Annotated in this window: 56 protein-coding genes and 1 pseudogene; 14 read left to right on the top strand and 43 right to left on the bottom strand. The window is 56.7% G+C overall.

Annotated elements, in window-relative coordinates:
• Positions 1-207: 207 nt before the first annotated feature.
• From ACEW8N_RS11185 to ACEW8N_RS11195, 3 genes are all read left to right on the top strand, one after another.
• Positions 208-882, top strand: a complete 675-nt coding sequence (locus tag ACEW8N_RS11185) for a molecular chaperone (RefSeq protein ID WP_373499904.1) — start codon at positions 208-210, stop codon at positions 880-882.
• Between the two features lie 257 nt (positions 883-1139).
• On the top strand, positions 1140-2102 hold the full coding sequence (locus ACEW8N_RS11190) for a sulfite exporter TauE/SafE family protein (RefSeq protein ID WP_373499905.1): 963 nt from the start codon (positions 1140-1142) through the stop codon (positions 2100-2102).
• 423 nt (positions 2103-2525) lie between these two features.
• Positions 2526-4124 carry a peptide chain release factor 3 gene (locus tag ACEW8N_RS11195; protein ID WP_373499906.1) on the top strand — a complete coding sequence of 533 codons (1599 nt, stop codon included), beginning with the start codon at positions 2526-2528 and terminating at the stop codon, positions 4122-4124.
• Positions 4125-4210: 86 nt separating this feature from the next.
• Here ACEW8N_RS11195 and ACEW8N_RS11200 read toward each other — a convergent pair whose 3' ends face one another.
• The 37 genes from ACEW8N_RS11200 to ACEW8N_RS11380 all read right to left on the bottom strand — a co-directional run bounded on the left by ACEW8N_RS11200 (position 4211) and on the right by ACEW8N_RS11380 (position 34399).
• On the bottom strand, positions 4211-4795 hold the full coding sequence (locus ACEW8N_RS11200) for a hypothetical protein (protein WP_373499907.1): 585 nt from the start codon (positions 4793-4795) through the stop codon (positions 4211-4213).
• Between the two features lie 285 nt (positions 4796-5080).
• Complete coding sequence (locus ACEW8N_RS11205) at positions 5081-5899, bottom strand: F0F1 ATP synthase subunit gamma (protein WP_373499908.1); 819 nt, start codon at positions 5897-5899, stop codon at positions 5081-5083.
• Positions 5862-7490, bottom strand: a complete 1629-nt coding sequence (locus tag ACEW8N_RS11210) for an alternate F1F0 ATPase, F1 subunit alpha (RefSeq protein ID WP_373499909.1) — start codon at positions 7488-7490, stop codon at positions 5862-5864. Before ACEW8N_RS11210 ends, ACEW8N_RS11205 begins: the two co-directional genes overlap by 38 nt.
• Positions 7487-8242: a hypothetical protein gene (locus ACEW8N_RS11215; protein ID WP_373499910.1), complete on the bottom strand. Its 756-nt coding sequence runs from the start codon at positions 8240-8242 to the stop codon at positions 7487-7489. The genes ACEW8N_RS11210 and ACEW8N_RS11215 overlap by 4 nt, the downstream gene beginning before the upstream one ends.
• A 2-nt stretch (positions 8243-8244) precedes the next feature.
• Positions 8245-8523, bottom strand: coding sequence for a F0F1 ATP synthase subunit C (locus tag ACEW8N_RS11220; protein WP_373499911.1), 279 nt, complete (start codon positions 8521-8523; stop codon positions 8245-8247).
• Positions 8524-8537: 14 nt separating this feature from the next.
• Positions 8538-9221 (bottom strand): F0F1 ATP synthase subunit A, encoded by a 684-nt coding sequence (locus tag ACEW8N_RS11225; protein ID WP_373499912.1) that lies wholly within the window; start codon positions 9219-9221, stop codon positions 8538-8540.
• A 10-nt stretch (positions 9222-9231) separates the two neighbouring features.
• Positions 9232-9546: an ATP synthase subunit I gene (locus ACEW8N_RS11230; RefSeq protein WP_373499913.1), complete on the bottom strand. Its 315-nt coding sequence runs from the start codon at positions 9544-9546 to the stop codon at positions 9232-9234.
• Positions 9533-9859 carry an AtpZ/AtpI family protein gene (locus ACEW8N_RS11235; RefSeq protein ID WP_373499914.1) on the bottom strand — a complete coding sequence of 109 codons (327 nt, stop codon included), beginning with the start codon at positions 9857-9859 and terminating at the stop codon, positions 9533-9535. Before ACEW8N_RS11235 ends, ACEW8N_RS11230 begins: the two co-directional genes overlap by 14 nt.
• Positions 9852-10238, bottom strand: coding sequence for a F0F1 ATP synthase subunit epsilon (locus tag ACEW8N_RS11240; RefSeq protein WP_373499915.1), 387 nt, complete (start codon positions 10236-10238; stop codon positions 9852-9854). Before ACEW8N_RS11240 ends, ACEW8N_RS11235 begins: the two co-directional genes overlap by 8 nt.
• Before the next feature lie 36 nt (positions 10239-10274).
• Positions 10275-11690 carry a F0F1 ATP synthase subunit beta gene (gene atpD / locus ACEW8N_RS11245; protein ID WP_373499916.1) on the bottom strand — a complete coding sequence of 472 codons (1416 nt, stop codon included), beginning with the start codon at positions 11688-11690 and terminating at the stop codon, positions 10275-10277.
• A 69-nt stretch (positions 11691-11759) separates the two neighbouring features.
• A complete protein-coding gene (locus tag ACEW8N_RS11250) occupies positions 11760-12329 on the bottom strand; it encodes a universal stress protein (RefSeq protein WP_373499917.1) in 570 nt (189 codons plus the stop codon).
• Between the two features lie 43 nt (positions 12330-12372).
• A complete protein-coding gene (arsB, locus tag ACEW8N_RS11255; protein WP_373499918.1) occupies positions 12373-13659 on the bottom strand; it encodes an ACR3 family arsenite efflux transporter in 1287 nt (428 codons plus the stop codon).
• A 53-nt stretch (positions 13660-13712) separates the two neighbouring features.
• A complete protein-coding gene (locus tag ACEW8N_RS11260) occupies positions 13713-15245 on the bottom strand; it encodes a cation diffusion facilitator family transporter (protein WP_373499919.1) in 1533 nt (510 codons plus the stop codon).
• A gap of 4 nt (positions 15246-15249) precedes the next feature.
• Positions 15250-15750 (bottom strand): rhodanese-like domain-containing protein, encoded by a 501-nt coding sequence (locus ACEW8N_RS11265; RefSeq protein ID WP_373499920.1) that lies wholly within the window; start codon positions 15748-15750, stop codon positions 15250-15252.
• A 3-nt stretch (positions 15751-15753) separates the two neighbouring features.
• Positions 15754-16152, bottom strand: a complete 399-nt coding sequence (locus ACEW8N_RS11270) for a hypothetical protein (RefSeq protein ID WP_373499921.1) — start codon at positions 16150-16152, stop codon at positions 15754-15756.
• A 7-nt stretch (positions 16153-16159) separates the two neighbouring features.
• Positions 16160-16996 carry a c-type cytochrome biogenesis protein CcsB gene (gene ccsB / locus ACEW8N_RS11275; protein WP_373499922.1) on the bottom strand — a complete coding sequence of 279 codons (837 nt, stop codon included), beginning with the start codon at positions 16994-16996 and terminating at the stop codon, positions 16160-16162.
• Positions 16989-18371 (bottom strand): cytochrome c biogenesis protein ResB, encoded by a 1383-nt coding sequence (locus ACEW8N_RS11280; RefSeq protein ID WP_373499923.1) that lies wholly within the window; start codon positions 18369-18371, stop codon positions 16989-16991. The genes ccsB and ACEW8N_RS11280 overlap by 8 nt, the downstream gene beginning before the upstream one ends.
• On the bottom strand, positions 18368-19015 hold the full coding sequence (locus ACEW8N_RS11285) for a tetratricopeptide repeat protein (RefSeq protein ID WP_373499924.1): 648 nt from the start codon (positions 19013-19015) through the stop codon (positions 18368-18370). The genes ACEW8N_RS11280 and ACEW8N_RS11285 overlap by 4 nt, the downstream gene beginning before the upstream one ends.
• Before the next feature lie 841 nt (positions 19016-19856).
• Positions 19857-20957, bottom strand: a complete 1101-nt coding sequence (locus tag ACEW8N_RS11290) for a hypothetical protein (protein ID WP_373499925.1) — start codon at positions 20955-20957, stop codon at positions 19857-19859.
• Between the two features lie 171 nt (positions 20958-21128).
• Positions 21129-21281 carry a hypothetical protein gene (locus tag ACEW8N_RS11295; RefSeq protein WP_373499926.1) on the bottom strand — a complete coding sequence of 51 codons (153 nt, stop codon included), beginning with the start codon at positions 21279-21281 and terminating at the stop codon, positions 21129-21131.
• A gap of 83 nt (positions 21282-21364) precedes the next feature.
• The gene (locus ACEW8N_RS11300; protein WP_373499927.1) at positions 21365-21547 is read right to left on the bottom strand and encodes a hypothetical protein; all 183 of its coding nucleotides are present in this window, start codon (positions 21545-21547) and stop codon (positions 21365-21367) included.
• Between the two features lie 111 nt (positions 21548-21658).
• Positions 21659-22084 carry a hypothetical protein gene (locus tag ACEW8N_RS11305; RefSeq protein WP_373499928.1) on the bottom strand — a complete coding sequence of 142 codons (426 nt, stop codon included), beginning with the start codon at positions 22082-22084 and terminating at the stop codon, positions 21659-21661.
• A 60-nt stretch (positions 22085-22144) separates the two neighbouring features.
• The gene (locus ACEW8N_RS11310) at positions 22145-22369 is read right to left on the bottom strand and encodes a hypothetical protein (protein ID WP_373499929.1); all 225 of its coding nucleotides are present in this window, start codon (positions 22367-22369) and stop codon (positions 22145-22147) included.
• 56 nt (positions 22370-22425) lie between these two features.
• The gene (locus tag ACEW8N_RS11315; RefSeq protein WP_373499930.1) at positions 22426-23133 is read right to left on the bottom strand and encodes a cytochrome c biogenesis CcdA family protein; all 708 of its coding nucleotides are present in this window, start codon (positions 23131-23133) and stop codon (positions 22426-22428) included.
• A gap of 100 nt (positions 23134-23233) precedes the next feature.
• Positions 23234-23653, bottom strand: a complete 420-nt coding sequence (locus ACEW8N_RS11320; protein ID WP_373499931.1) for a thioredoxin family protein — start codon at positions 23651-23653, stop codon at positions 23234-23236.
• A 49-nt stretch (positions 23654-23702) separates the two neighbouring features.
• Entirely contained in the window at positions 23703-24077 is a 375-nt protein-coding gene (locus tag ACEW8N_RS11325) for a thioredoxin family protein (protein WP_373499932.1), read from the bottom strand.
• Between the two features lie 130 nt (positions 24078-24207).
• On the bottom strand, positions 24208-24387 hold the full coding sequence (locus ACEW8N_RS11330) for a hypothetical protein (RefSeq protein ID WP_373499933.1): 180 nt from the start codon (positions 24385-24387) through the stop codon (positions 24208-24210).
• Positions 24388-24799: 412 nt separating this feature from the next.
• Complete coding sequence (locus ACEW8N_RS11335) at positions 24800-26179, bottom strand: heterodisulfide reductase-related iron-sulfur binding cluster (RefSeq protein ID WP_373499934.1); 1380 nt, start codon at positions 26177-26179, stop codon at positions 24800-24802.
• 9 nt (positions 26180-26188) lie between these two features.
• Entirely contained in the window at positions 26189-26722 is a 534-nt protein-coding gene (locus ACEW8N_RS11340; protein ID WP_373499935.1) for a (Fe-S)-binding protein, read from the bottom strand.
• A 21-nt stretch (positions 26723-26743) separates the two neighbouring features.
• The gene (locus ACEW8N_RS11345) at positions 26744-27205 is read right to left on the bottom strand and encodes a putative zinc-binding protein (protein WP_373499936.1); all 462 of its coding nucleotides are present in this window, start codon (positions 27203-27205) and stop codon (positions 26744-26746) included.
• Positions 27206-27315: 110 nt separating this feature from the next.
• Entirely contained in the window at positions 27316-27549 is a 234-nt protein-coding gene (locus ACEW8N_RS11350) for a thioredoxin family protein (RefSeq protein WP_373499937.1), read from the bottom strand.
• Between the two features lie 141 nt (positions 27550-27690).
• The gene (locus ACEW8N_RS11355; protein WP_373499938.1) at positions 27691-29073 is read right to left on the bottom strand and encodes a permease; all 1383 of its coding nucleotides are present in this window, start codon (positions 29071-29073) and stop codon (positions 27691-27693) included.
• A gap of 141 nt (positions 29074-29214) precedes the next feature.
• Positions 29215-29559 carry an ArsR/SmtB family transcription factor gene (locus ACEW8N_RS11360; protein ID WP_373499939.1) on the bottom strand — a complete coding sequence of 115 codons (345 nt, stop codon included), beginning with the start codon at positions 29557-29559 and terminating at the stop codon, positions 29215-29217.
• Between the two features lie 473 nt (positions 29560-30032).
• Positions 30033-30878: a transporter gene (locus ACEW8N_RS11365; RefSeq protein WP_373499940.1), complete on the bottom strand. Its 846-nt coding sequence runs from the start codon at positions 30876-30878 to the stop codon at positions 30033-30035.
• Between the two features lie 150 nt (positions 30879-31028).
• Entirely contained in the window at positions 31029-31172 is a 144-nt protein-coding gene (locus tag ACEW8N_RS11370; protein WP_373499941.1) for a hypothetical protein, read from the bottom strand.
• Between the two features lie 233 nt (positions 31173-31405).
• Positions 31406-34132: an ATP-binding protein gene (locus tag ACEW8N_RS11375; RefSeq protein ID WP_373499942.1), complete on the bottom strand. Its 2727-nt coding sequence runs from the start codon at positions 34130-34132 to the stop codon at positions 31406-31408.
• Between the two features lie 60 nt (positions 34133-34192).
• Positions 34193-34399, bottom strand: coding sequence for a hypothetical protein (locus ACEW8N_RS11380; protein ID WP_373499943.1), 207 nt, complete (start codon positions 34397-34399; stop codon positions 34193-34195).
• Between the two features lie 237 nt (positions 34400-34636).
• Here ACEW8N_RS11380 and ACEW8N_RS11385 point away from each other — a divergent pair, with 237 nt between their 5' ends.
• Positions 34637-35005, top strand: a complete 369-nt coding sequence (locus ACEW8N_RS11385) for a response regulator transcription factor (RefSeq protein WP_373499944.1) — start codon at positions 34637-34639, stop codon at positions 35003-35005.
• Between the two features lie 285 nt (positions 35006-35290).
• Here the strand turns inward: ACEW8N_RS11385 and ACEW8N_RS11390 are convergent, their stop codons facing one another.
• From ACEW8N_RS11390 to ACEW8N_RS11415, 6 genes are all read right to left on the bottom strand, one after another.
• Positions 35291-35884 (bottom strand): nucleoside deaminase, encoded by a 594-nt coding sequence (locus tag ACEW8N_RS11390; RefSeq protein WP_373499945.1) that lies wholly within the window; start codon positions 35882-35884, stop codon positions 35291-35293.
• A gap of 49 nt (positions 35885-35933) precedes the next feature.
• Complete coding sequence (locus ACEW8N_RS11395; protein ID WP_373499946.1) at positions 35934-37067, bottom strand: AI-2E family transporter; 1134 nt, start codon at positions 37065-37067, stop codon at positions 35934-35936.
• Positions 37068-37098: 31 nt separating this feature from the next.
• Positions 37099-39795, bottom strand: a complete 2697-nt coding sequence (locus tag ACEW8N_RS11400) for a cation-translocating P-type ATPase (protein ID WP_373499947.1) — start codon at positions 39793-39795, stop codon at positions 37099-37101.
• 271 nt (positions 39796-40066) lie between these two features.
• Positions 40067-40243 (bottom strand): hypothetical protein, encoded by a 177-nt coding sequence (locus ACEW8N_RS11405; RefSeq protein ID WP_373499948.1) that lies wholly within the window; start codon positions 40241-40243, stop codon positions 40067-40069.
• A gap of 205 nt (positions 40244-40448) precedes the next feature.
• Positions 40449-40823: a hypothetical protein gene (locus tag ACEW8N_RS11410; RefSeq protein WP_373499949.1), complete on the bottom strand. Its 375-nt coding sequence runs from the start codon at positions 40821-40823 to the stop codon at positions 40449-40451.
• 463 nt (positions 40824-41286) lie between these two features.
• Positions 41287-41517 carry a hypothetical protein gene (locus ACEW8N_RS11415; RefSeq protein ID WP_373499950.1) on the bottom strand — a complete coding sequence of 77 codons (231 nt, stop codon included), beginning with the start codon at positions 41515-41517 and terminating at the stop codon, positions 41287-41289.
• Between the two features lie 670 nt (positions 41518-42187).
• On the opposite strand from ACEW8N_RS11415, the gene ACEW8N_RS11420 reads away from it, so the two are divergent.
• From ACEW8N_RS11420 to ACEW8N_RS11465, 10 genes and pseudogenes are all read left to right on the top strand, one after another.
• On the top strand, positions 42188-43096 hold the full coding sequence (locus tag ACEW8N_RS11420; RefSeq protein ID WP_373499951.1) for a transporter: 909 nt from the start codon (positions 42188-42190) through the stop codon (positions 43094-43096).
• 365 nt (positions 43097-43461) lie between these two features.
• Positions 43462-44637 carry an acetyl-CoA C-acetyltransferase gene (locus ACEW8N_RS11425; RefSeq protein WP_373499952.1) on the top strand — a complete coding sequence of 392 codons (1176 nt, stop codon included), beginning with the start codon at positions 43462-43464 and terminating at the stop codon, positions 44635-44637.
• 50 nt (positions 44638-44687) lie between these two features.
• Positions 44688-45539 (top strand): 3-hydroxybutyryl-CoA dehydrogenase, encoded by an 852-nt coding sequence (locus ACEW8N_RS11430; RefSeq protein ID WP_373499953.1) that lies wholly within the window; start codon positions 44688-44690, stop codon positions 45537-45539.
• Positions 45540-45700: 161 nt separating this feature from the next.
• Positions 45701-46489 (top strand): enoyl-CoA hydratase/isomerase family protein, encoded by a 789-nt coding sequence (locus ACEW8N_RS11435; RefSeq protein WP_373499954.1) that lies wholly within the window; start codon positions 45701-45703, stop codon positions 46487-46489.
• An 80-nt stretch (positions 46490-46569) separates the two neighbouring features.
• Positions 46570-47637 carry an NAD(P)-dependent alcohol dehydrogenase gene (locus ACEW8N_RS11440; protein ID WP_373499955.1) on the top strand — a complete coding sequence of 356 codons (1068 nt, stop codon included), beginning with the start codon at positions 46570-46572 and terminating at the stop codon, positions 47635-47637.
• A 502-nt stretch (positions 47638-48139) separates the two neighbouring features.
• Complete coding sequence (locus ACEW8N_RS11445; RefSeq protein WP_373499956.1) at positions 48140-49468, top strand: 2-hydroxyacyl-CoA dehydratase subunit D; 1329 nt, start codon at positions 48140-48142, stop codon at positions 49466-49468.
• Positions 49469-49515: 47 nt separating this feature from the next.
• Positions 49516-50673, top strand: a complete 1158-nt coding sequence (locus tag ACEW8N_RS11450) for a 2-hydroxyacyl-CoA dehydratase subunit D (protein ID WP_373499957.1) — start codon at positions 49516-49518, stop codon at positions 50671-50673.
• Positions 50674-51561, top strand: coding sequence for an acyl-CoA dehydratase activase (locus ACEW8N_RS11455; protein WP_373499958.1), 888 nt, complete (start codon positions 50674-50676; stop codon positions 51559-51561).
• 2 nt (positions 51562-51563) lie between these two features.
• Positions 51564-52433: an acyl-CoA dehydratase activase gene (locus ACEW8N_RS11460; protein ID WP_373499959.1), complete on the top strand. Its 870-nt coding sequence runs from the start codon at positions 51564-51566 to the stop codon at positions 52431-52433.
• A 530-nt stretch (positions 52434-52963) separates the two neighbouring features.
• Positions 52964-54012, top strand: a pseudogene (locus ACEW8N_RS11465) (hypothetical protein); the annotation flags it as partial.

Genomic DNA, 54012 nt, shown 5'->3' on the forward strand with positions numbered 1-54012 from the left:
GGGACTCCGGCGCCAAGGGATAGCCCGGTGCGGTAGACTGCTGTCTGCCTCTCAAAAAAGGGCTCGGCTCACGCCGAGCCCTTTTTCCCTCGGTAAATCTCCGCGGGAAAATTCTGGGAATTTAACGAAAAAATCTACACCTGTAAGACCGGCGAGGGAAAGAGACAGGGCGCGCCTTTCATCCTGAAACGCGGGGAGAATCGACCAATGGAGATGGAAGATCAGTTGAAAGCGCAGGAAACCGCAAGATCCCTTGCGTACCGCATGTTTGCCGATGCGTTTCGACTGCCGGCCCCGGGCCTGCCGGAGGTTCTCCGGCAGCTTGCATCGGCGCTGGCGTCCCTCGGTTCCGATGCGCGGGAAGACGCCTTTCGGATGGTCGACAGCGGTGCTGCCGAGCCGCCCTTCAGCGAGCTCCAGGTCGAATATACCCGGCTCTTCCTGGGGCCTTTCCTGGCGCCCGCCCCCCCGTTCGGGTCGGTTTATCTGGAAAAAGCGCGCATCCTGATGGGATATTCCACTCAGGACGCGCTGGACCACTACCGGAGCATGGGGATGGATCTGTCGCCGGACTTCAGGGAGGCGCCGGATCACGTCTGCGCGGAACTGGAATTCATGCAGGTGCTGATCCGTCAGGGCCTCGGCGCCATCGAAGCCGCCGATGAAGCGATGCTGCTGGACAGCATCCGCCGCCAGCGGGGTTTCCTGACGGCGCACATCGGGGCCTGGCTTCCCGCCTTTGCCGACAAGGTGATCGAATTCACCCACGCCAATTATTACCGCCGCCTGGCTTCGGCCGCGCGGACCTTCATCACCGAAGAGATCGCCCTCCTGCCCGACCCCGCGGAACTAGAAGCGGCTTGCGGGTCCGATCCCGGGTAGACCCCTCTGGCTTTCCTGGAATACCGTCGGCGCATCAGAGGCGGTTTCTTTGCACGCCTGTTCAACGGTTGCCTGCCCCTGGAGAAATAGACCGGCCGCGCTTCATCCCCCTTTTTTCAACATATCCGCCCTACAGAGCAGCACACGGAATGCGCTTGACGCCGGGAGGGGTTTCCTGATAGAGTAACACGAAAATATTTATTTTCGTGCTTACAATGTCATCGGCGCTTTCCCGCAGCGCGCCACAGGAGGCCGCCATGTTCTTTCACACCGCAGGCATCGAAGTCGCCCCATGGATTCCCCCCCTGGTCGCGTTCGTCATCTCGTTCTTCACCTCCATGGCCGGCGTTTCGGGCGCCTTTCTGCTGCTGCCGTTTCAGATGTCCTTTCTGGGATACACGAACCCCTCGGTCAGCGCGACCAACCAGCTTTTCAACATCGTGGCCATCCCCAGCGGCGTTTACCGCTACTGGCGCGAGGGGCGGATGGTGTGGCCCCTCACCTGGGTCGTGATCGCGGGTACCCTCCCCGGGGTGTTCATCGGCGCCGTGGTCCGGGTGGCCTATCTGCCCGATCCGAAAAATTTCAAGCTGTTTGCTTCCGCCGTCCTGCTCTATATCGGGCTGAAGATGTCCAGGGACCTGCTCAAGAAGAACTCGGGCGGCGCCGGCAAAGCCGACAGTGAACGGCGGTTTCAGGAGATGGTGCGGCGTCATCGCTCGAAAACCGACGATTCAGAAAGATCCGACCACACACCCCTGCCGGTCGTCAAAGTGACCCACTTCAATTTGAAACGTCTGGGCTATACCTTCTACGATGAACGCTTTGACGTTTCCTTCTGGGGCATCTGTACCCTCAGTTTCATTGTCGGGATTGTCGGCGGAATTTACGGCATCGGCGGGGGGTCCATCATCGCCCCGTTTTTTGTCACTTTTTTCGGGCTGCCGGTTTATACCGTGGCCGGGGCCGCCCTGATGGGAACCTTCGTCACGTCGGTGGCCGGGGTGGCTTTCTATCAGGCCATTGCCCCGCTGTACCCAAATATGTCCGTGGCGCCCGACTGGCTGCTGGGGGTGCTGTTCGGCGCGGGCGGAATGGCGGGGATGTACCTTGGCGCACGATGCCAGAAATTCGTCCCGGCAAAGGGGATCAAATGGATGCTGGCCGGCATCCTCGTTTTTACCGCTCTGAAATATGTCGCCGCCTTTTTTGGATGGTAGTGCGCACCCCCCGGCCCGGCGGACGCCCGCCCGGGGACGGGCGATGATCCGAACCATTGCAAGAGGCCGGATTCGGGTTTGGGTTGACATATTCCATCACAACGTTTATTTTCACCGGGCCATGAACCTTTTTTCCATACGCATCATCTTCACATCACCGATTGCAGCGACGGGCCTCCCCGCGGGAAAGCCTGTAGCGAGCAATTCACTTTCCAGCCTGACACCGCCCTGAGGAAGATCATTTCATCCGGGAAAAATGGGGCGGGAATCCGCTGCCGTATCCCCGGTGCATCTCCGACGCCCTTTTTCCAATAAGAACATTTTCGTCGATCCAACGGTTGCACAAGCGCATCATATCGTTCGGGCCGAGACAGATCGCCGCCGCGACAGTCCGTTTCGCGGGGCGGGAAGAGAACCGACACCATGAACACCCTTTCCGATACCTCGTCAACCCGGGAAATCGAACGCCGCCGCACCTTCGGCATCATCAGCCACCCGGACGCCGGCAAGACCACGCTCACCGAGAAAATGCTGCTCTTCGGCGGCGCCATCCAAATGGCCGGATCGGTCAAGGCCCGCAAGGCCAGCCGCCACGCCACCAGCGACTGGATGGCCATCGAACAGGAGCGCGGCATCTCGGTGACCAGCTCGGTCATGAAGTTCGACTACCGCGATTTCGAGATCAACCTCCTGGACACCCCCGGACACCAGGATTTTTCCGAGGATACCTACCGGGTGCTTACGGCCGTGGACAGCGCGGTCATGGTCATCGACAGCGTCAAGGGGGTCGAGACCCAGACCCGAAAGCTGATGGAGGTCTGCCGCATGCGCAACACCCCCATCCTGACCTTTGTCAACAAGCTCGACCGGGAAGGCATGACGCCCCTGGACATCCTGGGCGATATCGAGGAGACCCTGCAGATCGAATGCGCGCCGCTCTCCTGGCCCATCGGCATGGGAAAGCGGTTCAAGGGGACGTACAACATCCACCGCGGGGAGTTGACCCTCTTCACGCCCGGCCGGGAGCGCCTGCCCGACGATGCCGTCACCATCCGGGACCTTGACGATCCGCTCCTGGACGAGATTCTGGGCAGCCAGGCCGACGAACTGCGCGAGGACATCGCGCTGCTCTCGGGGGCGGCCAATCCGTTCGATCTCCAGGAGTTTCTCAAGGGAAGCCAGACCCCGGTCTTCTTCGGCAGCGCCATCAACAGCTTCGGGGTGCGCGAGCTCCTCGACACCTTTGTGGAGATCGCCCCGGCCCCGCTGCCCCGGCCGACCACGACCCGAACGGTCTTTCCCGACGAGGCCCCGTTCTCCGGCTTTGTGTTCAAGATCCAGGCCAACATGGACCCGGCCCACCGCGACCGGCTCGCCTTCCTCCGCGTCTGCTCGGGACGCTTCCAGCGGGGGATGCGGGTGCGCCACCACCGCATCGATAAGGATATCCAGATCGGCAATCCCATCATGTTCATGGCCCAGGATCGGACCGCCGTCGAGGAGGCCTGGCCCGGCGACATCATCGGCATCCACAACCACGGCACCATCCGGATCGGCGACACCTTTTCGGAAAAGGAGCCCCTCAGCTTCACCGGCATTCCGAATTTTGCCCCGGAGCATTTCCGCCGCGTGCAGCTCAAATCCCCGATGAAGTCCAAGCAGCTCCGCAAGGGCCTGACGCAGCTCGTGGAGGAGGGGGCGGTGCAGTTGTTCCGTCCCCTCATGGGAAGCGACCTCATCCTGGGGGCGGTGGGTATCCTGCAGTTCGACGTCACCATGGCGCGGCTCAAGGCCGAGTATGGCGTGGACGCCGTTTACGAGCACGTGAATTATGTCGCCTCCCGCTGGGTGAGCTGCGACGACCGGAAACGGCTGGCGGACTTTGAACGGGCGAACCAGACCCACCTGGCCCTGGACGCGGAGGGGAACCTCACCTTCCTGGCCGATGGGGAATGGCGGATCGAATTCGTGGCGGAGCGATGGCCGGAGGTCACCTTCACGAAAACCCGCGAGCATCAGTGACAGGGGGAAAAAAAATCGATCGTCACCTTTCCGGTTGATGCCGGTTATGCAAGGGGATACTAATTTCCCCTTATCGCAAGTCGAGGTTAATCGACGATTAGATGTCCGACCGTCAAAACCAGAAACATGGCAAGAAAAATCACCGGTTGCGTGTGAATTTGATAAGCATACTTGCGAACGGCTTGGGGGCACAATTTGAATTTTATGAGAAGGCCCAAAACGACGACGGTTACCATCACCATCAGCCCAAGTTCGGGCAGGGCCGACGATTTGCAGCGCGAAGACAGCCAGTGCCATAGGGCAATGCCAAGGATCGCCGGATTGAGATAATAATGCAGCCACATGAGGGCCTTTTTTTGCATCCGGTTGAGGTTCGCCAGTGTTTTCTTTAATTCGGCCCGCAGAGGCGTGAATCGATTCGTCCCTTTTATCATTAGGCTCAAGGCCACGGGCAGGTTCGCCACGAGCAGAAGCCATGCGGCCATCTGGCCGGCGGTTTCATTGCCCTCATTGTCGGATTCCAAAAATGGTATGCTGTGCTGGTCCTCTCGCTCAAAATGCCCTCTAAAACCGCGTTCATCATCGGCGATGCTGGTTACCGTACACAAGGCCCCGAATCCTGCGACGCAGATAACTATCAATGATAACATGATAATCTTATACTTGTACATTCTTTCCCCCTATTTCAATAAATAGTCAGGCGCCGATTAGGATGTTTGGCCAGCCCTTTAAAGTCCAAGTCCATGTATCGACTCCTTTGCTTTTTCTTGCCTCGAGGTGGTTGTAAGTTGATATCATTCGATTCAGATTTATTTTCAGGCTCCATGTCTTGAGTGCTATGTCCCAGTATAATTGAACCCGGAAATCTCAGAATAAGCTATCCCGCCATGGACCGGATTGCTTATTTACTTTTACACGGCCAGGCTGATGCTGGGCATATGAAGCGGATGATCAGGTTACAGGGCGTGGTTCTCCTCGCTCAAGGCCTCGAAGCCGGAGATGATATCCAGTAGTTCGTCGGTGATGGCGGCCTGGCGCAGCTCCCTGAAACCGGCCTGGAGACCTTCTGTCAGCTCCAGAATGTTTTTCTCGGCCGCCTGCATGGCCATGAGCCGGGCCGCGTTTTCACCGGCCAGGGACTGGGCAAAGGCGCGGAATAAAGAAACGAACAGGTATTCTCGAAAGAGGTGTTTGAACATGAGTTCCTCGGGCAGGCCGATCATGGGAATACATCGGTTGGGCCATTTTTCCCTTGCACGGGCAAGCGCCCACTCCCTGTCCAGGGGAAGCAGCCGAGTGCAGGTCTGGCGGTAGCCGCCCCCGGCGGATACCACGTTATGGCATACATAAAAGTATTCGATCCCCTGTTCCGATCGCCACAGCTCAATCCGTTGAATCACATCCCGGACCTGGTCGCGGATGGCGGCCAGGCTGCCGGGGGCGGAGAAGCAGCCTTCATCCCCATATCCGGCATCCGACAATGCCCCTCTCAGTTTATCTCCGAACGTCCAGAAACCGAGTTTCGATGCCTCCGCGGAGAGTTTGGGTACTTGCGCCAGTGCATGGTTCAGGATGGATTCGTTGAACTGGCCGCACATCCCCTGATCCGAAGCAATGACCATGCATACGGCGCCCGTTGCCGGGCCTTTGTGGATGACGCCGGCCCCGCAGCACAGGAGAACCCGCCAGGCCGTGTCGATGACGCGACGGTATTCCTCCAGGGATTCGACCGCACGTTCATATTGCCGGACGCCTACGGCTGCCAGGCTTTTCATGGTCTTGACCACTCCCAGCAGGTCGTGTGCGGTCCGGATCTTTTTGCTCAGAGAATCCAATGTCTGCATGGTCGCCTTCCATGGTTGTCACCACGGCCCTCAGCCGGGACAGAAGTTCTTCCCAAGCGCCATCGTCGCCGCCCGGGGCGGCGAGTATGCTCTTCATCGCCTCGGGTTCCATCCGGACCTGTTCCAGGATGGCCTGTTGCGCTTTTCCCATCTCCTCGATCGGCAGATGATCCAGAAGCCCCCGGGTCACGGCCAAAAGGACGGCGATCTGCTCGGCCTCGGCCAATGGGCTGAACTGGTCCTGCTTGAGCGCTTCCCGGACCCGTCTGCCGTGTTCCAGCGTCTTCCGGGTCTCTTCGTCGAGTCGGGTCCCGAACCGGGCAAAAGATTCCAGTTCCTGGAACTGGGTGTAGGAAAGCCGCAGATCTCCCGCGACCTTCCGGTATGCGACGATTTGCGCCTTTCCCCCGACCCGGGAGACGGACTTGCCCACGTCCACCGCGGGAAGGAAGCCCATGTGAAACAGCCCCGGGGACAGGTAGATCTGTCCGTCAGTGATGGAGATCAGGTTTGTCGGGATATAGGCGGACATGTTCTCCGCCTCTGTCTCGATGATGGGAAGGGCCGTCAGGGAACCGCCGCCCAGTTCGGGCTTCAAATGGGTGGCCCTTTCCAGGAGCCTGGAGTGGATGTAAAAAATGTCGCCCGGAAAGGCCTCGCGACCGGGCGGCCGCCGGAGGAGCAGAGAGAGCTGACGATATGCCAGCGCATGCCGCGTCAGATCATCATAAACGACCAGCACATCACGCCCCTGATGCATGAAATATTCCGCCAGGGTCGTGGCGGAATAGGGTGCGATATACTGAAGGCCCGGCGGATCATCCCCTTCCGCCACCACAGCCAGGCTGTAACTCATGGCCCCGTGCCGCTCCAGATCATCCACCACCTTGGCGACGCTCGAGCTTCTCTGGCCGACGGCGCAGTAAATGCAGATCAGGCCCTTGCCTTTCTGGTTGATCATGGTATCCACCGCAAGGGACGTCTTTCCCGTCTGGCGGTCTCCCAGGATCAGCTCCCGCTGTCCCCGGCCGACGGGGACCAGGGCATCCACCACCTTGAGGCCGGTCTGAAGCGGTTTTTCCACTGCGGCACGGTCAAGGATGCCGGGCGCCTCCCGGAATACGGGGGCGCGGGAGATGCTCTTCACGGGCCCTTTGCCGTCCAGGGGGTTTCCCAGCGGGTCGATGACCCTGCCGACAAAATCGGGGCCCACCGGGATTTCCAGCACGCCGCCGGTGCGCGTGACTTCGTTGCCGGCCCGCAATGCCCGGGTGGACCCGAGCAGAATGATCCCCACCCTGTCGGGGAGGAGGTCCAGGGCCATACCTGCGACATTCGGCCCCATATAGACAAGTTCCTCGGCCTTGACCCCCGGGAGCCCCTCGGCCCAGGCGATCCCTTGTCCCAGCATCTTGACACGGCCGATCTCTTTGGGAAGGATGCCCGGCCGCACTTCCTCAACCGCTCGATCCACCGCTCCGGCGATCGCTTTCAAGACCTTTTCCAGATCGTTCTCCGTCATTCAATCTCCCGGCCTGAGGGCAAAAGGGCCGTTAACACGCCTTGTTCAAGTTCCTGTAGATAGTGGGTCAGGGTCCACTCCAGCTTTTTGTCTCCCGCCACCAGTCTCAGGCCAAGGCCTATCTCCGAGTTCCTTTCGATGGAAACGGTTTTGGCGGTCGGAAACACGGCCATGATTTTCCCGTAAAGCGCTTCTTTACGGGAGGCCGTCAAGGTGAACCCGCACTGGACCGTCACCTCCCCGGAAAGGTCATGGGCGGAAAACCCGGCCTTTTCCCGGGAGAGTCGATCCATCAGCACCTCCACCAGGCGGTTTTCAAGGCGCTCATCGGCAAGGTCGCTCAACACCTTGGCGCTGATCCGCATGACCTGATCCGCAACCTGAACCTTGAGGTGGCTGAGGAAGACCTCCCGGTCCTGACGAAGTCCTTCCTCCCATGACCGGCGCATCCCATCCACCTCACGCTTCACCTCCTCCAGGGCGTTTTGGCGCCATTTGAGGGCCTCTTCCCTGGCCTCGGCCAGCAGGCGGTTTTTTGCGGCCGCGAGGGCCTGCCGTTCCCCGGAAAGCTTCTCCGATCGTTTTCGTGCTTCCTTCATAGCGGCCTTTGCCTGGTCCATGGCTTCCGCGATCCGCTGCTGCCGTTCCGCCATGGCCCGAAGGATGGGGCCGTACAGAAACCGTTTCAGCAGCAAGACAAGGATGATGAAATTGAGGACCTGGGCCAGGGCCGTAAACCCATCGAACAGCAAAATTACCCCTTGATCCCGGAGAGGAAGTAATTCCAGAAGGGATTTGCGAAAATCAGGATCATGGCCACCACAAAGCAGTAGATCGCCGTGGATTCCACCATGGCCATGCCGACAAACAGCGTCCGCGTGATCGTGCCGGTTTCGTCCGGCTGCTGAGCAATGGAACTCAAGGCCTGAACCAGCGCACGGGCTTCACCGATGGCCGGGCCGATGCCGCCGATAGCGATGCACATCCCCGCCGTCACAATGGATGTGACCGCGACCCATCCCAGGTTGTCCATAACCGTCTCTCCTTTCAAGAGGTTTTCTTCCGCTGCCCGACCTCCATGCCGGCGCTGATGTAAATCGTTGCCAGGATGGAAAAAATGTAGGCCTGAACCATTCCCGTCAACAGCCCCAGCAGTTGCATGAGCACCGGAAAAACCAGGGGGGCGATGACCAATAAAATCGCGCCGATCATGGAACCGCTCATCACGTTTCCGAACAGACGGACGGCCAGGGCAAGGGTCCGGCTCAACTCGCCCATGACGTTAAACGGCAGCATCAATGGCGTGGGCCGCAGATAATTCAGAAAATAAGGACCTGCGCCCACCTGTGACACGCCGTAGACGGGCACCGCCAGAAACACGCAGGCCGCCAGTGCGGCCCCGGTGGACAGGGACCCCGTGGGCGGCTTGAAGCCGGGGACCACCGCAAGCAGGTTGGACACCGCGATGAAAAGAAACAATGTCCCCACAAACGGGAAAACCCCCTCGGGTTTGTTTCTCGACACCGCGTCCAGTTGCCGCGCCATACCCGCCACGATGGCCTCGAGAAAATTCTGCCTTGAAGAAATGCGAACATCCGTGCCGAGATTTCGTGTCACCAGCCATGAGCCCAGAACCAAAAGCGCCATGATTATCCAGGTGAAAAGGAGGGTCGCATTCAAGATAAAGGGGCCGCGGGACCAATAGATGATACTGTCCGGGCTGATCTCCATATCGCCCTCCTCAGGCCTGCCTGTTTGTGATGAAATTCCCCGGCTTGTCTTCAGGGGGGCCGAGCGTCCGGGTCAACACGACACGCACCAGGAAAAATCCCGCCAGGGTGAAAAAGAAGGAAACAACATCGTTTCGAATGACGAGCCAGAACCCCAGCATCGCCACAAACACCCGGACCAGGTAGCCGGCGCCCAGCAAAAACCTTGGGTGTTTGCTTGCCGCAAGTCTGCCTAAGGTCCACCAGAGGCCGTAGAAATAAAAGCCCCCGATACCCAGACCCGCTGCCGCGGCCAGTCCCCAGCGCAGCAGATCATTCCCCGTCATTTTCCCGCTCCCCGGTGATGATGCGCTGCTGCCGGGAGATCCAGAACCAGGCGTTGACGCACCCGATGATCAAGCCGATCAACAGCAGCATGAGGGTCCATGAGGGCGGACCCGGCCATTTCAGGTCGATCCAAACGCCCCCAAACATGCCCAATACCATGGGAACGGCCACGGACCAACCCACCACCCCGAACAGCCCCAGGCCGAACAGGCCATCGCCGGTTTTTTTGCGGCGCGCGCGGAGTTTCCGTTTTTCCCGCAGATCCACCTCGTCGAGAAAAGCCCCTGATTTACGGTTCGGGTCTTCAGCCATTTTTACGGAACTCCATAAATCGCCTGACGAAATCCGCCTCCAGCCTGGCCACTGCGGCCCGCGTCTTGCGTTCTTTTTCGTCCACCTCGCGGATCATGATTTCAACGGACTTTTTCAGGCTTCCCAGCTCCCCCTGAACACCCATTTGCGTAGCGACGGCCACCTGGTCCCCCTGCTTTATCAGGATGCCGCCGTTTACGGCCGCAAAACCTTCCCTGCCGCCCGGCGTTTCATAGGAGAGTATTCCTGGAACCAGGGCTGTGGCCATGTCGATGTGGCGGGGCAGAAGGGTGAAACACCCCGCCGGGCTCTCGGCCTTGACCTTGGCGACTTCCTCCTCCAGGAAAATCTCAGAAGGCTGATAGATAGTCAATTTCATGGGTCATCCATCCAATTCTCATTTTCCGGCCAATTCTCATTTTCCGGTTCTTGCCTCCTCTATCGAACCGATCATATACATCGACTGCTCGGGGAATTCGGAGAATTCATCATTGAGGATGCGCGAGCACCCCGACACGGTGTCTTCGATATCCACCATGCGGCCCTGAAGTCCGGTAAATTGCCCGGTGGTAAAAAAAGGCTGGGTCAAAAACCGCTCCAGGCGTCTGGCCCTGGACACGATCCGCCGGTCTTCCCTGGAGAGTTCCTCGAGCCCCAGCATGGCGATGATGTCCTTCAGCTCCTCATAACCTGCCAGGGTCTTGATGACCTCCCTGGCCACGTCATAATGTTTCTTTCCTACAATTTTCGGCTGCAGCATGGCGGAGCGGGACTGTAGCGGGTCCATGGCCGGGTAAAAGCCTTCGCCGGCCCGTTTTCGGGAAAGAACAATGGATGCCGACAGATGGGAAAAGGTGTGAACGGCGGAAGGATCCGTGAGATCGTCGGCAGGGACATACACCGCCTGAATGGACGTGATGGCGGCCGTCCGCGTGCTGGCGATCCGCTCTTCCAGCTCGGCCAGTTCGGTCGCCAGTGTCGGTTGATACCCCATCCGGGAGGGAAGGCGACCCAGAAGCCCGGACAGTTCCGATCCCGCCTGGATAAACCGGAAGATGTTGTCGATGAGCAGCAGCACATCCTGGTCGAGATCATCCCGAAAATATTCGGCCATGGTCAGGGCCGCATGCCCCACCCTGAACCTTGCGCCCGGGGGTTCATTCATCTGGCCGAACACCATGACGGTGTTCTTGAGGACGCCGGCTGCGCTCATTTCCCGGTAGAGCTCCTCACCTTCGCGGCACCGCTCCCCGATCCCGCAGAAGATGCTCATGCCCTTGTGCTTACCGACCGTGTTGTGGATGAGCTCCGTGATCACCACGGTTTTCCCGACCCCGGCGCCCCCGAACAGACCTGCCTTCCCGCCGCGCTCCAAAGGGACCAGGAGGTCGATGGCCTTGATGCCGGTGTGAAAGATTGCTTCGGTCGTGACGCGTTTCGCCAGGTCGATGGGCCGATGGTGAATGGACCGAAGCGTGATGTCTTTCGGAGGTTCGATGCCGTCGATCGGCATGCCGAAGACGTTGAACATGCGGCTGAGGAGGGATTTGCCCACGGGCACCTTGAGCGGCTCCCCGTCGCTCCATACCGGATCTCCGCGCGACAGCCCCGCCGTTCCGGTGAGGGCGATTCCCCGAAAGGTGTGCTCATCCAGGTGCAGCGCCGCCTCGATGAAGATGCCGTCGTTTTCGCCGGCCCGGAACAGGGTGTTGATGGGCGGCACGGGCTCCGTGGAGGAGATGTCGACCACGCTGCCGCGAACCGCAGAGATCTCACCGACATATTTCCGGTCGGGTTCCGGCTGCAGTGAATCTTTTATCGTCGCCGTCATCCGGTTACCTTTTTTCAGCGCGCCGTCAAAATAGACAGGATGGGATTCGTCATCTATCCCGATTATTTTTTACGATCCGCCATCAACCCTGTCAACACGATTCGGATCGTCATACCGGTTCGGGCCGGAACTCTGCTCGTCCTTCTGCTCCGGCGGCACGATGAAGACCGGGACCTTGCACTGCCGGAGCACGCCCCGGGAGGTGCTGCCCATCCATATGCCCTGGATCAGGCCGAACCCCCGGCTGCCCATCACCACCGCGTCATATCCGCCGTGATGGGCATGGTGCAGAATGCGCTTGACCGGGTCGCCCGTCTCCACGACCACGGCGTCGACCATGAGGGGGCAGGCCGGAAACTTGCCCTCAAACGCGGCGCAGTAACCTTCAAGGAAGGATTTCGTCTGATCGAGAATCTCCGCCTCGGTCTTTTTCTGAAGGTCCTCCCGGCTTTCATAGCCTTCGAACAATATCACCATCAACTCGGCCTTGGGGGGTATTTTTTCCAGCACATGCAGGATGGTAACGGTGGCACCGTGGGCATCCGCCATACTGGCCGCATACCCGAAGGCACGGCCGGCGTTTTCGGAAAGATCGGTGGCAAAGAGAATCCGCTTGATTTCGGGTTTATAAAAGGTCATGAGGCACCTCTTGGCTGGTTTGGAATTGTCCCGGCGGTATCCTTCAACCCTGTTTCCGGCGGTCCAACCGGTCCAGTTGTTTCTGAATCAAATTCAGACGCGTCAAAATATCGGCCAGCGCTTCTGGCACGGTCTTGCCGCCCAGGTAATCCTTGAACCAGTGCTGGGTATTGAGACAAATCTTGACCAGCATGAGCATCACCGGGACCTCGATGAGCACGCCGACGACCGTGGCCAGGGCGGCCCCGGAGGAGAGGCCGAAAAGCATCGTGGCTGTTGCGATGGCCACCTCGAAATGATTGGATGCGCCGATCATGGCCGCCGGCGCCGCATCTTCATAGGACAGCTTCAATTTTCTGGCCAGGCCGTAGCCGATGATGAAAATCAGCATGGTCTGGAGGAACAGCGGAATGGCGATCCACACGATGGTTAAAGGGTTTTCGATGATCACCTCGCCCTTGAAGGAAAAGAGCAGCACCAGGGTGATCAGCAGGGCGATGATCGTCACCGGCGTGAGCACATGGAGAAACTTTTCCTTGAACCACGCTTCCCCCTTGGCTGCGATAAGCCACCGGCGGGACAGGTAGCCGGCCACCAGCGGCAGCGCCACATAAATCAGGATCGAGAGCAGCAGGGCCTGCCACGGAACCGGCAGCCGACCGACGCCCAGCAGAAAGCCGCCCAGGACCCCGTAGAGCACCAGCATGGTCAGCGAGTTGATGGCCACCATCACCAGGGTCAGCCCGTCGTTGCCGCGGGAAAGGTATCCCCAGACCAGCACCATGGCCGTGCAAGGGGCAATGCCCAGAAGGATGCAGCCGGCCAGGTAGCTTCGCCACAGGGGGATTTCCAGCATTTTGACCCCGTTCACGAGCACGACCGTTCCGGCGCCATGGGTCGCGTTCACCGGGAGGTCCAATCCGAAGGGCATCTTGACGAGGTCCACGGCTTCCGGCCCGATGAATCCGTAAAACAGGGTCCCCAGAAAAAACAGGGCGATGCCGTACATGGTAAAAGGTTTGATGCACCAGTTGACGAACAGGGTCAAAAAAACCGGCTTGCCGCTTTTGCCCGCCTGGATGACCGACCCGAAGTCGATCTTGACCATGATCGGATACATCATGAAAAACAGGCAGATCGCGATGGGTATCGAGACGACCGGCGCGCCTTTCACATAAATCGCCAGACCGTCCAGGTACCGGGCCAATCCCGGGGCGACTTTTCCCAGGAGGATGCCTGCAATGATGCAGAGAAAAACCCACAGGGTCAGGTAGCGTTCGAACACGCTGGTCATTTTGCGTTCATTGGATACAGTGGCGTCGGTGTCCATGTTTCTTCGCTCCTTGTTTGTAGAATATAGAATAAGTACTTATTATTATTTTGCTATGTCAGGACAGTGCGTTCGGAGTCGGATAATCCGGAGGACTTCCGCCGGAAGAAAAACACATGCAGGGTCAGCCAGAACGACACCGCCAGAAACCCAACATCCCGCAACACCGTCCATATATCTGCCGGGCCTTCGGTGGCTTCGGTGGAAAAGCAGCCGCAATGGATGTCCAGCCCCCGCATCAGATTGAATGCCAGGGCCCCGATAAAGATGGTCATGAGACCTGTGCTGATCATCGTCGCCCCCGGCAGCCAGACCCCGGCGATCAGGCACACCCCCAGCAGCAGCTCCAGCCAGGGGAGCGCGAGCGCCGCCAGGTTGACGGCGGCGTCCGGAAGGATCTGGTAATTGTAGACGGCTTTGGCAAAGGCTTCGGGGTTCAGGATCTTGTCGTAACTGGCATAGAGAAAAACAGCGCCCAGCAGAAGACGCAGCACTCTGAAGATCATGGTCTGCCTCCGTGAAGATTGAAGCGGATGAGCGGCGTTTTCGCCTTTCGGCGGATCCGGCGCCTTACAGATGTAGCCGTTGCAGGACATTTCGCACAGCATTCCGCCCTGACCGCAGTCTTCCGTCTCAAATTGCAGGACCGGGTGGTCGATGTGGAAATGGTTCAGCAGCTCCCGCCGCATACGATCGGACAGGTGCGCGGTGCGGCTGACCGGCTGGTCCGGCACCACCACGTGACAGGAAAAGGCGGTGCTGCTGGAAGACACCTGCCAGACATGCAGGTAATGCACGCCCAAAACGCCGGGAAGATCCGCCAGGAACCGGCGGACGGTTTCCAGATCGATATGGGCGGGGGTGGCGTTCATGAGCACGGCCGTGGATGCCTTGAAGAGGCCCCACCCGTTTTTCAGGATAAAAGCGACGATGAGCACCGACATCAGCGGGTCGAGCCAGTACCAGGGATAAAACATGAGCAGGGCGCCGTTGATGAGGACCACCACGGAGGTCAGGAGGTCGCCCAGCATGTGCAGAAACGCGCCGCGTACGTTGAGGTTGTGGGATGCATCCCGGTGCAGCAGCCAGGCCGACAGCCCGTTACCGACCACGCCGACCCCGGCCAAAACCATCACCACAACCCCGCTGACCGCCTGAGGGTGAAAAAATCGGTTGACGGCATGGTACAGAATGACGCCCGAAGCGCCGGTGAGCAGCAGCACGTTGATCAGGGCCGCCATGATTTCAGCCCGGCGATAGCCGAAGGTGTTGGCGGCTGTGGCGCCCCTGCGACCGATGCGATAGGCGATGTAGGAGATCAGCACGGCCGTGAAATCGCTGAAATTGTGGACCGCGTCCGAAATCAAAGCCACCGAGTTGGCCATCACGCCGCCGACGACCTGGGCCACTGGAATGAGAAGATTCAGGGCAAGGGTCGCCAGAAGCCGCGGGCCGCTGGTATCCACCGGCGCCGGTCCGTGATGGTGGTGCCCTGAACCGCCGCAGCCGGCGGTTTGTTCCCCGGGCTCGGCATGAATGCAGCATTCGGGATGCGCGTCCGGTTGTTTCCGGTTTTCCTCGGCCATGGTCTCAATACCCCCCTTCCGTCGGCAACCCCGCCTCGTGCCAGACGGTCCAGCCGTTGACCAGCACGCGGACGTTTTCAACGCCCATCTCTTTCAGAAACAGGGCCAGGTCATGGCTCAGCTCGCAGTTCTCCCCGTCGCAATAGGTGATAATCGCCTTCGCCGCCGAAAGCCGGTCTGCCGCCTCCATGAAATAGTCGTCCGCTTCCTGGGAGGGAATGCTCAGGGCGCCCTGGATATGTCCTTCGGCATACTCGCTCTCCGGCCTCGCATCCACAAAAAGGACGTCCCTCCGCGCAAACAGCCCGCGGGCCTCGTCCAGGGAAATGACCAGGCTCTTTCCGGCATCATCGGAAAACCGGGCATCCGCCGACCAGTCGCCGACAAGGGGGATACCGTCGGACCGCCAGAGGTTGACGCCGACGGCCAGAAGAACGGCCAGCGCCACGAGGGCGGGCACCTGCCAGAGGGCGGATTTTACTGCGAGGTTTATTGTTGGACCCACGGATCAACTCCTTGTTTTCAATGGATACTTTCCGGGAACGATAATGCGTGCATGCGGATTCCCAAAGGGACTCCGAGGCATTATCATGACGATATTAAACACTCCGATAATGTAATCAGCACCAGTGGCGTCACAATAAATGCTTTTGCCCGCGATATCCAGACCCGTGATTGGGGGGTCCGGCAAGGCAGCGGGTTCTGTTGAATCTCCCGGGCCGCCGCCATAGCGCTTTGCACGGCCATCTGCGTTTTCAACGCCCCGGTCATCTCGTTGAACGCCTGTCTGCGCCGTCACCTTTCCCGACATAAAGAGCGCCAGGATACTCACGATGGCGGTGATGGACCAGAGGATTACGCCGTTTCGGTCCAGCATCCGCCGGAACATTTTCCAGCGGATGCTCATGGATAACTTACATACTCCCATAGCTGTGAAGGCCGGGCAGCAGGTTGACGCCGAAGTAGGTGAACAGCACGGCGCCGAACCCGACTATGGAAAAAATCGCCGCCCGTCGGCCTTTCCATCCGCGCATCAGGCGCGCATGGAGCAGGGTGGCATAAATGAACCAGGTGATGAGCGACCAGGTCTCCTTGGGGTCCCAGCCCCAGTAGCGGCCCCAGGCGGAATTGGCCCATACCGCTCCGGTGATGATGCCGGTGGTCAAAAAGAGAAATCCCAGCATCACCATCTGGTGGGTCAGTTCATCCAAATCCCGTGAGGACGGCATTTTCGACCCGGAAGATCCGGGAGGTTTGCGTTCTCTTCTTACGAGAAACATCAAACTGAGGCCGAAGGCCACGGCGAAGGCCGCATATCCGATAAAACAGGTGATGACGTGTGCGATCAGCCAGTTGCTTTTGAGGGCGGGCAGAAGGGGCTGGATTTGGTCGCTGATGTTGGGCGACAGGGATGCATAGGCCATGGCCAGAAAAGCCAGGGGCATGGCAAAAGCCCCGATGGTGCGGTGGCCGTATTTTTTTTCCACGACCAGATACAGCACGGCAATGGCCAGGGAAAAGAAAACCAGTGATTCATACAGATTGGACAGCGGCGCATGGCCGACGCCCAATTGATAGGTCTCGACCCACCGAATCCCGAATCCCGCAATATTACCGATGACACCGGCGATGGCGGTCCAGAATGCAATGCGCCCCAACCCTTCTTTATGGAACACCCATGCCGCGATATACAGGAAGGCGGCCGCCCCATAGACAAAGGTTGTAATCGAAAGTATGAGAGAACTATTCATGAACGCCTCCTTTTTGCCGATTCAGGTCGGCGGCGATTTTTTTCAGGGTGGTTTCAAAACCGACGAGGTTCCGATTACTGGAACCATAGACCCGCACGGTGCTGCTGTGAGGGCTTTTGACAACTTCAACCGCCACCTTCTGATGGGCCATGAAAAAGGCGACGTAACAACCTATGATCAATAAGATAAACCCGGCATACACCAAGGGAACACCCGGATCGCGGGTGACCTGTAGCCCGGTGTAATAAGCGTGTTCGTGATCCGCCACCGAAATCACCCATTCGCCTTTGCGCATCTTGTCGTAGGTCGGAAACCGCATGGGCAGGGCGACCTCCACGGATTCGTCTCCCGGGAGGGTCATGACGCCAAGGGCTGTTTCCCCCACATCCATATTTCGAATGCGGAAACTATCCCGTATTTCCCTGAGGTAAAATTGATGACCCGGTTCCGGCAGATCCACCCGGCCGCCGACGGCGACCCTGGTGCGGAAGAGCTCTCCGGAATCCCGTCGGGTGAAACCGAGTGTCAGCTCTTTGGGCGGTATGCTGCCGTAGCTGGATTGGAAGAGATTGATGCCTTTGTAGCGCAGCGGGTCATTGACAATAATATCTTTCTGCATGACCGACCGGCCGTTTTCCATGATGTGCAAACGGGACCGGTATTCTTTGGGCGCTCCCGAATCATAAAAACTGACCTCAAAATCCTCGCATAAAATTTCAAAACCCAGGGGAATGACGGCATTGCTGTTTTGCAGCCGGACCCGATCCACACGTTCACCCTCCGCGATGTTGACAGTTCCGTCAAACCCGAAGAGTGAACCGATCAAAGCGCCGACCAGCAGAACCACAATGCTCAGATGGACCCCGGTAACTCCCAGCCGGGTCCACCGCCCTTTTTCCGCAACAATCCGGTACCCGTTTTCAATGGGATGGGTGCGAAACCTGCGAAACCGGCTGCCGATGCATTTTTCGTACAGGGGTTTCAGCGCTTCAGGCCGGCGGGAATCGATGAATTCCGAAGCGTGAGGTTGCCCGGAGGGCGGCGGGGACATCTTGGGGGTTCCGGCAAAAACAATCCTCCAGACTGCCGGAAAGCGTTGCAGGGTGCAGACGACGATATTGGCGGTCAGCAATACCATGAGGCCGCGGAACCACCAGGAGTGGTACATATCGAACAGGTCGAACACATACGCCAGCCGATATCCGATCTCTCCATACTGCCGGATATAGTCGGCCGGGCTTCCTCCCTGGGGAATCAGGGTGCCGATGGCCGAGGTGGCGGCCAGGAGGAGGAGCAGGGCAATCGTCAGACGAACGGATGCCAGAAACCGCCAAGCCGGGTCTAAAACAGATGCTTTCTTGGTGGATTTCGTCATTTCTGGCCTTCCTCTTTGTTATCGTGCCCCTCTTTGTAATGCCGGACCCGCTCATCCACCGTCTGTCCGTCGCCAAAGGTCGCCAGAGGGTTGATTTCCAGCAGCGCCTCCCAAGCCTCGACAGCCCCCGGTTCGTCTTGGAGGTCATACAGGAGAACAATGCCCTTGTTCATTCTGGAAACCTCATGCTTCGGATCCAGGGCCATGGCTTTGCTGAACATCTCCACCGCTTTTTCAGGCTGTTTGTCCAGGCGGTACATAACCCCCAGGTCGGTCCATACATTGGGGTTGGCCGGGTCAATGGCCAGTGATTTTTCATAGGCGACAATGGCCTTTCCATATTGGTCGGCGTCGAAATAGGCATTGCCCAGTTGCGTCCAGACCTCGGCGGTTTGGGGATTCTTGGCCGCCTCGGCTTCCAGGGCCTGGAACATCTCTATGGGCGGCTGTTTACCGATAGCCGTTTGGGAAACATTTGAGGATCCGCCGGACAGGGGGCTTGTTTTCATCACGCCGAATATCGTACCCGCAAGAAAACCGACCAGCAGCGCGGACAATGACAGTACGACGGCCGTTTGGCGGCTGACGGTTGAAGACTTGTCATCGAGTGCATTTGCCGACTTTTTTTTATGTTCATCAGTCATATCCAAAAAACTCCTTCTCCACTGAAAATATCTTCCCGAACAACGGGATGAGGCCGAAGCAGGTGCCTCTTACCATGAATTTCTTGATGGTCCAGTTCGAAGCTCAACTCGGCCGGGGTTTGTCGTCAAACGCCCGATTTTATCCACGGTTCAACAGAGTCCGTGACGATCCACGGCCGCCCGGGGGCCTTTCGTGTGGATATCGGGCATGCCATATGGCTAACGCATGTTTGGGAAAAAGGTTTTCAACACAGAAAGGAGCATTTGATCATGAAGGGTGGCGGCGATGCCTCCGGATAGGGGTGTGAAAAAAGTGAAGCGGCGCTTCTGATGAAAACGGAGGATGCTTCCACCGGTGCGGTTATCGGATGGGAAATGCCTGCCCAAGGTTTGCCGGAAAGCCTTCTTTCATTCCGGGCTTCGGAGGAGTTCTCCCGGGTCAACGACCGGTCGCCGTGAGGCCCACAGGACCCCATTTTGCAGCGTGCTGAATTGTGCGGGACTGAATTCTGATGCGGAGCGTTGATGTCATGACACGTCGTAAAACAGGCGCAGGCCGCCACGGCGGCCCACCCCTGCCCCGGGGACGAACCCAGCAGCAGCAACATGACAATCAGTACTCTCGACATTCTGTGAATCCCAACCCCTTTTTTCATTTAGCTCTTAAACTATATTTCTCCGGTCTGGAAAATGCAATTTCAAAATCGATATTCGGAAGGGTATCATTTGGAATCTGTAATCCTGATCAGCTTTTACTTGTTCATTGATTCCTGCATCAACATGTAGAAAAACAATTTTTTCTATTTCTCAAAAGGTCATGCCACTGTTTTCATGCGAGTCCTCACGGTTTGCCTGCCTGGGGAAACCCTTTGATTTTGTTTTTCTTCATGAATTCATCCATGGACAATACCCGGTTTTCCTTTTTCATTTCTTCCATGAATTGCTCAGGGGTCATTTTAAGATATTTTCCGTCATCCCGCGAGGTTTGATCCGGTTGCGGTCTACGTTTATACGCAAAGACCCGGCCCCGGTAATCCTGTTCCAGTTTTGCATATTCGGGCAACGGCTGGATCTTTTCAACAAGCACCTCCAATCGGCTTTCCATCTTTACCGGAAGGTTCGATGCACCTGTCCAGATCTCCACAACCCCCAGTAATCCGCCGCCGGCGGCATTCTTGACCATGAGCGTTTTTCCGATGGTTTCAGAAGAGAACGTGGGATAGGAATCATGGCCGACGACGACGATATCGATCATCGGGAAACGCTCGACCACCTGCTTGCTCTTTTCCCAGCCGAGATGGGACAGCAGAACAATAATATCGGCTTTTGCGCTGATTTCCGGGAGAAGTTTTTCCAGGGTCCCGATGGGATCGGATACGGCGAAAAGGCCGTCCGGGTTGCTTTGCACCAGGTCGGGGGAACTCAGTCCGATGATGGCAGTTTTAACTTTCCCGGATTCTCTGATGATATAGGGATGCCAGGCGCGTTCGGCATCCTTTGCCAGCGTAACATTCGAACTGACGAGCGGCATGGCGGAATCGGTTCTGAAGTGTTTGATAAAGGTTTCTCCGGAAGTGATCTCGCCGTCCCCGATGTTGACGGCATCATACCCGATGGCCGTGAAGGCTTTGCGGACATGTTCCACTTGAAGGGGATGGAGCATGTCCCCATTTCTTTTCCAAAGGAAATCGCCGCTGTCCGCAAGGATGACGTTTTTGTACAATTCCCTGAATTCTTTTATTTTCGTCGCCCGGCGGGCCATCCCGCCGATCTTGGAGCAGCATCCGCTGGGCTCGATGTTCCCGCGCCCGTCGCCGGTGTAGAGGATGACGAGATCCGGCAGGTCGGCTGCTGCCCCGGCACTCGTGGAGGAGGAGAGGATCACCAGACCCGACAGCAGACATAAAGAGAGCAGACATGAAAAGGATTGCGTAAATTTCATAACCCCTCGTGGATGGGAAGGCTGACGAGCAGCGTCCCTGGAAAAGATGTTATTTCGACTTCAATGAATCGACCAACTCGCGTGCATTGTCTCCGCGCAGGGATTCGGCAAGCCCGACCAGTCCGTCAATTCCTGCCCCGGTCTTCCGCATGGCGGTCAACATGTCCCTGTTTATCCGTCCAGATGCGATTTCATTCCGGCCTGTTTCTGCTGCTGCAGTCGTTTGATGAATTCCTTGAGAAGGCGGAGGGCTTCCTCGCCGTCCGCATCCAGCACCGCGGACTTCATCTGCATGAGTTCCTGTTCAGTCAGGTTCAAAATCATCGGTAGCCATCCCATCTGAAATGTTGTTCTCGAGATAGTTGGCCTCTGCCTTCAAGGGTGAAGGTGGCCGGTATCGTCAAAGGTCAAAACCGCTCCGCGGTCGCCTCTCGCAGCGTTGCCTTTTCCGGGATGCAGGGTTGAAATGCCTCAGGGGATGTCGCCTTTTCGCGCGTGAACACCAAGTAGAGGCACGGCAGTAAAAAGAGGGCCACGAAAATGCCCAGTGACAAACCACCCATGGCGGCCACCGCCATGGGCTTGAGCATGTCGCCGTGCGCATCCGTGTCCCCGGGATTGGTTTCCGGACAGAACCCCGGGCACACGCCTCGACTGCGCCCTTGGCATCAGGTTGTCAATGGCATTCATTTCGGATCACATTATTTTTCAACAATATTTCCGATAACATAAAGCTGTATCTGTGGAAGTTTGGGATTGTCCGTCTCGATGAAGACCATGTCGTTGTACCGGCCTTTTTCCTGTTTCAGGTTCTCGATATGGAGAAGATACGAGGTGTCGCCGGATGCCTTTACTTCCTCGAGACGCAATTTGATGAACTCCCCGGATTTGGCGCGGGTGTTCAGGATCTTCATGGGATAGCCTTTCTGGGGAGTGATCCGGATCTGCCTCGTCAGCGGTTTTCCGGCCTCACCCACCAGCATCGCCCGATTGGGGCTGATGTCCACGATCTTCTCGACAAAACCCGTCAGCGTCACATTCAGATGCGGTTGAGACGTATCGTTGGTTTGAATCGAAACCGTCTCCGTGATGGTCCTGCCGCCGTATGCTTTGGTGGATACCCTCACCGTGATCTTCGTCTCTCCGCCCGGAGGGACCTGCTTCTCGCTGGAAGCCGCGGTGCAGCCTCAGCCGGATTTGAGTTTTTCAATGAAAAGAACCTCGTCGCCGATGTTTCGCAGCACAAAATCATAAACAACCTCGGTTCCGTCGGGGACCGGTTCGAACGTATGGACCCGCTCCGATACAAGTGCGGCCGGGCCTTTACCCGCTGTTGCATCCCCGCAGAGCGCTGCCGCCGCAAGGACCAGGATGCCGCATATCGCCGGCACCATCTTTTTGGTGAGTTTCATGGTTTCTCTTCCTTATGATTTTTCATGTTGAATGCTAATGAAGGTTCGAAACGCCGTCACGCCCCGATAAACGGATTTACAATGAAATAGATCCCGAAGAGCCCGATGGCGACCCCGGCCGCCTTCCGGAACCACAGGCTGCCCTGCTGGAAGCTGCTGTTTTCCAGGAGCCGCTGCACCATTGCCGTGGAGCTGCCGGCCACGGCGATGGGGATGCAGTGGCCGATCCCGAAGATCACGATGTAGAAGATCCCGACGGCGACCTGTTTCTGGATGGTGATGAAGGCCAGGATCGGCGCGATGAATCCGAAGGTGCAGGAGCCGGAAAGCAGCCCGTAGGCCAATCCCAGGACAAAGGCGCCGAAAATGCCTTTGAGTTTGAATTTTCCCATGAGGCCGCCCGACATGGAGCAGGCGGAAACGCCCATCATCCCCAGCGCTACCCAGATGAGAATCGCCCCGACCAGAATGGTCCAGTAGGAACCGATCTCGCCCAGCATCCGGCCCAGCAGGGAGCAGATGATGCCCACCATGGCGATGGTGATGAAAAGGCCCGTGGTGAAGGCCACGGCGTACTTGGCGCCCTGCCGGGGGCTCAGGGTACGATGCTGTCCGGCCACATAGCTGACAATCAGGGGAATGGAGGCCATGTGGCAGGGGGAGAGCAGAATGCTGATCATCCCCCACAGAAAACAGCCGGCGGCCGCAATGGCAATGCCGCCGGTCATCCATTGATTGACCGTCAGAAAAAAGTTTTCCAACATGGGTGTGTTCTCCTTGTCGATTCAATCGTTTCAACGTTACCGAAAGTTACATTGGATGTTCAATGGTTGGGTCAAGAGAGCGTCTCCCGGAACCCCGGCGTCATCCGGCGCTCAGTTCTTTGAGCTTGCTCTCAATGCTCTTCTTGTCCATAAAGCCGACGTGCCGAAACATTTCTTTGCCCCGGGCATCATAGAAGATCTGGGTCGGAATGGATCGGATTCCGAATTTCTGAGCCTGTTCCGGATGCTTCCAGACATCGATAAAGAGAATCGCGGCCTTTCCGTCATATTTCTTTTCCAGTTCCGCCAGGATCGGGGCCATCATCTTGCAGGGAATGCATTCGGTTGCCCCGAGGTCCAGCATGGTGACCATGCCGTTGACCGGGACCTCCGGGATTCCGCCGGAATGAAGGGTTGCCGCCCCGGCCGGTTTCTGTTCGAACTGATATTTCCACACACCGAAGGCGGCCAGGGCCACGATGACGGCCAGCACGCCCATCTGGATCTTTTTGTTCTTCATCTTTTACTCCAAGTTCTTGTTGCGGCGATCCAATCCATGGCCGCCGGGTTCAGTTGACACCCATTTTTTTCAATTGATCGACAATGGCCTCTTCGCTCATGAAGCCGATGTGGCGGGTAACCTCCCGGCCGTTGTCGTCGAAGAAGATCTGGGTCGGAATGGCTCTCAGTCCGTATTTTTTCGCCTGGCTTTGATCTTGCCATACATCGATGAAGACAATGGCGGCCCGGCCGTCATAGGTTTTTTTCAACTTGTCCAGAATCGGGGCCATCATCTTGCAGGGAATGCATTCGGTTGCCCCGAGGTCGATCATGGTGACCATGCCCTTGACGGGAACCTCCGGGGCGGCATCTGCAGCGGCAACGCCCAGAAAGATTCCAAGGCAGATAAAGGCAATGCAGGCCGGCTTGAGGATCTGATTCATGTTTTTCAATCTCCGGATAATAGGTTATTCTATTTATTATAAAAGCCATCTGTGACACAACAACTTGAATCTATTTTAAAAAATAGGTGTTCGATTCAGAATCGGCAGCGGTTGAGAAAGGCCGGGGCGTCTAGCAGAGAAAGGATTCCTTGAGAAGGAACAGGGGAGGGGAGGATGCATGGGCATCCCGATACCGGGACACCATGGCGACCCATGAGGCCGCTGCGGGATCACATAGGGGCGAAAACGGATCGATATCGGACAGTTCGATTTTGGGGAAGAGTTTGGCATCGAGGCCGGCCGTGGACACCGCAGCCGCCTTTGCCAATTTGCAGGGGTTGATATGGCGACCAGAGGATTCCGCCGGGCAGGTTTGTTGCACTCCCGGCTTGCCGTGACGACACGGCGTCTTTTTTTGGCACGGCATGGCGGCCATATATCCGGAAAGAACACCAATGTATGCAGCCAGACACCATGCGAGCCATTTTGAAAGGACGGCTTTGCGAAAAAATGTGGAGGTGGCTTGGATTTCAGGCAACACCGGCATCATTCCTCGGCACCGCTGGATGGTTTCCATGGAGAATCGGCGAATACTCGATCATACGGGGGTATATAAATGAAATTCGGCATGATGGGAAGCGATTTTTTGCGGTTCGAGAGCCGCCGCATCTGCCTTTTTTCCAAAAGGAATGCTCTCCTGGAGCAATAGGGAAGAGAATGGTTCACAACCCAACCCCGCGATAGGCGGCATCCAGCACCTCGACGGGATGCGATACCGGATAGTCCGCCATCTGCTCGAACTGCAGCCGGCAGCTCAGGCAGTCGGTGAGGATCCGCTCCGGACGAACGGCATCGATCTTGTCCATGAGGGGCCTGCCCATGGCCAGGGAGGTGTCGTGGAAGGTTTTTTTAAATCCCATGATCCCGGCCATGCCGCAGCAGTCGTAGACCCCTTCGACGGCCTCGACGTGCAGGCCGGGGACCCGGCGCAGCAGCTCCAGATAAGGCCTTCCGATGTTCTGCTCCCGGAGGTGGCAGGGCGGATAATAGGCCGCGCGCATCGTTACCGGACCAAAATCCGTGTTCAGGCGCTTTTCACGCAAAAGCACCATCAGGTATTCACCCAGGTCAAGGGTGTTTTCCGACACCGTGATCCGTTGCATCGGGTCGAGGGGGGAAAAATACCCGTCATCCGTGATGCCGGCTTTGAACATGATGCGCTGAACCTTCCGGAAGGTGCGCTCCGCTCCGGGGTCGCGCGGCATTTTTTCCGGGAGGATGAGATACTTGTCGTCCCCGCCGACACGCTTTTGATATGCCTCTGAAAACCAGGCGCCCCGGGGCAGCACCTCCTTGAGCATGTACCCGCAGGTGGGGCAGGCCGTCACGATCCGCCACCCCTCGGCCGCGGCTTGCGCCAGAAAGTTCAGGTTTCTTTGGACAAAGTCGAGGGTCTTGGCGCGGTCGCCCTCCAGCAGGGAAGGCATGCCGCAGCAGCCCTGCTCCGGCACCCAGACCTCGACCCCGCTTTTTTCAAGGACCGCCGTCGCCGCCTCCGGGACCCGGGGAAAGAGATAGGCGCCGGTGCAGCCCGCAAAAAACAGGACCTTGTTTTCACCCGTGTTTCGCGGATGCTTCAGCCCCCCGGCCTTCGCCCATGAAAAAAAGGGCGCATCCGGAAACGACGGCAGGATCCGGGTTTCATGAATACCGGCTGCCCGTTTGATCCACCGGCTGAAGGTGGGGTGCCTGCCCAGCATATTGCTGAGGCGGGGCAGGGCCCCGCAGATCCGGCCCAGCTTGGCCACATCCTCCAGCAGGCGCAAGGCCGGGGGCATTCCATCCCGTTCCACGAAACCGGTTTTGGCCGCGATGACCTTCTCCCGGACGTCCGGACAGGAACAGAGCCCGCAGTAATTGCACAGGTCCGCAAGGCGCCGCAGGTCCTCGTCAGGGATGGGAGACCCGGTCTCCTGTTCCCGGTCCCAGAGGCGGTAGAGCTCCGGAAACAGGCGGCAGGTCTCCATCATGTCCCGGCAGGACTCGCAATCCGCGCACATCTCCACCACCTCCCGGATGCTGTCCTCAGGGACGTCCGTCATGGTGCCTTCCTATTCAAACGTAAAGCCCGCCAGGTAATCCGAGAGTTGCCTGCGGCGGTCGTCATCCAATTCCGGACAGTCCCCGGCGCATTTCCCGCCTTCCATTGCCTGGGCGGCAAACACCATGCACGTGGGCAGGCCGCATTTCCGGCAATTGGTCTTGGGCAGCAGCCGCAAGATGTCGATGATCTTCGGCTTGACCTTGCCCGTGTAGCAGGGCGTGATGGCGGCCCGGTTCTCCCAGGCCTGGTTGATCTCGGTTTTCAGCCATTCCAGGATCAGGTCCGCCTCTTCTTCGTCCTTGAGGGCATTGATGGCGATCTCCCGCCCCGCCACCTTGATGAGTCTGCCGCGATGGTGGAACATCACCTCCGGCGGATCACTGAAATACTGGGTCCCGCCCAGCACCGCGTTCAGATAGGGCAGGGCAGGCCCCACATCCTCGTTCAAGCTTGCGATGCAATGCACGGACGCAAACGACGGGTTGCAATCCGGGCGAAAGATCTTCTTGCTATACCCGACCAGCAGCATGGGCTCACCCATTCGTGATCCTCCTGTCGCGGCTTATCGCCGCTGATTCGCCAGGATCCCCGGTCCCCCGCAGGTGCAGGCGCATCCAACAGAAGGGGGGATTTGGCTGGCGGGAACGGCCGCAGGTGCCGTTGCCGTTTTCACGGCATCCTTCACCAGGTCGATGTCAGCCCGTTCCAGGCTCAAGTTCTTGTTTTTCTCAATGCCGAGGTCCGTGATCACCACGTAATTTTTCAACGGGATCTCGGCGTGGCTCAAAATAGCCTTGACGCACCCCACCGGGCAGCCGTCGATGGCCACCATCCTTGGAACATCCTTCGCCGATTGGACGAAACCGGAAAAGTGCCCTCCGATTCCCGCCAGACAGAACATCTTGCCAAAACCTTCCCGGGTCAGCTCAACGGCGGCCTCGTTGGACAACCGTCCCACGTTGGAGCCGCCCGAACAGGCCAGAATCATGACATTGCTTCCCCCGTCACAGCATGTTTCGCTCATGGCATCCTCCCTGATGCTTGAAATTGAGATGGTATGAATTCCCCGAAGGAGATGTCGCCCGCCGATTTTGCTTCACCGCAGCCCAGGCCCTTCGCCTTCAAGAAATCATCTCACTTTTTGAGCCACTTCTTGACGTCTTCCTTCGAGGGCACTTTGCCGACCGACTTCACCTCCCCGTCGATCACCACCGCCGGGGTACCGAAAACGCCGTATTCCCCGATTTTCAGGATGTCGGTCACTTTTTCCACCTGAGCGTCCACGCCCGTTTCCGCAAGAGCGTCCTTGACCGCCTTTTCCGTCTGCTGACATTTGGGGCATCCGGGCCCCAGCACTTTGATTTCCATGTTGCCTTTCCTTTGATGTTGATTCTGCGCCACCATAAAGGCGCCGCTGAGGGTTATAATAGAAGTGATGCTATCAGACCCAATCGAACCGCGGCATGAAAAACCTCCTACGGGACTTGGTGCAACGGCCCGAAATCTGAATCATGGGAAATAATGTCCAAAGACCATCCCGCAGAAGGTGGACATGATGACGACCAGAGACACAAAAACGATCGTCTTCTTGGCGCCCATGACGCTTCGGATGACCAGCATGTTGGGCAGCGAGAGGGCCGGGCCGGCCAGGAGCAGCGACAGCGCCGGACCCTGTCCCATCCCCGACCCGATGAGCCCTTGCAGGATGGGGACTTCCGTGAGCGTTGCGAAATACATGAACGCCCCAACAAGCGCGGAGAAGAAATTGGCGCCGAAAGAATTTCCGCCGACCAGGCCGCTCACCCATTGGGAGGGAATGAGCCCTTCATTGCCCGGTTGCCCCAGGAGCAGCCCCGCCGCCATCACCCCGCCCAGAAGCAGGGGCGTGATCTGCTTGGTGAAATCCCAGGTGGCTATGAACCAGTCTTCGGTCTCGCCGCGGGTCGTGGTGATGAGAATGGTGAGAGCCACAATGCCGGCCCCGAAGGCGATGAGGGGCTGGTGGGGAAAGAGAAACGCCAGGGCTGCCAGAATGATCCCGGCAAGAATGACTTTGACCGCCTTCACGCGAAACCAGACGATGAGTTCTGTCCCCAGACCCGCTGCAAAGGCCCCCGTCAGCCACCACTTGATCTGGAAGACGGCGTTCCAGAAACCAACGGGCTCGGAAGGCTTTCCCCAGGTGGCCGAGATCAGCAAACCTATCATGGTGGCAAAATAAAGCACATTCTGCCACAAGGGCCGCTCGACCTCCACGGAAGGCAGGTGCATCGCCGCCAGCACCTTTTCCTCTTCTTCCTTCCTGAAGAAAAAATGCATCAGCAACCCGATGACGATGCTGAACAGAACCGCCCCCGCGGCACGCGCGATGCCCAGGGGCAACCCGAGGATCCTCGCAGTCAGCACGATGGCCAGGATGTTGATGGCCGGGCCGGAGTAAAGAAACGCGATGGCCGGACCCAGGCCTGCCCCCCGCTTCCAGATACCCGCAAAGAGGGGCAGGACGGTGCAGGAGCAGACCGCCAGGATGCTGCCCGAAACCGAAGCCACTCCGTAGGCCAGGGCCTTGTTGGCCGCCGGCCCCAGGTACTTCATCACCGCAGCCTGCGACACAAAACAGGAGATCGCCCCGGCAATGAAAAATGCGGGCACCAGACAGAGGAGTACGTGCTCCTGGGCGTACCATTTGACCAGAGACAGGGATTCGAGTATGGCGTTGGTGAACCGCTTGCTATCCATGGGAAGATAAAAGGCCACCAGAAACGCCCCCACAATCAGCGACATGGGAATCCAGATGGTGCTCCAGTCGATACGGCTTGGCGGCGTCTCCTCCGCACTCTCCGCCACACCGTGCCCTATCGGTTCATTATGAGCTGCTTGAGCGTTGCTCATGACTGATTCTCCTTCGTTTTTCGGTTGAGTCTTTTCCTGCGGCCGCGACTTACGGACCATGGTCCCGGAAGATCGCCCACGCATTCAAGATTTAAATTCTAATTTAGCGATGTATCGATACAGGTCGAAAACATGCCGCCATCAGCCCCCGGTGGTTTGTCTGCGGTGATTTTCAGGTATCCTGGCCGCCATTTCCGCCACCTCGCCATCCGCATCCAGCCAGTGCCGCAGGTTCCCGAGCATGCTGGCCGAATAGGGATTTTCGGTGCCGTCGGCCGGTCTGTAATCTACCCACAGCCCGTCCCTGGAACCGGAAACCAGCCCCGCCTGATCCAGAATTTTGAGATGCTTGCTCACGCTGGACTGTGCAATACCCAGCGCTTCCTGGATTTCACACCCGCAGAGCCTCCTGTGCCGGAGCAGCTTGACGATCTTCACCCGGTTCGGATCGGACAGGGCCTTCATGACGCTGATGAACTTTTGCATATTTCCTTCACATCGTTGAATCGGAATATGGTAAATTCCCGTCGGCTTGTCAAGAGAAAGTTTTCAGAACCATGGGGGAGAGGGGCGGGGCTTCTTGAGACAAATTCACCGGGATGGATCCAAGACCGGAAATAGAATGCAGAATTTAAAAAAAAGCGCCGGAGGACCATTGACCGATGACCGATTTTTTATGCAGGAACGATTGCTGCAACGACGGTTCTTTTCATTCCCAACGGCCTGCCGCACTGCCCCTTTTGTATACAAAAGAGTGGACAGACCGTTTTTGCTCGTCGGAGTTGCGCTAAGCGGGCATTTGCGGTGAAGATGTTGCGGATGATCTTCTCGAACCAGGGTTCACAAAAAAAGCGGGGTAACGCAGGCCCCGGCATCCTGTCGCCGTTACCCCGCAGATCGTAACCCGATGCGGACCGTCCGCGGTAGGTTCCGGCATTCAGCCGATCCATCACAGACGGCTAGAACAAAAAGACCATTCTCAGATACCCCCAGTCGCCCTTGACATGGTTTTCGGCATCGAAGTCGTGGGTATAGCGGCCGCTCAGGATGATATCCTCCTTGAGGGGATACATCAGGTTGAAGCCCGCGGCATAGCGGTGCCCCTGGGTATCGTCAATCGTCTCGCCGTCGATCTCCAGATCATCCACGTCCCACCAGAAGGACCCGATCACGCCCGCGGTCACCTTGCTGGCGAATGTCCAATGCAGGATCAGGTCGGTCTCGATGGCGTCCTGGTAGTCGATATTCAGCTTGTCGGACTCGAGCCGGTTCCAATAATTTATGGTCCAGTCCATTCCAAACTGTCCCGGGTACCAGCCCAGCGCCAGTTGGTGCTGGAATTGCCAGGTGTCCAGGCCGATGCTGGTGTCGGGATTGTTTTCATCGTATTCGCCGGTGGGTGTATAGATGAACTCCCAGAAGGAAAGGTTGAAGGGGCCTTTTTCCACCAGAAAGATGAACGGGCTGACCACGACATCCCCCATGCCGGACTGGGAGTCCAATCCATCGGCGTCCACGTTGGCAAAAGGGACGATCGCATTCACCCCCCAGCTCATTTTATCCGCTATTTTCGGGCCGAACCAGATGGGCCGCAACAGAAACGCCGAAGCCTTTGCCTCGATTTCGATATCTCCTTCATTTTCATCGACATAATCCGGAAGGCTCTGGTAGGAAACATAGGTGCCGAGACCCAGGGTCCCTGAGGGCGACGGCGCGTTGTCGAAAGGATCCAGAACGTCCGCACTCGCTGGCAAAACAACGGTCAATCCCATCAGGATCACCCATACCCACACTCTTCTTCTCATAAACATTCCTTTCCCTGGCTGACATTCATCATGATTGACGGTTCAATGACCCGTCCGTGCATGCTTCAAAAGGCTCAACCGCCGGGATGAGCCTCCTCATCAAAAGGATCCCGGCGCAGGCATCCGGGAGTGCGCCGGGATCACAAGGTACTACACCGTTTTGGAGACTTCCAGCAATATCTCGACAGCCTTCCGGGCCTGATCCCTGGTCAGGATCCGGGGCGACATGAAGCGGAAGACATTGCCGCAGCGGCCCCAGGAAACCATGGTGAAGCCCCTGCTCAGCATCCCCATGATGATGGCCGGATAGACAGAGAGGGCCTTTCGGGGGACATCGACTTTACTCCGGGTCAGTCTGTATCAGCGCAGGCCCCACTGCCCGCCATGAACACGGTCTCCCGGGTCATCCCCCGGCTTCCGGATTCCCGAGGCGATTCTCTGCGTCGAATGAGAGGACTCGCCGTCGGAACCATCGGGGTGCACCGGTCACGCTTGACACCTTGCATCTGCAGGAATAGGAAAGGTGCTCAGGCGGTGCCGCCCGTGCGGTCAACGGGCAGGGTCACGGTAAAGCCGGCGCCCTGGCCCGGCGCGCTCCGGACCGAGATGCTGCCGGCATGGAACTCCACGATGCGCTTGGCGATGGCCAGGCCCAGACCGCTCCCCTGGGGCCTGCCGAGGCCGGGGGGGGAGACCTGGGTGAACTGCTGAAAGATCAACTCCTGGGCCTCTTCGCTGATGCCGATGCCGTTGTCTTTGATGCTGACCTCCAGCATGTTGCCGCGATGCACCATGGCGATGTGGATCCGGCCAATGTGGGGATCGCAGAACTTGACGGCGTTGGAAATCAGGTTCACCATCACCTGCATCAGCTTGTCCCGGTCGCCCGCGATCTCGGGGACCTGTTCCGGCATCTCCGCGGTCAGATGCAGGCCTTTTGCCGCCACGAGCTGGCGGGTGGCGTCGACGGCGTCGCGAATCACCTGCACCAGATCCAGGGGATTGACCTGCCAAGCCATCCGGCCCGCTTCGATTTTCTGAAAGTCGAGCACCTGATTGATCAGGCGGGCCAGGCGCTTGATCTCGTTGATCATGATTTCCAGAAACTCGCCCTGCTCTTTTTTGCCGGTATCGGGGTAGTCCCTCAGAATCTCGGCAATGGATTGAATGGCGGTGAGGGGGGTGCGCAGCTCGTGGGTCACCGTTGAGATGAATTCGTCTTTGAGGCGGTCCAGTTCCTGAAGCCGCTCGTTGGCCGCTTTCAGGTCGGCGGTGGCCTTTTCCAGCTCATGACTGTAAATGATCACCTGGCGCGTCTCATCCACGATGTCCATCACCGCTTCCAAGCCGAAGCTCTCCTCCGTGACCACTGACGCCACCATGACGCGGGCCGACGCCGACCCGATCGCGCCGGTCAGGAGCTTTTCGACATGGGTGACAAACCCCGGATCGGCGTTCAGTGACAGGTCCCAGATTTTGCCGCGGCTCCGGGCGTAGGTTTCCAGGGCTTCCTGGGTGCGGGCTTTGCCCAGAAACCGCTCCAGGAGGGAGGTGAGGTCCGGGACCCGCGCGGTCCCGCGCCATACTGCGGATTCCCGGCCCTCCCGGGAAAAATGGAAGACATCCACGAACATTGTCGCCTGGGTTTTTTCAAGGGCGGACTGTTTGCTGAAGAGCGATACACCGATAAAGGCGCCGGTGTTGATCAGGAGGCTCCAGAAAACACCGTGGGAGATCGTGTCAAAGCCGGTGAGCCCGAAGAGCTGGAACGGCCGCAGCCAGTGAATGCCGAACGGCCCCTGCCGGATGAACCCCGGGGGCATCAGACCGGCATCGGTCATGGTGGGCAGCACCAGGGTGTAGAGCCACACCAGGAATCCCGCGATCAGGCCGCTCAGGGCCCCGGCCCGGGTGCCGCCCTTCCAGAAGATGCCGCCCAAAAGCGCCGGGGCGAATTGGGCCGCGGCGGCAAAAGAGACCAGACCGATGGCCACCAGGGGATAGTATTCGGCGGTCTGCCGAAAGTAGATATAGCCCAGGAGGATGGTGATCGCGATGGCCGCATGGCGGACGGCGACCAGCCAGGCGCTCAAATCGCTGCTCCGGTCGAGCCTCAGGGCGGGGATGTGCAGCAGCAGGGGCATCACCAGGTTGTTGCTGATCATGGTGGACAGGGCGATGGTCTCCACGATCACCATCCCCGTGGCGGCGGACATGCCGCCGATGAACACCAAGAGCGCCAGGGCGTTCTGCCCGTAAGCCAGGGGCAGGCGCAGCACGAAGGTGTCGGCGTCGACGGCCTGGCCCCCGAACTGGAGCATGCCGGCAAAGGCCACGGGCAGCACAAAAATATTGATGGCCAACAGGTAAAGGGGAAAGAGCCACATGGCCTTCTTGAGATGCTCCTCATTGACGTTTTCCACGACGGCCATCTGAAACTGCCGGGGCAGCACAATAATGGCCAGCATGCTGAGGAGGACATGGACGGTCCAGTCGGCGGAGGCGCCGGCGGACATTTCCAGGGTGAAAAGATCGCTCAGGTCGGACCGCCGGCTCGCACGGGAGAAGAGATCGGCCATCCCGTCGTAGAGCCCGTAGGTCACGAAAAAGCCGATGGCCAGAAAAGCGACCAGCTTGACCACCGACTCCAGTGCAATGGCCGCCACGAGGCCTTCATGACGTTCGGTGACCTCCGGCTTTCGCGTGCCGAAAAGAACGGCAAACACGGCCAGCAGGGCGGCCACATAAAAAGCGGTGTCCCTGAAAAAAGAGAGGCCCCCGAAGCCAACGGTAACGTGGCTTTCCGGATAATGGGTCAACAGTAGAAAGCTGATGGAGATCGCTTTAAGCTGGAGGGAGATGTAAGGGACGATGCCCAGGACGGCGATGACCGCCACCACGCCACCCAGGGCCGCGCTCTTGCCGTAGCGGGAGGAGATAAAATCGGCGATGGAGGCAATCCGGTGGATGCGGCTGATCCTCAGGATCTTGCGCATGACCACCCAACCCAGGGAGGCCATCAGGGTGGGGCCGATGTAAATGGCCAGAAATTCAGGGCCCGAGCGGGCAGCCCGGCCGACACTGCCGTAAAAGGTCCAGGCCGTGCAGTAGACCGCCAAGGACAGGGCGTAGACATAGGGGCTGCTGATAATGCTTCGGCCGGCACTGGCGCGCCTGTCCCCATAATGGGCGATGACGAAGAGCGCGCCGATATAGCACAGGGAGGTGAGCAGGACGGTCTCGGTGGTCAGCATGGTCGGCACCGGATCATGGCCCGGAGGCCGTGGGGAGGGGATGGGCCGGGCATGGCCTCGTCATCGCGACGGAGCGCCGAATGCGACCGTCAGCATGATCAAGGCGATCAGGGCCAGCCAGACGCCAAAAACATATCCGAAAAACAGGGGAATCCCCCACACCATTCCGGGCTGATTGAACAACGAGAGCAACGGGTTGTTCAGCAGAAGATACCCCAACAAAAACAACGCTATGAGCCTTTTATTGCGGAGGGCGTCTCCGGTCATGGCAGCCTCTTTGATATCGCAAGACCGGGCGGGCCTTGGGTGGCTGGGAGATAATGACGGCAAATTTGCGATTGTCCCCGGGAGGATTTGTTGTTAGTTTCAATCCCGTAACGTATCACCTGAATCAGCATAGTGTAATTTAGGATGCGCGTCAATCCGCCTAGAGGGTTCACCCCGGAGAGCGGCCCTGAAAACGGCGCCATGCCGGGCGGCCAGCGCTCCCATGGAGATGGGTTCATGAATGCCAAAAAGATATTGATCGTCGATGATGAACTGAGCATCCTCGTCTCCCTCAAATTCCTGCTGGAGAAAAACCATTTTGATGTTGAGTTGGCCCAAAGCGGCAAGGAAACCCTGGAAAACATTGCCCGGTCCAAGCCGGACCTGATCCTTTTGGACATCATGCTGCCCGACCTGGACGGGTACGAAATTTTTCAGATGATCCGTCAAAGACCGGAATGGGACGATATCAAGGTGATCTACCTGACCGCCAGGAGCCGCGATGTGGATATCGCAAGAGGGTTGAACCTGGGGGCGGATGCATACATTACCAAACCCTTCTCCAATGCCCTGCTGCTGGAAAAAATAGAATTCCTGCTGAGATAGCGGCCTCGCGGCCGAAGCGATCCTCCTTTCCGGCGTCGCCCCCATGAGACAGCCTTCTGCAGAAATCCGCGCACGGAAACCAGAGGCGCCTGATTTCAAAACGGCAGGCAGGCGCCTCGGACAATCCTGCTTGTCATTTGCTCCCCGAAAACCGCCTCGTCCGGCAGACCCGGGGCTGCGAGGAGAAGGTCATTATGGGGGCGGGGGGAGGGCCTTGCTGTTTCGGCCGCCCTCGGGTTGGCGACTTTCAGGAAAAAAACCCGCAAGTCCCTGCGGGCCGGGGGCCTACTTGAGCGGGATGTCGTTATTTGCCTTGCCTTTCTGGTAAACGGCCGAGAGTCCTTCGTAAATCTTTTCCAGGGTCCGCACGCGGGTATCAAAGCCCCGGCGCGCCTCTTCGTCACAGGCCGCAATCAGATCGCCGATTCGTCGGGCCGTCCAGTAGGCGTTCCGGCGGGCGTATCCCCCGGGTGCGCACAGGAAAACCTCCTTCAGGATCTTGAGGTCGTGACCGATATGGAAACTGTCTCGGGAGTCTTCATGGCTGAAGAGATAATAGAAATTATCAAAGCCGGCCCAGGTGATTGCCGAGAGACAGAGGGTGCAGGGTTCGTGGGTGGACAGAAACAGCATCTCGCCGGGGGCCGGACGCTCCGATCGGGGCAGCTCGTGGAGCCGCCTGATGGCGTGGACCTCTCCGTGCCAGAGGGGGTTTTCGATTTCGTTGTTCGTGCCGATGACGACGATGGAAAGATCGGACTTCCGAAGAATCGCCGCCCCGAAGATCTTGTTCCCCCGACCGACCGCCGCAACGGTTGCGGGAACGATGTCGTTCTCCATGACCGCAAGCAGGCGGTCGATGAGCCGCATGTCGCACATGGGTCCTCCGGTGTCTTTTGGCCCTGCCGTTGCTTGCATGCGGCCGGGCCTATTCAGGATCTCCGGTCGGGTTTCCAACCTCTTGCGGATCCTCCTCCGAAGGGGCCGGCTCCGGCGCATTGAACTCGCGCATGAAGATCTCCCAGAAAGCCACAAACAACGCCGCCAGAAGAGGCCCGATCACGAATCCGTTGATCCCGAACAGCACAATGCCCCCTAAAGTCGAGAGGAGCACCATATAGTCCGGCAGCTTGGTGTCGCGCCCCACGAGAATCGGGCGCAGGATATTATCGACCAGGCCGATGACGATGACGCCGAACGCGGTCAAGGTCAATCCCTGGCCCCATTCGCCGACGGCGAAGAGGTAGATCGCCACCGGAGCCCAGATCAGGCCGGCCCCGACCACGGGAATCAGGGAGAGCAGGGTCATCACCACCCCCCACAAAAGGGGGCCCGGGATGCCCAGAAACCAGAAGATGATCCCGCCCAGGGTTCCCTGCACGACGGCGACCACCAGGTTTCCCTTGACCGTGGCGCGGGTCACCTCCGCGAACTTGGCGAAGAGCAGGCGCTCCCATTCGTCGCCCAGGGGAAGTGCCCGCACCATCAGGGCGACCAGCCCGGTCCCGTCGCGCAGCATGAAAAACGCCACATAAAGCATCAGGCCGAGACTGATGAACCATTGCAGGGTGCCCTGACCGAGCTGCACGGCATTCTGCGCAATGAAACGGCTGCCCGCGATGGCCGCGCTGGAGAGTTGGACCTTGAGATTGTTCAGGTCAAAGCCGAAGCGCTCCAGAAACTGCTGGACTGCGGGAAAGGCCTTTTTGATGAGTTCGACATAGCCCCCCGGGTCGATGTCACCGCTCTGAAGGCGCTGGTAGAGGAGCGCCCCCTCCTGGAAGAAGGAGCCGAGGACGAAAAGGGCCGGGATGATGCCGATGGTGACGCAGACGATCAGGGTGCCCACCGCGGCCAGGGTCGGGCGGTTCCCCGACACCTTCAGAAACCGCAGGTGCAGGGGATGGAAGAGGAGGCCGATGATGCAGGCCCAGAAGATCGACCCGAAAAAGGGCTTGAGCAGATACACGAAGAGCAGGCTGACGCCGACGAGCATCAGTATGAAGGATCGCTGCTCGAGCCTGCCCTTCTCCCTGCCGGATGTTGCGGTATCGTGCTCCATGGATGATCTCCCGATCCGTCGATGCCCGGTTTTATGCGGTCCGGGGAGCCCGCAAATATTTCCACACCCGCTGCAGAAGCTTCCGGGCCTCGTCCAGGAGCAGCACGCTCGAGGCCGTCAGGGCCGACAGCCCCCAGTCGGCAGGGCTCAGGGCAGTGGTGCCGAAGATGGACTGGGCCGGCGGCCAGTGGACAACGACCGTCTGCAGGAGAAGGACGCCCGCCAGGGCGAGCCAGAGTTTGCCGTTACCGAAAAAATGTTCGTTGAACGCGCTGCCGTGTTCGGCTCGTGCATTGAAGACGTTGAAAAATTGATACAGGACAAAGGTGGTGAAGGCCAGGGTCACGGCGTAGGCATCGTTCCCCCGGCTCAGGCCGTGGGCGAAGACCGCCAGAGTGCCGATGGTCATCGTGAGGCCGTACACCACCAGCCGGAAAAGCCTCGGGCCGGACAGGATCTCGGCCCCGGGCGTGCGGGGAGGGCGCCGCATCAGGCCGGGTTGGGCCGGTTCGATGCCCAGGCTCATGGCGGGCGGGCCGTCCATGATGATGTTGATCCACAGAAGCTGGATGGCGGTGAAGGGCACCGGCATGGCCAGCAGGGTGGCGGCCAGCACGGTGAGGATGGCGGCGATGTTGGTGGAGAGCTGGAAGCGCACGAATTTGACGATGTTGTCGTAGATGACGCGGCCCTCCTCCACCGCATGCACGATGGTGGCGAAGTTGTCGTCGGTGAGCACCAGGGTGGCCGCCTCCCGGGTGACCGCGGTGCCGGTGATGCCCATGGCCACGCCGATATCCGCCGCCTTGAGGGCCGGGGCGTCGTTCACGCCGTCGCCGGTCATGGCGGTGACGTGGCCGTCGGCCTTGAGGGCGCTGACGATCTTCACCTTGTGCTGGGGGGATACCCGGGCGAAGACCCCGATGGCGTTGATGCGCCGGGCCAGTTCCTCCGCACTCATGGCATCCAGGTCCGCGCCCGACACCACCTCGCCGGAAAGCCCCAGCTCCCCCGCCACCGCCGCCGCCGTCTTCTTGTGGTCCCCGGTGATCATTTTCACCTGGATCCCGGCCTCGCGGCAACTGGTCACGGCATCCGCCGCCTCGGGGCGGGGGGGGTCCATCAGCCCCACCAGACCCAGAAAGGTCCAGTCGCCGACCCATTGCCAGAGATCCCCCCCGGCCGCGAACTCCGCTTCCGGAATCTCGCGCCGCGCGAGGGCGAGCACCCGCAGGGCCTGATCGGCCAGGGCATCGTTTTCTTCGTGGATGGGCCGACGCGCCGCCTCATCCAGGGGTTCGGGGCCGTCCGGTCCCTGGACCCGCCCGGCATGCGCGAGCAGGATGTCGGAGGCGCCCTTCACATACATCACCACCCGAACATCCTCTCGGTGAAAGGTGGCCATGAACTTGTGGGCCGAATCGAACGGGATCTCCGCGATGCGGGGGTGCCGGGCCAGCGCCTCCATGGGGTCGAGCCCGCCTTTCTGGGCCAGCACATAGAGCGCCCCCTCGGTGGGGTCGCCGATCAATTGCCCGTCCCGCACCCGCGATTCCGTGCAGAGCGCCATGGGAAGCAGCAGCGGCGACAGATCCGGGGAGCCCTCGACGGAAATGGCCCCCTCCGGGGAATAGCCCTGGCCGGTGACGCTGAAGCGGCGCCCGGCATACCAGCCCGCCCGCGCCGTCATCTGGTTGAGGGTCAGGGTGCCGGTCTTGTCGGTGCAGATCACGGTGGTGGACCCCAGCGTCTCCACCGAGGCCAGTTTTTTGAGGATCGCCCGTTTCCGCGCCATGCGCCACATCCCGATGGCCAGGGTGACCGTCACCACGGCGGGAAGCCCCTCGGGCACGGCCGCCACGGCGAGGGCCACGGCGGTCATGGCGGCCTCGGCCCAGGGTGCGCCGCGAAGGAGGGTCAGGCCGAAGATGACCAGCACCACGACGCCCGCGATGGCCGCCAGACGCTTGCCCAGAAGGTCAAGCTGACGCTGAAGCGGGGTTTCGCCCTCCGGCGCCCGGGCGATCATCGCCGCAATGTCGCCCATCTGAGTCTTCATGCCCGTGGCCACCACGAGCAACTCCCCACGGCCCCGGGTTACCACAGTGTTCATATAGAGCATGTTGCAGCGCTCCCCCAGCGCAAGCCCGGCATCCTCGAAGGGTTGGGCGAACTTGCCCACGGCCTGGGACTCTCCGGTGAGGGCCGCCTCCTGCACCTCCAGCGCGTGGGCCGCCACCACCCGCCCGTCGGCCGGCACCTGGTCGCCCGCCTCCAGGAGAACGATATCGCCCGGCACCAGACTCGCCGCCGCCACCTCCAGGACATGCCCGTCGCGCCGGACCCGGCTGGTGGGCACCAGCATCTCCTTGAGCGCGGACAGGGTCTGCTCGGCCCGATGTTCCTGGTAGAAGCCTAGGCAGGCGTTGAAGGTCACGACCACCAGAATCACGACGGCATCCTTGAGGTCGCCGATGCCCCACGCCACCACTGCCGCGAAGACCAGCACGATCACCAGGAAGCTTTTAAACTGATCCAGAAACTTGAGCCATGCCGGCCGCGGCCGGGACTCGGCGAGGCGGTTCTCGCCGTACCTCGATCGCCGTGCCTCCGCCTCGTCGGCGGTCAGGCCGGTTGCGGGCTCCGTTTCCCAGAACGAGGCCGCCTCGTCCACGGTGAGGGTGTGCCAGGGCTTTTCAGGCTCCGGGAGGACTTTTTCATCTTCCATCGAGATTCACCTCCGAATGATACATCGCACGGTCATCATCTGCGATTTTCCTGACCCCCCTCTCCCGGTGGGAGAGGGTCGGGGGGAGGAATTTTCATCTTTTCCTGCTTTCGCGGCCCGGCCCGGAATCCCCCCCTCGGCAAGGGCCGCCCCGGGTCGGCAATCTTTACCATACTTATGAAGCAACGCAATACCCAAAAAAAAGGCGGGCAGTCGGGCACGGGGGCATGCCTCCGTGCCCGACTGCCCGCCTGAAGGGGTCCTGATATGGCTAAAATAATTCAACCATCCAAAACAGCATAAAAATGATGCCCACCACCGCAAACAGCTTCAGACCCAAAATGATGTGGTCGCGCAGGGTGTAGGTTTTTGGTGAATAGTCAATCTCCTGGCCCGAAACGGGCCTGGTTTCGATATCGTTTGACGCCTTAAAGCGGTTATTCCGCATAACGCCTCCTTCATACACATAAATGCAGCGCTTACGGCAGCCGGCAGGCTGCCTTTCGGGTGGACGGCTGCGCAGGAACATTGTCACACCATGGCTTCAATGCTCATAAACAAATCACACCTCATGCGGTTTCGGTCGATCGGGGAATCCGATCGCCAATCGAATTGCAGGTGCAATTGCAGTCCACGGGCTTTTTACGGGTTGATCACGAAAGGCATTTATGGCGGCAAGGGGGGGCTCGAATGGGAATCGCCGCGCGGTCGGCACGGTGGGCGAAGCCGGTGTCGTATTCCGAAAGAGGGGATAAGGATTTCCTGGCCAAACCAAACGGAATCCGGCCGAGAATCCATGCGTTTTTAGATGGGCCGTCGAACGTATTGAAATGGGTTCGCCTTCCTTCAGTGAAGGCTGAAACCACACCGGCATCGAAAACAGGCGTGAAGAGAAGGGTCTTATGGCCTGGAGGCGGGTCTTTCAGGCCAACTGACCATTGTGTCTCCGGAACTGCCGGTGTCAGACTGAGCGCCAGCAGCAAAGAGAGGGCGAGCCTCATCGTATTCGTGAGCTTAATCATCGACATAACTCGGCGCTCTCGTAAAAATTCTGAAAAATACTATCGTATACTCCACAACCCAATAACTTTATTCGGGGATAGACCCTGCATTTCGAAATTGGAAAGTTTCCGGAAAAGCATCCATTCTCGTCACATTACCCTGAAATTTTGTCAAGTTCAAGCATGATGAACGGTATTCTTGAACCCACCGATCCAGTGGCTCCTCGGCTGCATGGCGTTCTGATCTGAACCCCGGAGAACCCGCAGAAAAATCTGGGAATCGACTGCGGTGGAAGCGGGGGGAGATATTGAATCGGGTCTCCCAGACTCGACCGCATAGATGATGCCTTGATGGAAGCGCAGCCCCTTTATGTCCACTGCTGGGGAGGTATCAGGCGCACGGGCACGGTGGCAGGCTGTTCTCTGAACGGCGCCGCAAATCCTGCGGCGCCGTTGCCGGTTGATAATCAGAAATCCTTCGCCTGGGCCGCTATGCCTCGGTCCGAAGAGCCAGCGTCACCACGCCTGTGACGCCCTGAAGCTTCGCAAATTCTCGGAGGGAATTGCCGAGGTCATCGGCATCTTCCGCGGCGATGTGCAGGATCGCGCCGAACCCATAGGCGCTCCCAACCAGCAATTGTTTGGCGTTCCCCAAAGAAAGGCTCCACAAAACGTCTTCACTGAAATTTTGTCCTTCAATCATTCCCAGACTTAAGATCATTGTTGTTTCCTCATCGGCGGGTTATCTGCTGCCGCTTCGGTTGATCGGAAAAATGCATCCGTCTCCCGGGCTGCAGCGCATACAACGGGCCGGGCCGGGCTATCCACCATGTATACACAAGGTCCGAAAAAGGTTTACCCATTAACCAGGGTGGTCAAAATTGGGTGATCACAGGTGGTCATTTCTGGGTTGTCATCTATAAAATGTAACGTCAGTCGCCTCAAATTCCATATTGTAGAATTTTTCCGAAGCCCCACCGTGGTAAAGCTGCAATCCTCCTATCTTCGACCTGCTGCCTTCCCAAAATGATTATCTGAAAGACTATAGTTATACCTAACTATGCATAAATGGCTATTGCTGCGGATTGTATTCTATCCCCGCCTACAATACATCATCTTCAATTAAACTTTACCGGTATTGTTGTTTTTGCCACAAAAAGGGCACGAGATGACTTGCGGCGTTGATGAAGTCGGGCACCAAATTAAGACCCACAGCGCTGAGCAACCTGCTGGAAGATCAAGTCGCATAACCTCAAAATCGCCTCTGTCCATTTCTGCGGTTTCGTCCCTGATTCCTTGTCTCCTATGAATTGTGACTTTCTTTTGAAACAATTAGAATTTGTAACGTTTCCGAACCTGATATCGATTTAAACTAAGAAGGAGAATAAACTGTGAAAAAACAAATTCATCGCTCATTGTTTTCTGTCTTGATTCACAAATTTCTTTTGCTTTTTTGTATGTTCACATTCGCTCTGAGTTCGACAGCCTGGGCAGCCCCTGGAATATTGCAAATCGCCACAAGGGACGGATTTTTCAGTAATCAGTTTCCAGACACCCTGATCACTCTAACCCATACCTACTTCTATTGGGCGGATGAGTATGCGGATGCCGACGGCAACGAAAGTGATATCGCCGATACCGATGTCGCATTAGGGATTGTTAGATTGATCAAGCCTTGGCACTTTGGAGACAGTAATCAGTTCCAATACATTTTGGAAGGCATCTTCAGTATGGAAAACCTCAGCATTGAGGGAGCCGATTATGCTTCATCATTTAATGAATCCGGTATCTGGAATCCAATGCTCTATACTTCCCTCGGATGGAACAACGAAAAAAAGACGACACACCTGCAAGCCGCATTGATTGCCGTTGCTCCATGGGGTGATGATGATCTGAAAATTAATCCGGGAGATAATAGCTATCAGGTGATGCCGATTCTCGCATTTCAACAGCAATTTGGCAATTTTTGGATTGATGGTTCCATGGGTTATTACATGTATTTCGATGACCTAAGCTCTACAAATACTTCTGGCAGGGACTATTTCGAAATCAATATCGTCCCCAGCTATCACCTCGGCAATTGGAGTTTTTATCTGCAGGGCGACTATAGAGCCCTCCAGGAGAGTAAGGTGGATGGAGTCGAACTGAACGACGACGGCTACAACGTCTCTCTCTGCGGCGGTGTTGGCTGGTTTTTCAGGCCCGACATGCAGTTGAACTTGAAGTATGAACAGGATATTGACGGTGAAAGTGACCTGCAGGGGCAAGGTTTCAATCTTCGTTGGATGTGGATTTTCTGACAAACCCCTGTCTGGGCGCGTGATGCGCTTGCACGGATATTTGAGTCATGGAGCCATTCCTGTATGTTGTACTAAACGGACATAAATTCCTACACGCATCTTGATTGAGGCTTCCTCCCGGTCAGATCACTTTGTAGATGGGGCTTCCTGAAGCTTTTCTATTCAGGAAACGGGATCCTCTGCGATTTAGGAAATAATGACTTTAACTGGGCCTTCAAATTAGCAGTGCCCCCTCCGGGGGGCTTCCAGTAGCCTCCTGCTGTGCAGGGGGTCGATTACTTAACCCATCCCAATCTTCAAAACATTTTTCATTTTTCATTATCAAAAAAATGAAAACATAATCCTAATAATGAGGAGAAATACAAATGAGGGAAGCAGTCATTGTCAGTGCGGTACGGACACCGCTCGGGGCCTTCAACGGTGCCCTGGGAAATATCGGTGCAACAGACCTGGGCGGCATGGTGATCGCCGAGGCCGTCAAGCGGGCGGGGATCGACAAGGAAGCGGTGGACGAGGTATTGATGGGCCAGGTCCTGCCCTGCGGATGCGGTCAGAACCCGGCCAAGCAGGCGGCGGTAAAGGCGGGCCTTCCCTGGAAGGCTGAATGCATCACGGTCAACAAAGTGTGCGGCTCGGCCCTGAAAACCGTCATGCTGGCGGCCCAGGCGATTCAGTTGGGGGATGCGGATGTCGTCGTGGCCGGCGGCATGGAGACCATGAGCCTGGCCCCCTACTACCTGGAGAAGGCCCGTTTCGGCTACCGAATGGGTCAGGGTCAGCTTCAGGATTCCATGCTTCACGACGGCCTCTGGGACATCGTCAATGATTTCCACATGGGCATGTCCAACGAACTCTGTTCGGAAAAATACAATGTCAGCCGGGAAGAACAAGACCGTTTCGCGGCGGAATCCTACCGCCGTGCCTTGGCAGCCATTGCCGAGGGAAAATTCAAAAATGAAATCATGCCGGTGGGAATCCCCCAGCGCAAGGGGGATCCGAAAATTTTTGATACGGACGAATGTGTCAAAGAAACACCTTACGAAGTTCTGAGTAAAATGAAACCGGCCTTTAAAAACGACGGGGTTGGAACGGCTGGAAATGCCTCCATTATCAGCGACGGGGCTGCGGCAGTTGTGGTCATGTCAAAAGAAAAAGCCCAAGAACTGGGCTGCACTATCATGGCGACCATCGGCGCTCAGGCTTCCTACGGCATTGAAATGAAATATGTGCTGGTGGCCCCCATCTGGGCCATTCCCAAATGTGTGAAGAAGCAGGGGATATCCCTGGAGGATGTGGACCTGTTTGAAATCAATGAAGCCTTCAGCGGAACATCGGTGGCCATCATCAAGGAATTGAAACTGGACCCGGCCAAAATCAATGTTAATGGCGGTTCCGTGGCTTTAGGGCATCCTATCGGTGCCAGCGGATGCCGGGTACTGGTGACATTGCTTTATGAAATGATCCGCCAGAACAAAAAGACCGGTCTGGCGACTCTCTGCCTCGGCGGAGGCGAAGCCGTAGCGATGATTGTGAATCGCTGAATACAATTATTCATTCTTTAGTATTTTTTATGAAAAAGGAGAATCAATAAGTGGAAATTAACACTTTCGGCGTTATCGGTGCAGGACAGATGGGAAATGGCATCGCCCAGGTTGCGGCCATGAGCGGTCTGAATGTGATTATGAACGATATTAAAGATGAATTCGTTCAGCGCGGGCTCGATAATATCACAAAAATTCTGTCCAAAAATGTAGAAAAAGGGAAAATGCCCTCAGCGGAAAAATATGCGGTACTGGGCCGTATCAGAACCAGCACAGACATCAAAGATATGGCCGATGCTGATTTTGTCGTGGAAGCCGCTGTGGAAAGAGAAGACCTGAAATTTAAAATTTTCCGGGCTCTTGATGAAATCTGCAAACCCAATGTTATTCTCTCCACCAATACCTCTTCCATTCCCATCGGCAGGATCGCCGCCCAGACGCGTCGCCCGGAGAAGGTCATCGGAATGCATTTCATGAATCCGGTTCCCGTAATGAAACTGGTGGAAGTCATCCGGGGGCTTGCCACATCCGATGAAACCTTTCAGATCACATGGGATCTTTCCATCAAATTCGGAAAAACACCGGCGGAAGCCAATGATTTTCCTGGATTCATAGCCAACCGCATCCTCATGCCCATGATTAACGAGGCCGTATTCTGTCTTTACCATGATGTGGGGACCCCTGAAGCCATTGATACAGTAATGAAACTGGGGATGAACCATCCCATGGGTCCCCTTGCATTGGCGGATCTGATTGGACTGGATACCTGTCTGGCCGTCATGGAAACCCTGTATGAAGGTTTTAAAGACTCCAAATACCGCCCCTGTCCCCTGCTGCGCAAATATGTGGAAGCCGGATGGTTGGGAAAAAAAACGGGCCGTGGGTTTTACGGATATAAATAGGGTTTGCTGAACTCCTCAGGTTTCCAACTGAACTATCGGGTTTCATTCGGTTGATGGGCGCAGGCCTGCCCCTGAGATCACCGGCTTCTGTATGCCGAGTTGCGTCTGATGATAGATCTACAATAAATGAAATCTAAGAAATCGTAACGGAGACATCCCACATGGCTTTTGAAAACATTCTTTTCACAACGGAAGACGGCATTGCAACCCTGACATTCAACCGCCCCAAGGCTCTCAACGCCCTGAATGCAGCGCTTCTGGATGAACTGTCACAAGCCTTTGACGAAGTGGCGGAAAACGAGGATGTCCGGGTGCTGATACTTACCGGCGCCGGAGACAAATCCTTTGTGGCCGGGGCCGACATCACCGAGCTCGCCATCTTCGGCCCTCTTCAGGCCAAGGCGTTCGCCCATAAGGGCCAGGCCGTTATCAGCAAACTTCAGGTCCTGGCCATTCCGGTAATCGCCGCAGTGAATGGATTCGCCCTGGGCGGCGGGAACGAGATGGCCCTGGCATGCGACTTCATCTACGCCTCGGAAAACGCCACGTTCGGACTCCCGGAAATCAAGCTTGGCCTCATTCCGGGCTTCGGCGGTACCCAGCGGCTGCCGCGGCTGATCGGCGCAAACCGCGCCAAGGAGATGATCTTTACCGGAAAGCTGATTCCGGCGGCCGAAGCCCTGGAGATCGGCATGGTCAACCGGGTCTTCACACCGGACGCCTTGATGGAGGAGGCCCTCAAAACTGCCCGACTCATTGCTGCCAAAGGAAAGGTGTCTCTCCGCGCGGCCAAACAGACCGTCAATTGCGGCCTGAATGTCGATCTGGCCACCGGTCTCGACATCGAATGCGAGGCCTTTGCCCTCTGCATGGCCAGCGAAGACGCCAAGGAAGGCACCACTGCCTTCCTTGAAAAACGGAAAGCGTCATTTAAAGGCGGGCTGAAATAGGGCGAAATTTTTTTAGGCACGACATGGTTTCCTGCCTTTTGCAGAGCCATACTTTAATACTAACCAAAGGAGATTTAAGCATGGCAAAAATGATGAAAACATTTGTTATGAAAAAAATCGGTGAAGTGGGTTTCATGGAAAAACCCGTACCGGATGACCCCGTAGCCAACGGTGCCATCATCAAAACAACCACGGCACTGGTATGCACATCTGACGTGCATACGGTTAAAGGCGCCATCGGAGAGAGATTCGACCATACATTGGGTCATGAAGCGGTCGGTATCGTGGACCGGGTTGGCCATGCCGTAAAGCTTTTCAAACCAGGAGACAGAATCGCTGTCAACGCAATTACCCCGTGCTATAAATGTCACAACTGTCAGCGCGGCTTTCCTTCTCAGTGCAGTGAGCCCCTCGGAGGATGGAAATTCGCTAATATCAAAGCCGGAAGCTTCGCTGAATATTTCCATGTGAATGATGCCGATGCCAATCTCACGCACATTCCCGAAAGCGTCTCGGACGAGGCTGCCTGCTACACTACCGACATGATGTCGACCGGTTTCAAAGGCGCCGAGAATGCAGATATCGTTTTGGGTGGCTCTGCGGTTGTATTCGGCGCGGGGCCGGTCGGTCAGATGGCTGCCGTGGGAGCGCGCCTGTTGGGTGCCGGACAGGTCATTGTCGTCGACTGTGTTCCCCATAGGTTGAAGCTTGCGGAGGACTATGGCTGTGATGTAACCATTAACTTTGAGAAAGCAGATGCAGTAGAAGAAATCATGAAACTCACCAATGGAGAAGGTGTGGATTCAGCCATCGAGGCCGTTGGTGCTCAACTACCGTTTGAAATGGCCATAAACTGTACCCGTCCGGGTGGAACCATATCCAATGCCGGCTACCATGGAGAGGGAGACTACATCAACATCCCCAGGTTGGGTTGGGGGGTCGGAATGGCCGAAAAGACCATCAGGACCCTGCTGTGCCCGGGGGGCAGCGAGAGAATGACCCGATTGCTGCGACTCATCGAAAATGGCCGCGTGGACCCCACCAAACTAACTAGCCATCATTTCAAATTCGACGAACTGGAAAAGGCCTTCTGGATGATGGATAGCAAGGAAGATAATGTGATTAAACCGGTTATCCACTTTGAATAGTGCGCCGGCTCCTATGCAGTCGAGTGTTTTTTTTTAATTTATTTTAAAGTTGTAATACGAATCCGGCAATTATCTACATAAATGAAATTTACTTTTCTTAATCAATTAATTTAAATTGTTATACCTCAAGCAAATTGATACTAGTTCGGATCTTTAATTGCCGGTTTAATATCCTTGTTCTCAAGCTTTCCCACATTTTCATTTCCTGAAAGCCTACAGCTCGGTATTTTCTGAAGTTTTTTCTAAAATTTCCCATCTTCCGTTCTGGTGGTGTGGCTGACATATGAGCTGCCACACCCACCTGCTCTATCGCAACAAGTAGTGACTATTAGCTATTCAGAAACAGTGAATCCTAAGGATTGTATTTATACCCTGCTTGCTCAATAGTAAAGTTATTCGATTTGATGAATCGTGATCGTCAGCGACTTGGAGGCGATTTCATTGGTGGACCTCGGATAGAAAAAAGAACATGGAATATTAACGAATAAATTAAGGAAAAAACATGGAATCCAAACCGAAAGAGAAACGCCACATAAATCGCCTCAAGTCAACCAAACTCGTTCGGCCTTTGGTTGACAAGATGTACCGGGAAGGCGTCGAGGCGGCCGAAAACGGGAAACCGGTTGCCTGGTGCATGGTGAACTGGTGGGAGGCGGATCTGGTGCTTCGGGCCATGGGTGTTACACCGATCTATCCGGAAAACTTTGCTGCGGTCAGCGCCGCCAAAGGGATGTCCCCAAAATACCAAGGCCTCAGCGATGCAGAAGGTTTTCCGACGCATCTCTGTGGTTATGCACGAAATTCAATCGGATATTCGGCGGAGATGAAAAAACTTGGCAGGATTCCGCCGGACGCACCCTTGGGGGGTATGGCTGCGCCCATGCTGTTGTTAGGCTCCGGAATTTTATGCGATACCCGTTTCAAATGGTTTCAGGCCTTGCGCCAGTATTGGGAAGTTCCATCCTGGACCATGGATACACCAAGCTTTGATCCCGTCGAGGATATCAAACCGGATGCGCATCGGAATAATATTCAGTACAAGGTTGCGGGGCTCAAGGCGTTTATCGCATTTCTGGAGCAATTGCTGGGGAAAAAACTGGATATGGATTTGCTGGAGCAATTTATTGCCAACCAGGAGGCGGTTTTCAAAATCTGGTGGGAGATTAATGAACTTCGAAAAGCCAAACCGTGTCCGATTCATTCCCGGGATTTCTGGACGTTAATGGTTATCGGATATTACATGACCTGGGATCCGGAATCTTTGAATTTGTATCAAAAAGTATTCGATGAAGCCAAGGAGAGGGTGGATTCGGGTGTCGGGGCAGTAGCGGAAGAGAAATACCGTTTGATTTTTTCCGAACTGCCACCGTGGCACAGCCTTGATTTTTTTGAGAGGCTGGCTGAACGGGGTTGGAACTTTGTGATGGAAAGCGCCATGTATCATCCGCCGGAACCCATGGTGTTTGACTTATCCAACGATCCCATTGAGCGTATAGCCGCAAATAATTACTGGTTCCAGATCGATCATTTGATCAACGCCAAAAGAAAAGGCTATCCGGTGATCGGGCCGATGCTGCCGCAGGCATACGTGAACTGGGGGATCGAGTACGAGGCTGACGGCATCCTGACCCATTCGTTGTTATCCTGTCGCGCCTGCACCTACTGGCTCACCCATACCACCAATTCGCTTGAGACTGAATTATCTATCCCCGGGATGAACATTGAGGGAGATATCATTGATTTTTCCGTCTTCGATCCTGAGAGTGTCATGCAAAACGTATCAGCGTTTGAAGATGCCATGGATCATTACAAGATGATTCGCAAAAAATAGGCAGGGCTTTTTTAATGCCGTCATAAATAGAGCTATTAAGGAGATTAATGATGCAGACATCTGTAACGCGCGGACTTGAAAAAGCTCAGGATATCTACCGTTCGCGAAATAAATCGGCTGTGGCGCTTGCATCCCGCGGAAAAAAAATCATGGGATATTTTTGTTCCTATGCACCGCTTGAAATGATAACTGCCATGGATTTCTTTCCCTTCAGAATACAGGGCAGTATGGATGAATCCGTCACCAAGGCCGACGCCCATATGCCAACCATCGCATGCCCCATCCTCCGATCCGGCCTCGATCTGGGCTTGAAGGGAAAATACGATTTTATCAACGGGTTCGTTGCCGCCCATACCTGTGATTGCCAGGAGAAATTCTGTTCACTTGTGCAACGCACATTGAATCTTTCATACTACCACCTGATCGATCTGCCGCATGTAGTGAATGCCAATTCCGTGGATCAATTCAAGGAAAAGCTGAAGCTTTTTCAGGCCACCCTCGAGGAACATGCGGGGCGAAAGATGGATAATAACCGGCTGAAAGAGGAGATATCGGTTCACAACCGGCAGCGTGACCTGGTCGCTGACCTCTATATGTTGAGGCGACACGATCCGCCCCTGCTTTCCGGGACTGAGACTCTGCAAATCATGATAGCGCTGATGTGCATGCCCATTGAAGAGGGCTCGCATATGATCGAAGAGATTCTTGAGGAGCTATCGAGAAGGGAGGGGCCCCCTCCCAAAAGCGCCCGGCTACTGCTGTGGGGCTCTCCGTTAACGGAAACCGGGATCGTCCATATGATCGAAAGCGCCGATGCTCATGTGGTCATGGATGATATCTGCGTGGGAACTCGGCACTTCTTTCCGAAAGTTGAAATGACCGACGATCCTCTGGACGGTATCGCACAACGGTATCTTGATGGAATCAAATGCCCGCGAACCATTCGCGATACCACCGCTTCTTTCCAGACGGATTTGGAAGAACGTTTCGGATATTTGAAAGAATATGTCGAGAAATGGCAGGTGGACGGCGTCATCCTTCAGTCTGTGCGCTATTGTGACACGCACGGTTTCGAGGTCCCGGACGTCAAATCCTACTTTGAGCAGATGGGAATTCCGGCCATCTATCTGGAGCATGAATATACAAAGGTTGCGCTGGCCCCCCTGAAAACCAGAGTGGAAGCTTTTCTGGAAACCATCGGATAAATGTTGCGGGGTGAAATTCTTATGATTGTTGCCGGAATTGATATCGGGTCGACCATGACCAAAGTGGTTATTCTGGACGGAGAAAAGGCGCTGGCAAGCGTCATAGGTCCCACAGGACCGGAGCATCGGCACCTAGCCCATAAGGTCATGACAGATGCCTTGCGTCTGGCCGGGATCGCATTCGATGCCTTGTCCTATGTGGTCGCTACCGGTTACGGCCGGATAAATGTGCCCTTTGCAGATAAACAGATAACCGAAATCACGTGCCATGCGCGGGGCGTTGCAGATCTCTTCCCCACGGCCCGTACTGTTATCGACATCGGCGGACAGGATGCCAAAGCGATAAAGTTGGAGAAAGGCATGGTTGGCAATTTTGTCATGAATGATAAGTGCGCCGCCGGAACAGGGCGGTTTCTGGAAGTAATTGCAAGCGCGCTCGATCTGACATTGGCCGATTTGGGGGACTTGTCCATACAGGCATCGGAAAAAGTGAACATCAGTAATATGTGCACCATTTTTGCTGAACAGGAGGTGAGCGCCGCCCTTGCCGATGGTACACCGGTGGCCAATATTCTGAACGGCCTTCATGACGCCATTGCCGGACGGGTGCTCAGTTTGGCCGGCCGGATCGGTGTCGAACCGGACGTTGTGTTTACGGGCGGTGTGGCGAAGAACATCGGTATGGTTCAGGCCATTGAGTCTCGGCTCGGATATCCGGTACTGATAGCCCCTGAACCTCTGTTAACCGGGGCATTGGGTGCAGCCTTGCTGGGAAGGAAAATTGTGGAAAATAATCTGGCAAAAGGTGTTTCCGTCAGGCATTCGTCCCGGCTGTTTCCTGCCGGTACCGGAACTGTTCAAATTCAGTACGATGAAATAGGAGTATAACCATGACATGGACCTGCGGAATTGATGTGGGGACCGCCAGCACCAAGGCTGTTCTCGTCAAGGATGGGAAACCGTATCTGTTTCACCAGATATCATCCGGTCACAACTACAAAGAGACTGCAGTCCGGGTGTTGAAGGAAATTGCAGCCAAGGGAAACCTGGCGAAAAACGATATCTCTCAAACATACGCCACGGGATGCGGCGCGACTCAGGTGACCACTGACAAAGCAACAGTGGGCGATCTGGCGTGCTGTGCACAGGGGGTGCATCACCTGTTGCCGGGCGTGAGAACGGTCATCGAAGTAGGTGATCGTGGAACCAAAGTGATGCGGGTGAATGAAAAAGGAAAGGCAATCAAATTCGTCATGAGTGAACGATGTGCCACCGGCTGCGGTCGTTTTTTGACGATAATTGCAAGGGTGTTGCAGATCAATATCCAGGATGTCGGCGCCCTCTCACTCACTGCACGAAATCCCATCTCCTTTGCCACCGGCTGTGCTGTTTTCGGGGAGTCCGAAGCGATCTCGCGCGTTGCCGAAGGCACGCCCAAAGAAGATATTCTGGCCGGGGTCCACATGGCGCTGGCGACGAAAATTGCAACCATGGTCGAGCGCGTCGGGTTGGAGGGACCGTGTGCCATGGTCGGCGGGGGGGCACTGGATAGAGGCCTTTTGAAACAAGTGGAGAAAAAAATTGGGGACAGAGTGCACGTTCCGGATTTGCCGCAATTTACTGTTGCAGTAGGCGCGGCACTACATACCCAGAAAAATCTCGATTCTTTGAAAGCTGCCGCCGGATTCATATCGCACGATACGACTTTTCAAAGGGGTGTAATTCAATCCCCTTGTAGAATGCATCTAATAAGCAATTGAGGGCGACCGCCAAACCCCAAGGCAGTATTGTTGGCAACCCTTATTACAGGAACAAGGACTTTCCCAAACCATAACTGTGTTTATTGAAACGTAAGGCACTTTATTCGATCTCGGCTCACATTAACTGGAACTATAACAAAATGCTATAAATTTAAAATTTTTATGTGATCGCCTTTTGCCTTTGGTTTCAGTCCACTTGGTTTTAGGCGATTTCTGGAAAAGAACATCCCACATCCGGTCTGCCGCTTTATCCAGCCTCCGGTGCCCCAACATGTGGAAGCCAAACAGAAACCCTGTATGGCTGGGATGTTCTTTTCCAGAAATGGCCTTATCTGTACATCTAATCAGGATTGAATTATTTCTGATTATAACGGATTTTGGGGAGGCCGATTTGAATGGGGCACAATATGTTGAAGCCGAAAGCATGGCCTCTCCAACATATTGATATTAAAAGGAATATAAACCTAGACTTTTTCATAATGATTTACTATAGTTAGAGACCAATCCCTGCCAAGGAGGTCTCTAACTATATGGGCAAAGCAGATACAGGATCCGCCACCCGAAACAATAGAAGCATATGCGTGCCGATTTCTCAAGAAATTTATAGCGCCAATATCGCTGATGCCGGAAATTTCAGGGAATATCTCGATGAATGCATTCTCTCCTTCCCTGAACTGTTTCCGCCCGAAATCAGCAAGGGGTACCGGATGAAGGACATCTACTACTCCCAAAAGCTGTCGATTCCGATTCGGCGCATTGACATCGGCGGTATCCCCTACACGATCCGACCGTCTTTCGTCATGCCGTATATGACTGGTGTCACCGGTGACATCGAGAAAGCACTCTTCATGAGAAAGTTCGGCGTCCCTTTTTGGGCACTGAGCCATGTATTCGGTAAGGATCCCATGTACTGGTACAGAATCGAGCAGACACTTGGCCGAAACAGCATTGTCGGGACAACGGTCAGAAACCCACTTGACATTCCCGAGAATTTGGTCGCCGACGAAAAGCACACCTGGATTCTCGGGAATAAAGCCTATATCGCCACCACCGTTGGCAAAGGATGCATCCTGGGCGCTTCGATCGCAAAAGATGCCGGTGAAGAAGCATTAATGGAAGGCTATGGCGTATTCAAGAATGAAGCGACACGTTTAAACCCTGAATATGCGCCCAAAACTGCAAACACTGACGGCTGGAAAGCCACTCGGAAAGCATGGACGACGCTCTTTCCATCGATTGCCATTATCTGCTGCTTTCTCCATATCTTCATCAAGATCCGCGACAGGGCGAAAAAGAAGTACAAAGCCGTCTTTCTCGATGTGGCGGCCAAATTCTGGGAATGCTACCGCGCGAACAACAAACGCGCATTTTCTCAGCGGATCAGAAGGCTGAGCGAATGGTGCAAGAAGAACGCGGTTCCTGATGCCATTCTAAATCCGATTGAGAAGCTACGTAAGAACATGGTTGACTATAGCGCGGCGTATCATCACCCAAACGCCCATCGGACCAGCAACATGCTGGACCGATTGATGCAGCGAATGGATCGCCATCTTTTCAGCGCTCAATACTTTCATGGATC

The organism is Desulfococcus sp., from assembly GCF_041737845.1.
Classification (GTDB): Bacteria; Desulfobacterota; Desulfobacteria; order Desulfobacterales; family Desulfococcaceae; genus Desulfococcus.

Excerpts from the sequence above, each read along its gene's own strand:
- ACEW8N_RS11270 (WP_373499921.1), bottom strand. The coding sequence starts at position 16,152 with ATGAGCATCCGCTGGAAAATGTTCCGGCGGATGCTGGACCGAAACGGC.
- ACEW8N_RS11325 (WP_373499932.1), bottom strand. The coding sequence starts at position 24,077 with ATGAATCAGATCCTCAAGCCGGCCTGCATTGCCTTTATCTGCCTTGGA.
- ACEW8N_RS11390 (WP_373499945.1), bottom strand. The coding sequence starts at position 35,884 with ATGTGCGACATGCGGCTCATCGACCGCCTGCTTGCGGTCATGGAGAAC.
- atpD (WP_373499916.1), bottom strand. The coding sequence starts at position 11,690 with ATGACGGCGACGATAAAAGATTCACTGCAGCCGGAACCCGACCGGAAA.
- ACEW8N_RS11450 (WP_373499957.1), top strand. The coding sequence starts at position 49,516 with ATGATGCAGACATCTGTAACGCGCGGACTTGAAAAAGCTCAGGATATC.
- ACEW8N_RS11350 (WP_373499937.1), bottom strand. The coding sequence starts at position 27,549 with ATGGAAATCAAAGTGCTGGGGCCCGGATGCCCCAAATGTCAGCAGACG.
- ACEW8N_RS11230 (WP_373499913.1), bottom strand. The coding sequence starts at position 9,546 with ATGACGGGGAATGATCTGCTGCGCTGGGGACTGGCCGCGGCAGCGGGT.
- ACEW8N_RS11290 (WP_373499925.1), bottom strand. The coding sequence starts at position 20,957 with ATGAAATTTACGCAATCCTTTTCATGTCTGCTCTCTTTATGTCTGCTG.
- ACEW8N_RS11400 (WP_373499947.1), bottom strand. The coding sequence starts at position 39,795 with ATGGAAGATGAAAAAGTCCTCCCGGAGCCTGAAAAGCCCTGGCACACC.
- ACEW8N_RS11435 (WP_373499954.1), top strand. The coding sequence starts at position 45,701 with ATGGCTTTTGAAAACATTCTTTTCACAACGGAAGACGGCATTGCAACC.
- ACEW8N_RS11385 (WP_373499944.1), top strand. The coding sequence starts at position 34,637 with ATGAATGCCAAAAAGATATTGATCGTCGATGATGAACTGAGCATCCTC.
- ACEW8N_RS11345 (WP_373499936.1), bottom strand. The coding sequence starts at position 27,205 with ATGAGCGAAACATGCTGTGACGGGGGAAGCAATGTCATGATTCTGGCC.
- ccsB (WP_373499922.1), bottom strand. The coding sequence starts at position 16,996 with ATGAATAGTTCTCTCATACTTTCGATTACAACCTTTGTCTATGGGGCG.
- ACEW8N_RS11365 (WP_373499940.1), bottom strand. The coding sequence starts at position 30,878 with ATGAGAAGAAGAGTGTGGGTATGGGTGATCCTGATGGGATTGACCGTT.
- ACEW8N_RS11415 (WP_373499950.1), bottom strand. The coding sequence starts at position 41,517 with ATGATCTTAAGTCTGGGAATGATTGAAGGACAAAATTTCAGTGAAGAC.
- arsB (WP_373499918.1), bottom strand. The coding sequence starts at position 13,659 with ATGGACACCGACGCCACTGTATCCAATGAACGCAAAATGACCAGCGTG.
- ACEW8N_RS11260 (WP_373499919.1), bottom strand. The coding sequence starts at position 15,245 with ATGGCCGAGGAAAACCGGAAACAACCGGACGCGCATCCCGAATGCTGC.
- ACEW8N_RS11335 (WP_373499934.1), bottom strand. The coding sequence starts at position 26,179 with ATGACGGACGTCCCTGAGGACAGCATCCGGGAGGTGGTGGAGATGTGC.
- ACEW8N_RS11310 (WP_373499929.1), bottom strand. The coding sequence starts at position 22,369 with ATGAAACTCACCAAAAAGATGGTGCCGGCGATATGCGGCATCCTGGTC.
- ACEW8N_RS11285 (WP_373499924.1), bottom strand. The coding sequence starts at position 19,015 with ATGACTGATGAACATAAAAAAAAGTCGGCAAATGCACTCGATGACAAG.
- ACEW8N_RS11455 (WP_373499958.1), top strand. The coding sequence starts at position 50,674 with ATGTTGCGGGGTGAAATTCTTATGATTGTTGCCGGAATTGATATCGGG.
- ACEW8N_RS11205 (WP_373499908.1), bottom strand. The coding sequence starts at position 5,899 with ATGAAAAGCCTGGCAGCCGTAGGCGTCCGGCAATATGAACGTGCGGTC.
- ACEW8N_RS11250 (WP_373499917.1), bottom strand. The coding sequence starts at position 12,329 with ATGACCTTTTATAAACCCGAAATCAAGCGGATTCTCTTTGCCACCGAT.
- ACEW8N_RS11200 (WP_373499907.1), bottom strand. The coding sequence starts at position 4,795 with ATGTACAAGTATAAGATTATCATGTTATCATTGATAGTTATCTGCGTC.
- ACEW8N_RS11360 (WP_373499939.1), bottom strand. The coding sequence starts at position 29,559 with ATGCAAAAGTTCATCAGCGTCATGAAGGCCCTGTCCGATCCGAACCGG.
- ACEW8N_RS11405 (WP_373499948.1), bottom strand. The coding sequence starts at position 40,243 with ATGCGGAATAACCGCTTTAAGGCGTCAAACGATATCGAAACCAGGCCC.
- ACEW8N_RS11185 (WP_373499904.1), top strand. The coding sequence starts at position 208 with ATGGAGATGGAAGATCAGTTGAAAGCGCAGGAAACCGCAAGATCCCTT.
- ACEW8N_RS11295 (WP_373499926.1), bottom strand. The coding sequence starts at position 21,281 with ATGATTTTGAACCTGACTGAACAGGAACTCATGCAGATGAAGTCCGCG.
- ACEW8N_RS11460 (WP_373499959.1), top strand. The coding sequence starts at position 51,564 with ATGACATGGACCTGCGGAATTGATGTGGGGACCGCCAGCACCAAGGCT.
- ACEW8N_RS11300 (WP_373499927.1), bottom strand. The coding sequence starts at position 21,547 with ATGCTCAAGCCCATGGCGGTGGCCGCCATGGGTGGTTTGTCACTGGGC.
- ACEW8N_RS11340 (WP_373499935.1), bottom strand. The coding sequence starts at position 26,722 with ATGGGTGAGCCCATGCTGCTGGTCGGGTATAGCAAGAAGATCTTTCGC.
- ACEW8N_RS11380 (WP_373499943.1), bottom strand. The coding sequence starts at position 34,399 with ATGACCGGAGACGCCCTCCGCAATAAAAGGCTCATAGCGTTGTTTTTG.
- ACEW8N_RS11370 (WP_373499941.1), bottom strand. The coding sequence starts at position 31,172 with ATGGGGATGCTGAGCAGGGGCTTCACCATGGTTTCCTGGGGCCGCTGC.
- ACEW8N_RS11315 (WP_373499930.1), bottom strand. The coding sequence starts at position 23,133 with ATGTTGGAAAACTTTTTTCTGACGGTCAATCAATGGATGACCGGCGGC.
- ACEW8N_RS11355 (WP_373499938.1), bottom strand. The coding sequence starts at position 29,073 with ATGAGCAACGCTCAAGCAGCTCATAATGAACCGATAGGGCACGGTGTG.
- ACEW8N_RS11240 (WP_373499915.1), bottom strand. The coding sequence starts at position 10,238 with ATGAAATTGACTATCTATCAGCCTTCTGAGATTTTCCTGGAGGAGGAA.
- ACEW8N_RS11375 (WP_373499942.1), bottom strand. The coding sequence starts at position 34,132 with ATGCTGACCACCGAGACCGTCCTGCTCACCTCCCTGTGCTATATCGGC.
- ACEW8N_RS11410 (WP_373499949.1), bottom strand. The coding sequence starts at position 40,823 with ATGTCGATGATTAAGCTCACGAATACGATGAGGCTCGCCCTCTCTTTG.
- ACEW8N_RS11445 (WP_373499956.1), top strand. The coding sequence starts at position 48,140 with ATGGAATCCAAACCGAAAGAGAAACGCCACATAAATCGCCTCAAGTCA.
- ACEW8N_RS11235 (WP_373499914.1), bottom strand. The coding sequence starts at position 9,859 with ATGGCTGAAGACCCGAACCGTAAATCAGGGGCTTTTCTCGACGAGGTG.
- ACEW8N_RS11210 (WP_373499909.1), bottom strand. The coding sequence starts at position 7,490 with ATGACGGAGAACGATCTGGAAAAGGTCTTGAAAGCGATCGCCGGAGCG.
- ACEW8N_RS11395 (WP_373499946.1), bottom strand. The coding sequence starts at position 37,067 with ATGGAGCACGATACCGCAACATCCGGCAGGGAGAAGGGCAGGCTCGAG.
- ACEW8N_RS11195 (WP_373499906.1), top strand. The coding sequence starts at position 2,526 with ATGAACACCCTTTCCGATACCTCGTCAACCCGGGAAATCGAACGCCGC.
- ACEW8N_RS11280 (WP_373499923.1), bottom strand. The coding sequence starts at position 18,371 with ATGACGAAATCCACCAAGAAAGCATCTGTTTTAGACCCGGCTTGGCGG.
- ACEW8N_RS11320 (WP_373499931.1), bottom strand. The coding sequence starts at position 23,653 with ATGAAGAACAAAAAGATCCAGATGGGCGTGCTGGCCGTCATCGTGGCC.
- ACEW8N_RS11225 (WP_373499912.1), bottom strand. The coding sequence starts at position 9,221 with ATGGAGATCAGCCCGGACAGTATCATCTATTGGTCCCGCGGCCCCTTT.
- ACEW8N_RS11190 (WP_373499905.1), top strand. The coding sequence starts at position 1,140 with ATGTTCTTTCACACCGCAGGCATCGAAGTCGCCCCATGGATTCCCCCC.
- ACEW8N_RS11425 (WP_373499952.1), top strand. The coding sequence starts at position 43,462 with ATGAGGGAAGCAGTCATTGTCAGTGCGGTACGGACACCGCTCGGGGCC.
- ACEW8N_RS11440 (WP_373499955.1), top strand. The coding sequence starts at position 46,570 with ATGGCAAAAATGATGAAAACATTTGTTATGAAAAAAATCGGTGAAGTG.
- ACEW8N_RS11220 (WP_373499911.1), bottom strand. The coding sequence starts at position 8,523 with ATGGACAACCTGGGATGGGTCGCGGTCACATCCATTGTGACGGCGGGG.